The sequence below is a fragment of the Aeromonas sp. FDAARGOS 1403 genome (assembly GCF_019047325.1).
Taxonomy (GTDB): Bacteria; Pseudomonadota; Gammaproteobacteria; order Enterobacterales; family Aeromonadaceae; genus Aeromonas; species Aeromonas dhakensis.
In genome coordinates, this window is sequence record NZ_CP077249.1 from 2,026,859 (window position 1) to 2,082,924 (window position 56,066).

Sequence of the window (56,066 nt, forward strand, 5' to 3'; positions counted from 1 at the left end):
ACCCCGTATCGGCCACGAAGTCATCGTCAGTTTCCTGGAAGGTGACCCCGACCAGCCCATCGTCACCGGTCGCACCTATCACGCCACCAACCGCCCGCCCTACGAGCTGCCTGCTAACAAGACCCGCACCGTACTGCGCACCGAAACCCACCAGGGAGAGGGCTTTAACGAGCTGCGCTTTGAAGACCAGGCGGGCAAGGAAGAGATTTACATCCACGGTCAGAAAGACCTGAACGTGCTTATCGAGAACGACGCTGCCTGGCATATCAAACACGACGAGCATCGTGACATCGACAATGAGCGGGTGACCCGCATCAAGGCCAACGACCACCTGACGGTGGAGGGGGAGAAACGCGACCAAGTGAAGGCTGACTACTCGCTGACGGTGGATGCCAGTCTGCATCAGAAGCTGGGGCAGTCCCTGCTGGTGGAAGCGGGAAGCGAGGTACATCACAAGGCGGGCATGAAGATAGTGATGGAAGCGGGGGCCGAGCTGACCCTCAAGGTGGGCGGCAGTTTTGTCAAGATTGATGCCGGTGGCGTTACCCTCAGTGGCGGCTCCATCAAGATGAACTCGGGCGGCAGTCCGGGTTCAGGTTCCGGCTGGGATGGCAAGGCTCCCGTTCTACCAGGTAATGTCGAGGTGCCAACACCACCACCAGCAACGTTACCAGCCCCGGCCATCCACAAGAGCATGGAGTCCATGGCGCCGCTGGCCAAGCCTTGTCCAGCAGCCCCGCCACCTGTGCCCCCTCCGCCTGCCGGGGGGCCACCGGCTCCACCGCCCGCTCCACCCCAGCTTGCCGGAGGCCCAATGGTGCCACCGCCGCCGCCACCTGTTGCGGCCAAAGGGGAAGGTAAAAAGCCGGCAAAGAAGTGGGCGACGGTAGAGATATCCAAAGCGGATGAAGCGCTCAGATACTATTCGGCGCAGGGGTACACATTGCTCAATAACTATTTGCGTGATCGCCCCTACAAGCAGCGAGAGGCCATCGATACCCTGCTTAGTCGCAGCTATTTGAATGATGAGCCGACATCTGCGGGTGAATTTGATAAGGCAATGAAGGCCTATGTTGCCGATGTGGAGGCGGGTCTGGCGAAATTGCCGGCCTCACCTGAGTTGTCTTTCGTTTACCGGGGGCTGGCGCTGGACAAGCCGGAGCTTGCAGCCCTGAAAGAGCAGTTCACTGGGGTGGGCAATATCGTTGTTGAGCCAGGATTCATGAGTACCTCACCGGACAAGGCCTGGGTCAACGATACCTTGTTGAAGATCCGCTTGCCTGCCGGGCACGGTGGTCGTCTGCTGGGAGACGCTGCGCACTTCAAGGGAGAAGCTGAGATGCTGTTTCCGACGCAGACCAGGCTAAGGGTTGATCGAGTTGTTTCCTCCACGAGCGGTGATTTCGATACCTTGCTCAATACGATCCCAACCTCTGACAATGCATCGGATAACCGCAGCAGGATCAAGCGACTGATTGAGGTTTCCGTATTATGACGTTATTTGATTGGCTCGCTGGCGAGCAAGCGGGTGAGAGGTATGCCGTCATCGATGGAGCCCAGGCAGAGTCAGCCGTGGCGGATTTCTATACCTATGATGGAGAGAATGCCAATCCACTTTTTGCCGGTACCGCTTTCGATGAGCACTCTGCGTTGGGGCCCTGGTTGCTGCCTGCCCCTTCCACTGAGTTCATGATGGCCAATCCCGCCCTGCGCGGCTTCTACCTGAGCAGCGACCAATCAGTGGATCTGATCCGCCGCCATTGGCAGAGCCTGATAGAAGCGATACGCGAGGGAGAAGCCGTCTGGTTTCGTTTCTCTGACCCACGCATTTTCTTGCCCATACTCATCGCCATGACCCCTGATGAACGCGATAGTGTGCTGGGGCCCTGTTCCGGGCTCTGGATCCATGGCAAAGCCTTCTCTCGCACGCCCCATGCCCAGTTCCAACCTGCATTGCAAACTCCCTGGTTTCATATCCGGCCTCATCATCTGGCTGGACTCTACGACGAGAACCGTCATGCCTACATCTTGCGGCGGCGGTTATGGCAGACCATGACGGCTATGATGGAGCGCCATCCTGACCCGGCCGGGACCATTTTACCCACACTCAAACTGGCCAATCAGGATGGGCTGCAAGAGGATGTGCTCGATGGTGTGGTGGCTGGCGCCTTGGCCTTGCAGGCCAATCTGGCTCTTGAAGAGATACGGGGGCCATTGATGCTGACTGACGATGAGCTGGTTCAGGTAGCCAACTGGCTGAACAAACATCACGAATTGACAGGAGTATCCTGATGGCGGCAGATCCCCACTGTATCCCTTGCGAACGTTATGATAACTGGATAGAGGTAGACATTCGCGATGAGCACAACCGTTCGTTCAAGGGGCTCAAGGCCACTTTGACTGACGAAACCGGCAAGTCAGAGACGGTCACCCTGCAGGATGGACCCACCTTGGTGCGAGGGTTTGCAGTTGGCCCGGTGACAGTAAAAATCGAGACGCCAGCCTGGCTCAAGGCGGCGCAGTCCCGTGAAGCCCTCAAGGAGGGTGAGACCACACAGGTACCCGCCTATACAGACAAGTTATTCGGGCACTGCGACGTCAAACGAGAGCATATCAAGGTGACCACCGGTGACCTTTGTCTCACCGAGCCAGAACAGCCGCTACCGAAAGGACATCAGTCAGGACAAGCCCAGCCTCCTCGTTTTTTCACCAAACACTCCTATGTGATTGAAGTGAAAGGCTATCAGATCAATATCTTGCGGATTGGGGTGTTTTTTGACGGCACGGGTAACAACACCCACAATGCCCAGGCGGGGTTGCAAAAAGTTGAGCAGTGGCTTCTGGAAACCTGCTCAGATCCGGCGCAGCGGGAGAAGGAGCTACAGGGCTGCCAGATGGGGCAAAGCCCGGTTGAAGGTAGCTCCGCCAATGATGTGACCAATGTGGGCAAGTTGTTTGAGCAATATGACATCGCAGCAGGCCCGTTGGTGGCTCACAGCTATATCAGTGGTATTGGTACTCGCGACCCAATCGCAGGAGAAAATGGCCCTGAATATCGTTCGGATGACACCCTGACCCAGGGATTTGATCTCGATTTTGGTGGGGAGAACACATCCATCATTGGCAAAGTGACGCTAGCTTGTACAGATACAATTCTGATGGGTATCCATGATGATCTTCGTGATGTTTTACCAAATATCGACTGCATCCATCGAATCGTATTCGATGTGTTTGGCTTTAGTCGGGGCGCTGCTGCTGCTCGCCATTTCGTCAATACTATCGACCAAAAATCCGATCATCCATTGGTGAAAGCTATGGCGAATAGCCCGGATATTCGCCTTAAGGCGGGTTTTGATTGGGCTAGCCGCGATGATGTTCGCTTCACCTTTGTGGGCCTGTTCGATACCGTAGTTTCTTCTTACAACCCTAATGTCAATGTTCAGCTCAAAGCAGATTGCGCAGAGCGGGTGGTACATCTCACCGCGCTGGATGAAGTGCGCAAATATTTCCCGCTATCACGTATTACAGAAGATGCTGCAGGCACCTGTCCTCCCGCTCACTTTACTGAGTTGGCGCTACCGGGGGCTCACTCTGACATAGGTGGCGGTTACTATAGCCGCTGGAGCTTGAGTAATCCCAACAGCGATCCAGCCCTGATCGAGTGCATTGAATTGGAGCGTTTCATGAGTGTGGAAACTGTTACAACACCAGATGCCGAGAGCAGTGCCTATCAAAAAGCCAAGGCGTATGCCGAGGAGAAACGAACGTTGGGCTGGGTCACATGTATCAACCCCAACCTGCCTCGTGGCGCCGTGCCACCGCTAGGAGCGATCAGCCTAAAGCCTTACTCCTTCCGGCGTCCCGAGGGGAAAAATAGCACAGGCCCCGGCAAAAAATCGGTCTATGTGGAGGTGCTGATGAGCAGGGTCGTTGAGGGGGAATACTCCCGCATTCCGCTGCATATGATGGTTGAGGCGGGCCGTGCCGTGGGGGTACCGTTTAAACCATGGATGCCGGATGATAGGGCATTGCAACTTGAACCACTCTCTATTAAACGGCCAGAGGCTGACTTGAAGGCGCTGGATAAACTTTGGGCCCTATCGGCCATCGAACAGAAGGTTGCCAAGAACTTGGCTCATCAATTATCGCCCGATGTTTACCGCGCTTTGCGTCGTGACTATCTACACCACAGTGCCAGTAACAAGGGCATCGCAAATCCGGCCAATACCAATAAATACGAAACGAGTATCAGTAAAGAGAGGCGCAAACTGATAGGGAACAAGGTGTCATGATATTAAAGCGATGGATGTTAGTTCTTGGCCTGCTTTGTCCTCTGTTGGCTTGTGCTGCGGATACACAGATCAAGTCTTTTTCTTGGCGTTATGGTACGGGCAGCAATATAGACCTTACTAAGAACACCAAGACCGAGTTTTATCTTGGAGGGAAACAAGTTTATTCCGATCGTCTGGCAGGTGGCGGAGCTGGAGGTCTACTTGCGGATCGAATCAAGGCGCAACGTTACTATTGGGCGGGCGGTGGTGGTCTGCCTACCGACGGTGTTCCCATCCCCGATAAAGCGGTGATTGAGTTGGTTTCCTTCCATGATCGTAAGCGCTACCGCATCAAGGTGGATTTACCTACCGATCTAGAGCAAAAAATGCGTCAGGTGTATTTAGTCGAAGGACGTTACGATAGACGAAATCGTCTCTATTTTGGTTTGGCTCCTGGTGGTTATTTCGAAGTCATGTTAACCGGGGGGGGATTGCAGCTCAGCCCTGACCTACTGCTTGTCCGCGGCATAGCCGAAGAGGTGAGCGATGATTGGTATGATCAGAAAGTACCGATAGCGCGCCAATATGGAATGGATGATTTTGACAAAAAATATAGTGAGCTATTCAAGCAATACCCAGTTCCTAGAGGGATGGATTGGGCTCCCATCATGGATGCCTACCGTGCAGCGCAGCCTAAAACTGATATACACCCAGTGCAATGATGAGGCATTTCCAGCCGGGAAGGCAGGTATCCCTATCAGGTAGGGGCGGCGCGTACCGACAGCGATCCCGTTTCACCGTAGTGACGCCTGGCGTTCTCGTTGTGGTGAGGACAGATAGTGCGGTAATGCATTGCCAAGAAAAGACAAACTCCGAATCTCAGTCATCAGTTTGGTGGAAGAGTGCAGATAATCCGGGGTTCTATGGATAGAGATAACAGGAAAATTATACCGCATGACTCATATCAAACACCTATTGCTCACATTCGCCATTAGTTGTACGTCGATTGCTGCCTATGCCAAAGATTGGAGCAAAGAGACACTGGCAGCAGTGCAACAAGCTGCCGAGCAGGGCGATGCCCAGGCTCAGGGAGAGCTTGGGTTCATGTACTTAATGGGGCGTGGCGTAGAACAGGACGCTAAACAAGCGATGATTTGGTTTCGGAAAGGCACCGAACAGGGAGATGCATATGCCCAGTACAACCTCGGGGCAATGTACGCCAATGGTCTCGGTGTCGTAAAAGACTATAAACAAGCAGTGATTTGGTATCGAAAATCAGCCGAACAGGGAAATGATACGGCTCAATGGTTGCTCGGGAGAATGTACGACATGGGCCGAGGTGTGGCGCAGGACGATAAACAAGCTGCAATTTGGTATCGAAAAGCCGCTGAGCAGGGCAATTCTGCTGCCCAGAACGACCTCGGGGAAATGTACCGCGAGGGAAAAGGTGTGGCGCAGGATGATAAGCAAGCAATGATTTGGTTGCAAAAAGCAGGGGAGCAAGGCAATACCATTGCCCAGTTTAGCCTCGGGAAAATGTACTTCATGGGGGAAGGTGTAGCGCAGGACTCACGCCAAGCCTATGCCTGGTTTTCAACGGCTGTGGCTAATGGCGATACCTATGCAGCTGAATGGAGAGACGGGGTCGCTGATCGACTCACGCCTGCAGCCTTAACCGAAGCCAAGCAGTTAGCGGCCAGCTACGTTCAGCGGTATCAGCTCAAGTAATAATACCCTCAGCACTGATAGCGGAGTTTGGGCGTATCTGACATTACGCTGGCTCTTCCCAAGGATCTGAGCAAGCAGATGGCACAGTGTCTGATTAACGACTCTGTTCATCTCAACCGGCGATAAAGGTGAGTTGAATTACTCAGCAGGCCAATATTTGTTCGCGAAATAATACGGTGCCAAAACCCCCATCAGCTTATGCCGATGGGGGTTTTTGTTTGTCTTTCAATGGTGGCCGGGGATCAGCCCAATCAGATGCTGCAGGCTTTTTTGACGGGGATGGCGGCGGGTGGCGAGACTGATGCGGGTGGTGAGCGGTTCGGCGGCGATGGGGTGATAGCTGACGCCGTGGGGGTGCAGCTCGCTGACCGAGCGCGGGATGATGGCGACCCCGAAACCCGCCTGCACCATGCCGACGGTAGAGATCACCTGCGGACTCTGGCTGCCGAGGCGGGGGCTGAAGCCGGCCCGCTGGCAGCGCTGGGTGATGGCGTCATGCAGCCCGGGCCCGAGCTCGCGGGGGAACAGGATGAAGGGATCCTGCGCCAGCGCCTCGATAGGAATGGCGCCACTGCCGGCCAGCGGGTGGTGCGGGGGGAGGGCGATCAGCATCTCCTCCTCGTCGATCAGGTGGTGGGCCAGCGCCGAGCTGCTGCTGCAGGGCAGGCGCAGAATGGCGGCATCCAGCTCCTCGCTCACTAGGTCGCGCACCAGGTTGGGCATGCTGTTCTCGATGGGGTGCAGGCTGACCTCCGGCCAGGCCTGGCGAAAGTCGTGGATGAGTTGCAACACGCTCGGGTGCAGCACGGTGGAACCGGCAAAGCCGAGGCGCAGCGAACCCAGCTGGCCGCGAGCGATGCGTCTGGCCTTCTGCATGGCCTGCTCGGTCTGCGCCAATATCCCCTTGGCATCCTGATAGAGGCTCAGCCCCGCCTCGGTCAGCTCCACACTGCGGGTCAGCCGGTGAAACAGCGGCGTGCCCACCTCCTGTTCGAATTTGCGGATCTGCTGGCTGAGCGGCGGCTGGGCCATGCCCAGCGCCTCGGCGGCGCGGGTGAAGCTCTGTTTGTCTGCCACGGCCACCAGGTAGCGCAGGTAACGGAATTCCATATCTGGTACGTCTCGAAGCTGATGGGTTTGGATATTGGTATCAAATTGTGATCTTGGTCACTATTGAATCCTGATTTGCCAACCTAACAGGATTGGAGGTGAAATCCAAATGGAAACCAATTCATCATGTGACTGCGCCATCGAGATCAGCCAGCAGTTTGCTCGCTGGCAGGCTCGCCAGGGGGGCGGCGAGGTCTACCAGAGCTCCCTGATGAGCGCCCTGCTGGCGGGGGTTTACGAGGGGGAGACCACCATGGCCGACCTGCTGCGCCACGGTGACTTCGGTCTCGGGACCTTCAACCGGCTCGACGGCGAGCTGATTGCGTTCGAGCGCCAGATCCACCAGCTCAAGGCTGACGGCTCGGCCCGCCCGGCCCGCGCCGAGCAGAAGACCCCGTTTGCGGTGATGACCCACTTTCGCCCCTGCCTGCAGCGCCGCTTCGATCATCCCCTGAGCCGCGAGGAGATCCACCAGTGGGTGGATCGGTTGGTGGGTACCGACAACGTCTTTGTCGCCTTTCGACTCGACGGCCTGTTCGAGCAGGCGCAGGTGCGCACAGTTCCCTGCCAGCATCCCCCCTACAAGCCCATGCTGGAGGCCATCGAGGCCCAGCCGCTGTTCTCGTTCAGCCAGCGGCGCGGCACCCTGGTGGGTTTTCGTTGCCCACCCTTCGTGCAGGGGATCAACGTGGCCGGCTATCACGAGCACTTCATCACCGAGGATCGCCGGGGCGGCGGCCACATCCTCGACTACGCCATGGGCCACGGCCAGCTGCAGCTGTCGGTGGTGCAACACCTCAACATCGAGCTGCCTCGCAATCCGGCCTTTCAACAGGCCGACCTCAATCCCGCCGATCTGGACCGCGCCATCCGCGCCGCCGAAGGCTGAGCCCTTCGCTTAACAAGGAGTGACATCATGGAAAATCAACACTGGGCCTGTGGGGCCGAACTGGTGGTGCGCCATCTGGAGGCGCAGGGGGTCAAGCAGGTATTCGGCATTCCCGGGGCCAAGATCGACAGGGTATTCGATGCGCTGGAGGACTCCCCCATCGAGACCATAGTGGTGCGTCACGAAGCGAATGCCGCCTTCATGGCCGCCGCGGTCGGCCGGCTGACCGGTAAGGCGGGGGTGGCGCTGGTGACCTCGGGGCCGGGTTGCGCCAACCTCATCACGGGGCTTGCCACCGCCACCTCGGAAGGGGATGCCATGGTGGCGCTGGGCGGTGCCGTGCGGCGGGCCGATGGCCTCAAGCTAACCCACCAGAGCCTGGATACCGTCAGCCTGTGCCGGCCGGTCACCAAGTTCAGCGCCCAGGTGGGCACCGGCTCCGCCCTCTCCGAGGTGATGGCCAACGCCTTTCGCAGCGCCGAGCTGGGGCGGCCCGGAGCGGCCTTCGTCAGCCTGCCGATGGACATCATCAACGAGCCGACCGACGGCGCCATCCTGGTGCCGAGCGCCATCCCGGAGCCGGGAGCAGCCGACGAGAGCGGCATCGATCGGGCGCTGAGTCTGCTGGCGCGGGCTCGCAAGCCGGTGGTATTGCTCGGCCTGCTGGCCAGCCGGCCGGAGAACTCCCTCGCGGTGCGCGCCTTCCTCGACAAGAGCCGGTTGCCGGTGACCGGCACCTATCAGGCGGCCGGGGTGGTGGATACCCACCATTTTGATGACTTCGCCGGACGGGTGGGGCTGTTCAACAACCAGCCGGGGGACAAGCTGCTACAGGATGCGGATCTGGTGATCTGCATCGGCTACAGCCCCATCGAATACGATCCCGTGTTGTGGAACGGCACCGGTGAGCGCCAGCTGCTGCACATCGATGCGCTGCCGGCGGAGATCGACAGCAGCTACTGCCCGGCGGTGGAGCTGGTGGGCTCCATCAGCGCCAACCTGGCGCGGCTGACCCGGATGCTGCATCAGCCGCTGGCGCGGGATCCGGCCATTACCGCGCTGCTCGGCGAGATCCGTGCCCAGCGCCATCAGCTGGCCGAACATGCCGGTCGGCTGGGGGGCACCCCCATCCATCCGCTGCGCATCGTCAAGGAGCTGCAGGACATCATCGGGCAGGACATGACCCTGTGTGTGGACATGGGCAGCTTCCACATCTGGATTGCCCGCTACCTCTACAGCTTCCGGGCCCGCCAGGTGCTCATCTCCAACGGTCAGCAGACCATGGGGGTGGCGCTGCCCTGGGCCATCGGGGCAGCCATGGTGCGCCCGGGGGAGAAGATCATCTCGGTGTCTGGCGATGGCAGCTTCATGCAGTCGAGCATGGAGCTGGAGACGGCGGTGCGGCTCAAGTCCAACATAGTGCACATCATCTGGGTCGATAACGGCTACAACATGGTGGCGATGCAGGAGGAGAAAAAGTACAGCCGCAGCTCAGGGGTGAGTTTTGGTCCCATCAACTTCAAGGCCTATGCCGAGTCGTTCGGGGCGGCCGGGTTTGCCGTCACCTGTGCCGAGGATCTGCGGGCGACCCTGCGCGCCGCCATGGCGGTGAGCGGGCCGGCGGTGGTGGCCATCCCGGTGGATTACAGCGACAACCACCTGCTGATGGAGCAGCTCAGGCCCGAAATGCTCAGTTGAGCCGGAGCTTAACCGGCAGACTGCTTGCAGTTCGCCTCAAAGCAGAGCGCCCCTTGCCAATTGGCAAGGGGCGCTCTGTCATTGCGAGAGGGCTATTTACTCAGGGCATGGGTGAGGAGGGGGGCAGCACCATGGGGCCGGCCACCGCACCGGCAGCCTCGTCACCGCGCAGCACCCGCACCAGCTCGAGGGCGAACTCGATGGCGGTGCCCGGCCCCTGGCTGGTGATGAGGTGATGAGCCTCATCGGTTACCACCCGCGCCGTACTGAGCTGCGCCGCGGGCAGGCGAGCCTGAAAACCGGGATGGCAGGTGGCGCGGGCCTCCCCCAGCAGATCGTGGTGCAGCAGCACCACGGCGGGGGCGGCGCAGATGGCTGCCCGCCAGCGCTGCGCTGCTGCCTGCTCTTTGAGCAGGGTGATGGCGCGCGGCGTATCGCGGATAACCTCGCTGCCGGGCAGGCCACCCGGCACCACTATGGCCTCGAACTCCTGATCCGCCAGCTCGTCGAGGTGGCAATCCGCCACCAGCTGTACCCCGCGGGAGGCCCTGATCTGGCGCTGCCCTGCCGGGCAGCAGGAGGCCAGCACCACCTCGATGGCCCCGCGTACCAGGGTATCGACGATGGCGACCGTCTCTATCTCTTCCGACCCGGGGGCCACCAGTACCAGTACGCTCATCCTTTGCTCCTTGCGTTGGCGAGCCCTCGGGCTCACTGCTTCTCTTTGATGGCCTGATAGAGACCCTGATTGACCGGTACCGCAATGCCGTGGCAGGCGGCCCGGGCCAGCAGGAAGCCGGTGATGGCCTCGATCTCGGTCTCGCGCCCCTGCTCCATGTCCTGATACATGGAAGAGTAATTGTCGGCGGTGAGCTCCACCACCGTCATGACCCGGCGCAGCAGCTCGTCGCTGCCGGTCGGTTGGCCTTCGGCCTGCATCACGTCCGCCACTTCCACGCAGATCTGCTGCAGGGCATCGGCAAAGCGCGGACCGGCCAGCTCGCCATTCTTGAGCTTGTAGAGCGCGGTGAGCGGGTTGATGGCGCAGTTGACCGCCAGCTTCTGCCACTGGCGCGCCTGGATCTGCTCATCCCAGCCGGCCTGGCCGAGGGCGGCCGCCAGCTCGTCCGCGAGAGCGGCATGGGCTCTGGCCGCCTCGTTGACCGGGCCGAGCCAGGTTTCGCCCTTGCCGGTGTGGCGGAACACAAAGTGACCGCTCTGCATGGCGCCGTGGCTGGTGACGCCGGCGATGACCGGATTGTGGGGGAACAGCGCGACCACCTGCTCGGCGATCCCCATGCCGTTGTGCAGCAGCACGATGGGCACGTCGGTCGCCAGCTGGCCCACCAGCGGGGTCAGCGCCTCGATGACCTGGCCGGCCTTGGTCATCACCAGCAACCGCTGGATCTGACCCGGCTGGTCGACGAAGCCGCGCTCGATGTTGATGAGCTGGGTGTTGCCCTCCAGCGAGGTGAAGTCGATGCCGGGGTGCAGGGTGGCGCGGTGGCGCTCGCGCAGCAAGACGCGGGTGGACTGGCCGCTTTGAGTCAACAGGGAGGCAAACACACCGCCCAGGGCGCCGCAGCCCAGCAGGGTCCATTGGGGGGAAGGGGTGTGTCGACTGTGTGTCAGGTTGTAATCGCGTGATCCGCTTGGCATGGAGAGACTCAATCAAGGTAGGGGCTGCATTCCAGTCAACCACCTGCCGGGGATAAGTGAAGATGTCGCCTGGCGGACACCTGGAACGGGTTCATGATCTTGCTGCTAGGTCGTGATCAAGGCTTGTACGAGGCTTGCGTATGTGAAACCGGAAGCCCATGTATTCAGATACAAGCGGGCTCCTGCGCAGCGATTTACCTTGCGGACGACCTCTCGCGACAGATACTGAACAGGTTCTAACGGGTCTCGCCATTCCTGTGCGCAGGGGATTCTAGCAGAGCAGTCCCATCGAAATCAGCAAATTTGCCGTAATTCTGGTAGATTTGCCCCCTTATAGCGCAACATGAGGAGCCCACTATGCCGTCATTCGATATTGTCTCTGAAGTCAAAATGAACGAGGTGTTGAACGCCGTCGACAACGCCAATCGTGAACTGGCGACCCGTTTCGATTTTCGTGGTGTTGAAGCCAGCTTCGAGTTGAACAAGGAAGAGGTCAAACTGGAGGCCGATGCCGATTTCCAGCTCAAGCAGATGGTCGAGATCCTGCGCGGTGCCCTGCTCAAGCGCAACATCGAGAACAGCTCCATGGACGTGGGTGACAGCGTTCACTCCGGCAAGCGCTTCCACCTGACCGTGAAGTTCAAGCAGGGGATCGACAAGGAAGTTGCCAAGAAGCTGGTGAAGCTGATCAAGGATTCCAAGATCAAGGTGCAGGCCGCCATTCAGGGCGACGAGGTGCGGGTCACCGGCAAGAAACGCGATGACCTGCAGGAGACCATGGCCTTGGTGCGTGGCGCCGAGCTGGGCCAGCCGATGCAGTTCCAGAATTTCCGCGACTGATGGATGGCCGGGGAGGGCGCGGCTCTCCCTGTTCGCTACCATCTGGCCATAAAAAAACCGGAGCAGCTGCTCCGGTTTTTTGTATCCCTGATACCCGTTCGATTAGAACTTGTAGGTAACGGAGAAGTAGTGGCTGAAGCCAGAGCTCTTCCACGGGGTACCGTCGTAGGCGGTGGAACCGTCTTTGGTGCCGTAGGCATCCATGAAGTACTTCAGGCCGTAACCGACGGCGTAGCGGTCGGAGTGCCAGTAGATACCGTGGAAGGTAGCCAGGTTGTCGCTGGTACGGTCAGCACGGTTGTGGGTGTCCAGGTCGAAGGCGTAGTCCAGGTAACCCTGATAGGAGACGAAGCTGCCGTTGCTGAAGGTGTAGAAAGGCTTGAACCAGTTCATGGCGAACCAGTAACCGTTCCACTCACCCTCTTCTTCGGTGAAGAACTGGTTTTCGGTGGCGTGACGAGCATACAGGTTCATGCCCACTTTGCCGAACCAAGGCACTTGTACATCAGCACCCAGACCGATCATGTTTTCCATCTGGTTGTCGCCGATGTTGTTCAGAGAGGCGATGTAAACCTCTTGCACCGGACCGAAGGAGAGATCTTTACCAGTCAGCGCATCCAGAGACATACGCGGCGCAAACTTCATGAACAGGTTCTGACCTTTGTGCTTGTCGCTGTGACGGGAGTCGAAGATATCGAAGACGTCGACGTAACCGTACAGGTCAAACAGGCCGGAGCGACCACCGAACTCCATTTCGAAGTAGGTGTCGTTGTAATCTTCAGCACCTGCAGTGAAAGGACGTTGGTCGATGGTGTGCATGACGTTGAACTGCATCCACTTGTAGTCGTTCTTGTGGATGTCACCGCTGTAGTCAGCAGCGAAAGCCGGGGTAGCGGCGGCAGCCAGCAGACCGGCACCGATCAGAGTCTTGGTAAATTTGGCCATTTTATTGGTCTCTTGTGCGTTAGTTGAGGTTTTCCGTAGCCTGCCCACAAGGAGCGGAAGGGATTCTAGCCAAATAAATTCACCGGATAAACCAGCACCAGGGAACTTTATTCGGAAGTGTGAATCTAATCACCCCCAATTTTACGCAAACGCTTGCTATTTGTCCGATTGCGGTAACAAGGCACTTCCTCGTTTGGCAACCAACACGATCAGGATCAGCACCGGAATGCCGAGCAGGCTGGTGCTGATGAAGAAGCTGCTGTAGCCGAACTGCTCGACGAAGCGGCCGGAAAAGCCCGCCAGCAGCTTGGGCAGCAGCAGCATCACCGAGCTGAACAGGGCGTACTGGGTGGCGGAGAAGGCCACGTTGGTCAGGCTCGACAGATAGGTGACGAAGGCGGCCGTGGCGATGCCTGCGCTGAGGTTGTCCAGCGAGATGATCAGGGTCAGCAGCTCGAGGTTGTGGCCCACTTCATTGAGCAGGGCAAACAGCAGATTGGTGCTGGCGGTGAGCAGGGCGCCGAGGAACAGGATGCGCAGGGTGCCAAAACGCATCACCAGCACGCCGCCGAGGGCGGCCCCCACCAGCGTCATGATAACCCCATACACCTTGGTGATGGTGGCCACCTCGGTCTTGCTGAACTGCATGTCCACATAGAAGCTGTTGGACATCACCCCCATCACCACGTCCGAGATGCGATAGCAGGCGATGAGCCCGAGGATCAGCAGGGCGGAGCCGCCGTAACGGCGAAAGAAATCGGCGAACGGACACCAGATGGCCTCGTAGCTCCAGGCACCGAGACCGGCCAACCCAGCCGGCCAGCCGCGGGCGAGCAGCAGGGTCTTGCGGGCCGCCTGTTGTTCATTCTGGGCGGCAAGATCAATGACGGGTTCGTGGCAGAACAGGGTGGTGATGACGCCGAGGGACATCAGCCCCGCCATCAGCAGATAGGTGAGCTGCCAGCCGCGATAGTCGTAGCCGTCGTTGCTGCCGAGCCAGGCGGCCAGCGCCAGTGCGCCGGCCCCGGCCATGATCATCGCCAGCCGGTAACCAGTCATGTAGGAGGCCGCCATGGCAGCCTGCAGCCGCTCGGGGGCCGACTCGATGCGATAGGCATCGATGACGATGTCCTGGGTGGCGGAGGCGAAGGCCACCAGCAGGGCAAACAGGGCCAGCTGGGCGAGCTGGGTCTTGGGATCGCAGAAGGCCATGCCCACCAGCGAGGCGGCGATCAGCAACTGGGAGAAGAGCATCCAGCTGCGGCGCCGGCCCAGCCAGCGGGAGAGCAGTGGCAGCGGGAGCCGATCCACCAGCGGTGACCACAACCATTTGAAGCCATAGGCCAGCGCTACCCAGCTCATGTAGCCGATGTCGGTCAGGCTGACATCCGCTTCGCGCAGCCAGAACGAGAGGGTGCCGAACACCAGCAGCAGCGGCAGGCCGGAAGAGAACCCCATGGCAAACAGGATGAGAACCCGAGTCTCAAGGTAGACGGCGAGCGACGCGCGCCAGCTCGGTGTACGGACAGTGTTCAAATACCTGACTCCTCTGGGAAAATTGCGCCATTTTGTCAGGTTCGGGTTGGATAGCCAAGGCAAGCCGGGCAGGGGAGGGCACTATATTCAGGGGCGCAGGCCGATGCAGTGGCGCGGCAGCGGCCCGTCCGTGGTCAGGAAATTGGCGCACTCCATCAGCTGCAGGCGCAACCAGACGTCGGCGATGATCTGCTGTTCATCCCATTGATGCAGGCTGTGCAGCAGGTGCCAGAATACCCCCTCCTGCTCGGAGGCCGGGGTCTTGTCGGCGGGGACATGGGGCAGATCCTGCCAGTGGGACAACAGCTGCCAGCTCAGATCTTCCAGCTGCTGATAAGGGATTTCTCGTGCCAGAAAGTGACGAACCGTCTGGGCCAGGGGGATGGCGTGCTGGGCGATGTAGTCGTTGCAAGTCACCGGAACCTCCTTCTCCTCTCGTGGGCCTGGCCCCGCATATCGGGGCAAGGCCAGAGTATAGAAAGGGGCGCCGGCGACCCGGACCGCGGGGATGACGGATTGTGATCCGCTCCGCGTTATTTGTCCGCCAGCAGGACCATCTTCTTCAGGATGATGGGGCTGGTGGGCACGTCGTTGGCACGCAGGATGGGGCTGTAACCGGTCTGCACCTGGGCCAGCTTGTCCAGTACCTCCATGCCCTGCACCACCTGGCCGAACACGGTGTAACCGGCGCCGGCATTGGCGTTGAGGTTGTTGTTGTCGACCAGGTTGAAGTAGAACTGGCGGGTGGCGCTGTCGACCGCCTGGGTGCGGGCCATGGCGATGCTGCCGCGCTTGTTGGGCAGGCCGCCCTTGGACTCGTTGACCACGGGGTCAAAGGTGGGCAGTTGCTGGAACTGCTGATTGTAGCCGCCCCCCTGCACCACGAAGTCCTGGATCACCCGGTGGAAGATGCTGCCGTCATAGCTGCCATCGGCCACGTAGCGCAGGAAGTTCTTCACCGTCTGCGGCGCCTGCTTGGAGGCCAGCTCCACCACTATGTTGCCGTGGTTGGTCTCCATCCTGACCTTGGGGCCGGCGAACGCCAGCGGGGCGATCAGCATGGCCAGTAACCAGAGTTTTTTCATCTATTCGCTCCTTGTTCAGCTCGGCTGACCCTTGAGATAACCGCGCAGGGCTGTGTCAGCCATGATCTGCTGCAGTACGCTGCCTAGCTGCTGGTTCAGGGTGGACTCCAGTTCGGCCATGCTCGGCTCGCCCGGGCCTTCCTTGCTGGAGGACATGTTGAACTGCTTGGTCAGCTTGCTGCCCTGGAAGTCGGCGATCACCTGCAGGCTGACGCGGGACTTGGTGACATAGGTGAAGGTCTTCTCTTCTACCGTGACCGCGGCAGTGGAGATGGCCAGAGTCAGGTTGGTGGTGCCGCTGTTGCCTACTTCCAGGCCCTGGCTGCGCAGCCCTTCGGCGAGCTTCTCCGCCAGCAGGCTGTTGAGGGGCTGGCTGCTGTTGACCAGTACCGCAGCCTTCTCTTTTTTCTTGATGGAGAAGACGTAGGCGGCTTCACGCTTGTCCACCCCTTCCAGGGTGATGCGGTTGCCCGAGTAGTACTGCTGGTTGGAAGGGATCACCTGTGGATTGAGCAGGGCGCTCTCCGGCCAGTGAGTCGCACAACCACCCAGCATCAGAGCGGCCAGCAGCAAGAGTGACTTTTTCATCATGGGTTTCCTTTCGCGTTTGATGGCGTTTAACGTTTGATGGCTTTCAAAATAACGAATTTGCTGTTCGACGCAACGACTTGTGCGTTGGCGAACAGGCGCTTGAGCTTGTTGTGATAGTCCAGATGGCGGTTGCCCACTATCCAGAGTTCCCCCCCTTTGGGCAACACCCGGTGGGCGTCGCTGAACATCTGCCAGGCGATGTGGTCTGTGATGGCCTGCAACTGGTGGAACGGCGGGTTGCAGAGGATCCGATCCGCCGAACCGGCAGGCACGCCGTCGAGACAGTTGTTGACCATAAAGTGGGCGCGGGGCAGGGCCGCCGGCAGATTGTGCTCGACGTTGAGCCGGGCCGAGGCGACCGCCATGCGGGACTCGTCGACGAAGGTGACCTCCACCTCGCTGTCACGCGCCAGCAGGGAGAGCCCCAGCACGCCGTTGCCGCAGCCCAGATCGATCACCTTGCGGGCGCTGTGGATCGGCAGATTGTCCAGCATGAAGCGGGCGCCGATATCCAGGCTGGTGCGCGAGAACACGTTGGCGTGGTTGTGGATGAGCAGGTCGGTGCCCTCCAGTGGCCAGACCGTGGGGAAGGGGTTGGCCAGCGCGGGACGCTCGGCGGGCGCTGCGGCCGGGTTGCAGTGAATGAGGCGCGCCTTCTTCCAGGCGAGTGAGGTGCGGGTCGGCCCCAGGTATTTCTCAAACAGCGCCAGGGTGGAGGTGTGGATGTCCTTGGCCTTGCCGGCGGCGATGACGCGGGTGGCAGGGGTAACGACCCCGCGCAGGGCCAGCAGTTGCTGCTCCAGCAGCGCCTGATACTTGGAGACCTTGATCACCACCAGTGCAGGGGCATCGGGCAGGGGAGCCAGCGCATCCTGCAGGCGGATGGCCGCGGGATCCAGGCCGTTCTCTGCCAGGTTGGCCAGGGTAGCCCGCTCGCTGATGTGGGAGTCGGTGACGCAGACAGGGGTATGAGGGTGCAGATAGGCGGCCAACGCGCCGAAGCCGTCGTTCATGATGATGACGGGGCCATCCTGCTCGAGGGGCTCCTCGGCCAGGGTGTTGATCAGATACTCGTCGGCGGCATCCCAGGCCTGCAAGGGATCCTGCTGCTGACGTGGATAGCGATACAGGGTCAGGCGACAGTGGGCCGTGTCGAGAAGGGTTTGCATAGGCGAATTGTCCAGCTGAGTCATGTAACGGGCCCCGGTGGGGCGCAAAGTGGCGCTATTCTAGCGGGGGCGGAGAATTTCACCAGCCCGGCAGGGCTGCAAGCGGGATTTTCCCGCACCGCCCGATTTCGTCATCCGGCCAACCCTGGCTACAATGGCCGGACATCCATTTTGGGAGTTTTGCTCGTGACCATGCAACAACAGATCGAGGCCAAGCTGGCCGCCGCCTTGTCCCCCAGCCACCTGGAAGTGATCAACGAGAGCTACATGCACAGGGTGGCGCCGGGCTCGGAGAGCCACTTCAAGGTGGTGGTGGTGAGCCAGGCGTTTGAAGGACAGCGCCTGCTGGGGCGTCATCGTCAGGTCAATGCGGTGCTGGCCGACGAGCTGGCGGGGGCCATTCATGCATTGGCGCTGCATACCTATACCGAGCAGGAGTGGCAACAACGGGAGCAGGCACCGAGCACCCCCAGCTGCGTCAGCAAAAACGGACTCTCTTAAGACTATTGACGAATTGATTACTCAATCTTCGACCAGTTAACAATTTCAAAACCTGTTTCGGCGACGTTTCGTACTCATGAGGGGAACGTCGCCTTCCCACCGCGCCATCAAGATTTCTAATCCTTTTTCGAACATAAAAATTATTACCCATTTTGGGGTAATGGTGGCTAACTCGAGGCCGCGCCTGAGGTTTCACGAGAAAAAGCGACGCGATTAAATTGCGATGATTTTGTGATAGAGCGGGGATTTTCCCCATTTTGCATGGCAGGAAACTTGCCATAGGTGGTAAACTCAGGCGCTTTTGAATGACTCTGTATGTTGCTGATTTGTTTATTTCTTCGACATCTTGCCGCAACATCAACGGGCTCATTCAACAACTCGTCGTGATGTATTTCTCGGCGCTAACCAACCTGTCTTCCCTTAACGGTAGTGCAAGTGAGTATGATTACAATTAAAAGAGGACTGGACATCCCCGTGCTGGGTGCTCCGGAGCAAGTAATCTACGATGGCCCGGCCATCACCCGTGTTGCTACACTCGGCGAAGAGTTCGTGGGGATGCGTCCTACTATGTTTGTCAAAGTAGGTGATCGCGTCATTAAAGGTCAGGAGCTCTTCGAAGATAAGAAGAATCCCGGCGTTAAATTCACGGCCCCCGCCACCGGTGTGGTTTCAGAGATCAACCGTGGTGCCAAGCGCATTCTGCAATCCGTTGTCATCGATATCGATGGGTCCGACGAGCAGGTGACCTTCGAGCATTTTGCCTGTGCCGAGCTGCCTAAGCTCGAACGCAGCAAGGTGCAGGAGATCCTGGTCGCGTCCGGCCAATGGACTGCGTTGCGTACCCGCCCGTTCAGCAAGGTGCCAGCCGTGGGTTCCACCCCGCGTGCCATCTTCGTCACCGCCATGGACACCAACCCGCTGGCCGCCGACGCGGAGCTGATCATCAAGGAACAGTCCCAGGCGTTCCTCGACGGTCTGGCCGTGCTGACCCGCCTGACCGATGGTTCCGTCTATGTCTGCAAGGGCGAAGGCAGCCTGCCGCACGCTTCCCTGGCGCAAGTCAAGGAAGAGGTGTTCGTCGGTCCGCACCCTGCCGGCCTGCCCGGTACCCACATCCACTTCCTGGACCCTGTCGGTGCCAAGAAAGTGCAGTGGCACATCAACTATCAGGACGTGATCGCCTACGGCAAGCTGTTCACCACCGGTCAGATCCATACTGACAAGGTGATCGCCCTGGCCGGCCCGAACGTCATCAAGCCGCGTCTGCTGCGTACTCGCATGGGTGCCTGCATCAGCCAGCTCACCAACAACGAGCTGCGTGCGGACGAGAATCGCGTCATTTCCGGTTCCCTGCTGAGCGGTGCCAAGGCTGAAGGGGTCCATGACTACCTGGGTCGCTACCACAATCAGGTCAGCGTGCTGGGTGAAGGTCGCGAGAAAGAGTTCCTGGGTTGGGTCAATCCCAGCGCCAGCAAGTTCTCCATCACCCGTACCACCCTCTCTCACCTGGTGAAGGGCAAGCTCATCAACTTCACTACCACCACCAACGGTAGTGACCGCTCCATGGTGCCTATCGGCAACTATGAGCGCGTGATGCCGCTCGACATCCTGCCGACCCTGCTGCTGCGGGATCTGGTCTCCGGCGATACCGACAATGCGCAAGCGCTCGGCTGCCTGGAGCTGGATGAGGAAGATCTGGCGCTCTGTACCTTCGTCTGCCCCGGCAAGACCGAGTACGGCCCGATCTTGCGTGAGTGCCTGACCAAGATTGAACTGGAAGGTTAAGCGATGAGTTTCAAGCAACTTCTTGAAAATATGGAACATCACTTCGAGCCGGGTGGCAAGTACGCCAAGTACTATGCCCTGTTCGAAGCGGCGTACACCCTGTTTTATACCCCGGGTTCCGTGACCCGCAATGCCGCCCACGTCCGTGATGCGATCGATCTGAAGCGCATGATGATCATGGTGTGGCTGGCCGTGTTCCCGGCCATGTTCTGGGGCATGTACAACGTCGGCAACCAGTCCATCGCCGCGATTGCCCATCTGGGCACGGCCGCCGGTGCCGGCAGCTGGCAATATGCCCTGGCTACCCTGCTGGGTGCCTCCCTGGATCCGGCGGTGGCCGGCGTCGGCAGCAAGATGCTGATCGGTGCGGCCCACTTCTTCCCGATCTACATCACCGTCTTTATCGTCGGTGGTTTCTGGGAAGTGCTGTTCGCCATGGTGCGCAAGCACGAGATCAACGAAGGCTTCTTCGTGACCTCCATCCTGTTCGCGCTGATCGTGCCGCCCGAGCTGCCCCTGTGGCAAGCTGCCCTGGGTATCACCTTCGGTGTGGTGCTGGCCAAGGAAGTGTTCGGTGGTACCGGCAAAAACTTCCTGAACCCGGCGCTGGCGGGTCGTGCCTTCCTGTTCTTCGCCTACCCGGGTCAAATCTCCGGTGATGCGGTCTGGGTTGCCGTCGACGGCTACTCGGGCGCAACCGCGCTGAGCCAGTGGGCCCAGGGCGGCCAGATGGCGCTGATCAACGGTGCCACCGGCCAGAGCATCAGCTGGATGGACGCTTTCCTTGGCAACCTGCCCGGTTCCATCGGTGAAGTTTCCACCCTGATGATCCTGCTGGGTGCGGCCATGATCGTCTACATGCGCATCGCCTCCTGGCGCATCATCGCCGGCGTGATGATCGGCATGGTAGCTACCTCCCTGCTGTTCAACGTCATCGGTTCCGACACCAACCCCATGTTCAACATGCCGTGGCACTGGCACCTGGTGCTGGGTGGTTTCGCCTTCGGTATGGCCTTCATGGCGACCGACCCCGTCTCCGCTGCCTTCACCAACAAGGGCAAGTGGTGGTACGGCGCCCTGATCGGCGTGATGGTGGTGCTGATCCGGGTCGTGAACCCCGCCTTCCCGGAAGGCATGATGCTGGCCATTCTGTTTGCCAACCTGTTTGCCCCCTTGTTTGACCATTTCGTGGCACAGGCGAACATCAAGCGGAGGATCGCTCGTGGCGTTTAATAAAGACTCTACTACCGGCACTCTCGCCGTAGTGACCGGTCTGTGTCTGGTCTGCTCCATCGTGGTCTCCGTGGCTGCCGTGGGTCTGCGTCCGGCCCAGCTGGAAAACAAGGCGCTGGACAAGCAAAGCAACATCCTGTCCGTCGCCGGCGTCGACATCAGCGCCGTGGCCAAGCGTGACCTGGCCAAGCTGTATGGCGACAAGATTGAAGCGCGTCTGGTGGATCTGGCCACCGGTGAATTCGTTGACGGCGATGCCGACAACTTCGACACCAAGGTCGCCGCCAAGGATCCTGCCCAGAACATTCGCCTGGCTCCGGCCGACGACAAGGCCGGCCTGCGTCAGATCTCCAAGCTGGTCCCGGTGTTCTTCGCCAAAGATGCCGAAGGCAAGGTCGACAACATCATCCTGCCGATCTACGGCCAGGGTCTGTGGTCTACCATGTATGCGTTCGTAGCGGTCGCGGCCGATGGTCAGACCATCAAGGGCATCACCTACTATGACCACGGTGAAACCCCGGGTCTGGGTGGCGAGATCGAGAACCCGGCCTGGCGCGAACTGTTCGTCGGCAAGAAGCTGTTCGACCAGAACGGTCAGCCTGCGCTGCGGGTGATCAAGGGCCATGCTCCGGCTGGTTCCGAGCATGAAATCGACGGCCTGTCTGGTGCAACCCTGACTGGTAATGGTGTACAGCACACCTTCGACTTCTGGATGGGCCCCAAGGGCTTCGGTCCCTTCCTGGCCAAGGTACGTGCAGGAGAAATCAACAATGGCTGACAAGAGCGAAATGAAAAAGTTGCTGTTGACGCCTGTGCTCGGCAACAACCCCATCGCACTGCAGGTGCTGGGTGTCTGTTCCGCGCTGGCCGTTACCAGCCAGATGAAGACGGCGTTCGTGATGACGCTGGCCGTTACCGCGGTCACCGCCTTCTCCAACCTGTTCATCTCTCTGATCCGCAACCAGATCCCGAACAGCGTGCGGATCATCGCCCAGATGGCGGTGATTGCCTCGCTGGTTATCGTGGTTGACCAGGTGCTCAAGGCGTATGCCTACGACATCTCCAAGCAGCTGTCGGTGTTCGTCGGCCTCATCATCACCAACTGTATCGTGATGGGTCGTGCCGAAGCCTACGCCATGAAGAGTGCCCCGCTGCCCTCCTTCCTGGACGGTATCGGCAACGGTCTGGGTTATGGCGCCGTGCTGCTGACCGTGGCCACCGTGCGCGAGATCCTGGGTTCCGGCACCTGGTTCGGCATCGAGCTGCTGCCGCTGGTGAACAATGGTGGCTGGTATGTGCCCAACGGCCTGCTGCTGCTGCCGCCGAGTGCGTTCTTCATCATTGGTCTGATCATCTGGGGCGTGCGCACCAAGGATCCCAAGCAGGTGGAGGCGAAGGATTAAGGTATGGAACACTATATCAGTCTGTTGATTCGCTCGATCTTCATCGAGAACCTGGCGCTCTCCTTCTTCCTGGGGATGTGTACTTTCCTGGCGGTGTCCAAGAAGGTCAAGACCGCCATGGGTCTGGGGATTGCCGTTATCGTGGTTCAAACCGTTGCCGTCCCGGCCAACAACCTGATCTACAACTACGTGCTCAAAGACGGTGCCCTGGTATCCGGTCTGGATCTGAGCTTCCTGAGCTTCATCACCTTCATCGGGGTGATCGCGGCCCTGGTGCAGATCCTGGAGATGGCGCTGGACAAGTACTTCCCGGCCCTCTACAACGCCCTCGGTATCTTCCTGCCGCTCATCACCGTGAACTGCGCCATCTTCGGCGGCGTCTCCTTCATGGTGCAGCGTGACTACAACTTCGTTGAGTCCGTGGTCTATGGCGTGGGTTCGGGTGCAGGCTGGATGCTGGCTATCGTCGCGATGGCAGGGATCCGCGAGAAGATGAAATATTCCGATGTTCCGGAAGGCCTGCGTGGCCTTGGCATCACCTTCATCACCGCGGGTCTGATGGCGCTGGGCTTCATGTCCTTCTCTGGTATTTCCCTGTAATCGGAAAGGAAATATAGATGGAAATTATTCTGGGTGTGGTCATGTTCACCGTGATCCTGCTGGCCTTGGTGGCAGTCATTCTGTTCGCCAAGTCCAAGCTGGTGACCGCCGGTGACGTGACAATCAGCATCAACGGCGACCCGGCCAAGGCTGTGACCAGCCCGGCGGGTGGCAAGCTGCTTGGCGTGCTCGCCGGCAGTGGTATCTTCGTCTCCTCCGCCTGTGGCGGCGGTGGCTCCTGTGGTCAGTGCAAGGTGCGTGTGAAATCCGGCGGCGGCGACATCCTGCCGACCGAGCTGGATCACATCAGCAAGGGCGAAGCCCGTCATGGCGAGCGTCTGGCCTGCCAGGTCACCGTGCGCTCCGACATGGACATCGAGCTGCCGGAAGAGATCTTCGGCGTGAAGAAGTGGGACTGTACCGTCATCTCCAATGACAACAAGGCCACCTTCATCAAGGAGCTCAAGCTGCAGATCCCCGATGGCGAGAGCGTGCCGTTCCGCGCCGGTGGTTATATCCAGATCGAAGCGCCTGCCCACCACGTGCAGTACAAGAACTTCGATATTCCCGAGGAGTATCGTGGCGACTGGGATCGCTTCAAGATCTTCGAGCTGGAGTCCAAGGTCAACGAGCCGATCATCCGTGCCTACTCCATGGCGAACTATCCGGAAGAGTTCGGCATCATCATGCTGAACGTGCGGATCGCGACTCCGCCGCCCAGCAACTGGACTGCCCCTCCCGGCCAGATGTCCTCCTACATCTTCAGCCTGAAGGCGGGCGACAAGGTGACCATCTCTGGTCCGTTCGGTGAGTTCTTCGCCAAGGACACCGACGCGGAAATGGTGTTCATCGGTGGTGGTGCCGGTATGGCGCCGATGCGTTCCCACATCTTCGATCAGCTGCGCCGTCTGAAGACCAAGCGCAAGATGAGCTTCTGGTACGGTGCCCGTTCCAAGCGCGAGATGTTCTATGTCGAAGACTTCGACATGCTGCAGGCCGAGAACGACAACTTCCAGTGGCACGTGGCCCTGTCTGATCCGCAACCGGAAGACAACTGGGACGGCTACACCGGCTTCATCCACAACGTGCTGTTCGAGAACTATCTCAAGAACCACGAGGCGCCGGAAGATTGCGAGTTCTACATGTGCGGTCCTCCCGTGATGAACGCTGCCGTCATCAACATGCTGAAAAACCTCGGCGTTGAAGACGAGAACATCCTGCTGGATGACTTTGGTGGTTAATCAATGCACAGTGTTGTAAAGACCTGGCTAGCCTTCGGGCTAGCCTTTTTCTTGACTGGGTGCGGTCAGGAACAAACGGTCCAATCGAAGCCGGAAATTCACATCACCGGCAGCACCATGGGTACCTACTACTCCATCAAGGTGGCGGACAACGTCATCACCGATCCCGCCAAGTTCCAGGCCGAGGTCGATGTACTGCTGGAGCGGGTGAACGATCAGATGTCGACCTACCGGCCGGACTCCGAGCTGTCGCGCTTCAACCAGCACCGCAGCTCGACGCCCGTGGTGGTCTCCCGCGATACCGCGCGGGTGGTGACCGAGGCCATTCACATTGGCCGTGAGAGCCGCGGGGCGCTGGACGTCACCGTCGGCCCCTTGGTCAATCTGTGGGGCTTCGGACCCGACGCGCGCCCGACCAAGACGCCGTCTGACGAGCTGATCACCCAGACCCGCCAGAAGACCGGGCTCGGCAATCTGCACGTGATCACCTCCGTCGATGCCGATACCCTGCAAAAGGACATCCCGGATCTCTACGTGGATCTCTCCGCCATTGCCAAGGGCTTTGGCGTCGACAAGGTGGCCGAGTATCTGGAGTCCCTGGGGTCGCGCAACTATTTGGTTGAGATCGGCGGCGAATTGCGGATCAATGGCGTCAACGGCAAGGGGCACCCCTGGCGCGTCGCCATCGAGAAGCCGACCGCCAACGCCGGCTCGGTGCAGGAGGTGATAGTGGCGGGCGACAACGGGGTGGCGACCTCGGGTGAGTACCGCAACTATTACGAGCTGGACGGCAAGCGCTTCTCCCACACCATCGATCCCATGACCGGCAAGCCTATCCAGCACCGGATGGTGTCGGTGACCGTGATCCACCCCTCCTGCATGACCGCAGACGGGCTGGCGACCGTGTTCATGGTGCTCGGACCCGAGAAGAGCCTGGCCTACGCCAAGGAGCGGGGGCTGGCCATTTTCGTGATCACCAAGACGGATGAGGGTTTCGAGGAGTCTTACTCCGATGCCTTCAAACAGTATCTGGTTAGAAAATAAGGGGCGGTAACATGCAGATTTTTTTGATCACCTTCGGGGTGTTTCTGGTGGTGGTGGTGGCCATGGCCATCGGCTACATCTTCCAGAAGAAGACCATCTCCGGCTCCTGTGGCGGCCTTGGCAGCATAGGTATCGAAAAAGAGTGTGATTGCCCGGAACCCTGCGACAACCGCAAGAAGAAGATGGCCAAGGAAGAGGCCCGTCGCAAGATGCTGGCCGAGAACCGGATCATCTGAGCGGGCAGGGGGCTCTCGCACCCATGTCGAAAGCAAAACGGGCTGACCCTTGGGTCAGCCCGTTTTTTATGGCGAGCGCTCAGTAGTCGTAGCGCTGGCACTCCTTCTTGTTGAATTCGGCCCGCCAGCGTGCCAGCTCCTCTTGCGTACCCAGCTCGTCCCCCTGTTTGATGGCCTTCTCCAGCGCCTCGATGCGCTCGTGCAACCAGCTGCACTCGGCGGTCGGATTGTCCTTGCCATTGCTCTGCTGCGGCAGCAGCAGACAGAGCCCCAGGGCCCATCCACTCCAGACTCCCTTCATCTCATCCTCCTTTGCAATGGGTTATAAATGGTGCCTTAAGAGTCTATATTGGCCTGTCATTTCATGCCGATGGCAGAAATGGCAGGGCTGGGTTAGCATAGGCAGGTTACCTGTTTATTCGTACAGTGGTATGCGCAAGATCATTCACATCGACATGGACTGCTTCTATGCCGCGGTAGAGATGCGGGACAATCCGGCCCTGCGCGAGGTACCGCTGGCCATCGGCGGCTCGGCGGACAGGCGCGGTGTCATCTCGACCTGCAACTATGTGGCGCGCCGCTTCGGGGTGCGCTCCGCCATGCCGAGCGCGCTGGCACGCAAGCTCTGCCCGCCGCTGGTGCTCATTCCCGGCAGGATGGCGGTCTACAAGGAGGTCTCCCGCCAGCTGCGGGCCATTTTTCTGCGCTACACCGAGCAGGTGGAGCCGCTTTCCCTCGATGAGGCCTATCTCGACGTGACGATGAGCCCCTGCTGTGGCGGCAGTGCCACCCTGATGGCCCGCGAGATCCGTGCCGCGATCAATGCCGAGCTGGGGCTGACCGCCTCGGCCGGGGTGGCGCCGAACAAGTTTCTGGCCAAGCTCGCCTCCGAGCAGCGCAAGCCGGACGGCCTGTTTGTGATCCGCCCGCAGGAGGTGGATGAGTTCGTGCGTCAGCTGCCGCTTGGCAAGTTGCCTGGCATCGGTCGCAAGACCGCGGACCGGCTGGAGTCGCTAGGCCTTTACTCCTGCGAAGATGCCCGCCAGCTCGGCAATGAGGAGCTGATCGCCCGGTTCGGCAAGCTCGGGGAGATGCTGGCCGGGCGGATCTGGGGCCACGACGAGCAGCCGGTACAGGCCCAGCGGGTGCGCAAGACCATAGGGGTGGAGACCACCCTGGCCAGCGACGTGCTGGATGAGGCCGCCTGCTGGCAGGTACTGAGCAGGCTCATTCCCGAGCTGGAGCAGCGATTCTCGGCCAGCCACGGCAAGGAGCAGTTGATGGGGCAGGGGATCAAGCTCAAGTTTGCCGATTTCCAGCAGACCACCGTCTACCGGCGCGGGGGTTACCAGCCGGAGCGGTTTCACGATCTGTTGCACGAAGGTTTGCTGCGGGCACAGGGCAAACCCATTCGGCTACTGGGATTGGTGGTCGGCCTGCCGGCGGCCGGCGAAGTGAACCAACTTGCCCTGGATTTAGCGTGATAAGGTTAAGTTTTTGTTTCTAAAACCGATACACTGATCACATCAGTATGAAGCTAGGAAATGGTGGCATGAGTTCTCTTTCTGTTCAGGGGCGGATCACCCTGATCGCCGGTTGTTGTTTGTTGGCCAGTGCCGGTGCCCTGGTGGCCTCTTCTCTCTTCAGTGCTGCCAACATGCAGGATCAGGTGCTGACTTCTACCACGGCGGAAGCCCAGAGTGCGGCCGAAAACTGGATGAAGGCGATGGGCTCGGAGCAGGCGGCCAAGGTGACCAGTTATCTGGACGAGGCCTACTTCCGGGCAACCCTGCTGGGCCAGGGGATCCTGTTCCAGCGCAAGAATGCGGCCGACAATTTCGGCTCCTCCGAATCACTGCGTACCGCCGTCAACCAGCAACTGCATGACGCGGCAGCCTCCTCCGATCACCTGCTCGGCGTCTATGCGGTGTTCGAGCCGGACCAGCTCGACGGCGAAGACAGCAACTACCACGGCTCCAGCGCGCTGGGCTCCAACGATCAGGGGCGTTTCTCCACCTACTGGGCGCGGGTCGACGGCAAGATTGAACCCGAGGTGCAGGACGAATCCGTGCTGGCGGACGAGAGCCCGACCGCGGCCGGCGGGGTGGAGAACGAGTGGTATCGCTGCAGCATTCGCAGCAAGGCCCTCTGTCTGCTGGAGCCTTATCTGGACGATGTGGGCTCGCAAAAGGTATTGATGACCTCGGTGACAGTGCCTCTGCTGGAGCAAGACAAGCTGCTCGGCATGGTCGGGGTCGATATCTCGCTGACCGCGCTGCAGAGTCTGGTCAAGGAGATGGATCAGGAGCTCTATGAGGGGCAGGGCAAGGTGCTGCTGGTGAGCAGTCAGGGCCGTGTTGCCGGGGTGGACGGCTTCGACGTCACCCTGGGCAGTCCGCTCGGTCAGCAGTATCAGACCCTGACGGCCGCCTTGCAGGGCTGGCTGGGCCAGGGGCAGGTGGCCAGTCGCTGGAGTCCGGACGGCAACCTGCTGCAGACCTTCGTACCGGTCAAGATGCGCGGTACGGAACAGAAATGGGGCATCTACATCGAGCTGCCGCGCAGCGTGGTGCTCGCCTCAGCCCTTCAACTGCAGGAGGATCTCTCCGGCCAGGCCAGCCGCAGCGTGATGACCCAGCTGCTCATCGGTGGCCTCATCTCGGCGGTGGCGCTGATCTGCATCTGGCTGATGGCCCATCAGATAGTGGCCCCCATCCGCGCCGTGGTGGCCCGTCTCAAGGACATTGCCAGCGGCGAGGGGGATCTCACCCAGCGCATCGAGCTGCGCCGTGACGACGAGATTGGCGAGCTGGCCAAGTGGTTCAACAGCTTCTTGAACAAGCTGCAGAGTACCATCAGCCAGGTCATAGATACCGTTGCCGGCACCCGGGCCAGCGCGGAGCAGGCGGCCAGCGTCGCCGAGCGCACTAGTGCCGGCATGCAGGCTCAGTATCAGGAGGTGGACCTAGTGGCGACCGCGTTCGAGGAGTTGAGCGCTACCGCCCTGCAGGTGGCCAGCAACGCCAACTCGGCGGTGGCCGCTGCCAACGAGGCCGACACGGCGGCGCAGGAGGGCAAGTACGTGGTGGCCGACACCCAGGAGGCGATGCGCAAGCTGATGGCTGTGATCAGCGATGCCAAGCCGGTGGTGGAGCACCTGTCAGCCAACAGCGAGAACATCAACGACATCCTGGTGGTGATCCAGGGGATCGCCGAGCAGACCAACCTGCTGGCGCTCAACGCCGCCATCGAGGCGGCGCGGGCCGGCGAGCAGGGGCGCGGTTTTGCGGTGGTGGCGGACGAGGTGCGCAATCTGGCGGGCCGCACCCAGAACGCCATCGTCGAGATCCAGACCCTCATCGGCCAGCTGCAGTCCGGCACCGAGGCGGTGGTGAAGGCGATCATGACAGGCCACGGCCAGGCGGATCTGACGCTGACCAAGGTCGATCTGTCGGTCAGCGTGCTGGAGCAGATCATCCACGCGGTCGGCACCATACATCAGATGAACGAGCAGATCGCGAGGGCGGCGCAGGAGCAGAGCGGGGTGGCGGACGAGATCAATCGCAACGTCAGCAACATTCGCGATGTGAGCCACACCATCCGGGCCGAGGCGGCCAGCTCCGCCGAAAATGGTCGCGAGCTGTCGGCGCTGGCCGACAAGCAGCAGCAACTGGTGGGGCAGTTCAAGGTATAGGGATAAGAAAAAAGGCGCCTTCCAACCGGAGGCGCCAAACACATTCAGATGACAGACTGGGTTAAATCGGTCCGATTTAAGCCCCTCTTCCCGCAGAGGAAGAAACACAACACCACAATCGCACTCCAGAGACTCACAAAAATCACATGTAAACCAACATGGAAGAGAAAAAGTGAGCCATATGGCAACGGATTGCGAAGCGAATTATGTTTATTCACTGGTCGACCCGCAACCGACAAATTATAATGCGGCCCATTAGAAAAACTCATCGTCGGCTGGTCTCATGTCTCGTCGTTTACCCCCGCTCAACGCACTGAAAGCGTTTGAAGCCGCGGCTCGTCATTTAAGCTTCACCCGCGCTGCGGAGGAGCTGTTCGTGACCCAGGCCGCCATCAGTCACCAGATCAAGGCGCTGGAAGAGTACCTCGGTATCAAGCTGTTTCGCCGCAAGAACCGCTCTCTGTTGCTGACTGAGGAGGGGCAGGGCTACTTCCTCGATATCAAGGACATCTTCACCTCCATCTCGGAGGCGACCGACAAGTTGCTGGCCCGCAGCGCCAAGGGCGCACTCACCGTTTCTCTGCAGCCGAGCTTCGCCATCCAGTGGCTGGTGCCGCGGCTGGTCAAGTTCAGTGAACGTCATCCCGACATCGACGTGCGGATCAAGGCGGTGGACATGGACGAGGGCTCGCTCACCGACGACGTGGACGTGGCCATCTACTACGGACGCGGCAACTGGCCCGGCCTGCGGGCCGACAAGCTGCACACCGAGTATCTGATCCCGGTCTGTTCACCGCTGCTGCTGACCGGTCCCAAGCCGCTGCGCACCCCGGACGATCTGACCCGTCACACCCTGCTGCACGACACCTCGCGTCGCGACTGGAAGGCCTGGTTTCGCCAGCTCGACATCGATGCCCCCAACGTCAATCAGGGGCCCATCTTCAGCCACTCTACCATGGTGATCCAGGCCGCCATTCACGGCCAGGGGGTGGCCCTTGGTCACAGCGTGCTGGCCCAGCCAGAGATAGAGGCGGGTCGCCTCATCTGCCCGTTCGAGCAGGTGCTGGTGAGCAAGAACGCCTTCTATCTGGTGTGCCAGGAGCAGCAGTCCGATCAGGGCAAGATAGTCGCCTTCCGCGACTGGATGCTGGAACTGGTGGAGCAGGAGGAGGCCCGTCGCCGGGCCAGACTGGCAGATGCATGAGGTGATCCGGGAGGGGGCTGTTGATGCCCCCGTTCGCATTCTGCTGGCCCACGGTGCCGGGGCCGGTATGGAGCACGCCTTTCTCGCCGAGCTGTCACGGCTGCTGGCCGGGCCCGAGATCGAGGTGGTGCGTTTCAACTTTCCCTACATGAGCAAGCGTGCCCTGGATGGCAAGCGTCGTCCGCCGGACCGGCAGCCTGTCCTGCTCGACCACTGGCGCCAGATGATCAAGGCGTTTGCCCATCCCAGACTGTTTCTGGCGGGCAAATCCATGGGTGGGCGGATGGCGGCCGAACTCTATCAGGAGAGTGAGGACGAGATGAATGCTGCAGGATTGCTCATTCTCGGGTATCCTTTCCACCCCCCGGCCAACCCCGACCGCTGGCGGGGCGAGGTGCTCAAGCAGATCAAGACGCCAACCCTGCTGTTGCAAGGGGAGCGCGATACCTTCGGCACCCGTGCCGAACTGGCTGATTTCCCCTTCTCATCCGCCGTATCGGTCCATTGGCTGACCGATGGTGATCATGGCTTCAAACCGCGTAAGAGCAGCGGTGCGAACGAGCAGGGCAACCTGCGCCAGGCGGCCGAACGGATCAAGGATTTCATTGCGACCATCCCGGCGCGGGGTTGAGGCTGGCGCGGGACAACAAGGAGGCAAGGGATGCAATTTCATCGACATTGGCTGGTGCTGGCGGGCTTTTTCGGCCTGACGGCGACCATGCTGGGCGCCTATGGTGCCCACGGTCTGGCGGCCACCGGCATCGACCCTTCGCGTCTGGCGGCCTTCAATACCGCCGTGCAGTATCAGTTTTTTCACGCCCTGGCCCTGCTGGTGCTGGGGTGGTGCGGTGTGCGCAGCAAGGTGATCAACCTGGCTGGCACCGCCTTTGTGCTGGGGATCCTGGGATTCTCCGGCAGTATTTACGCCATGGTGCTGCTTGGCAGCAAGGGCTTGGGGCTCATCACCCCGGCCGGTGGCCTCTGTTTTATGTTGGGATGGGCGGCCCTGATGTGGGCTGGCTGTCGTCTTGGAGGAAAGAATGAATAATCTGCTGCTTTATTGCCGCCCCGGTTTTGAGAAAGAGGCGGCGGCAGAGATCACCGAACGAGCCACTAACATGCAGTGTTATGGCTTTGCCCGGGTCAAGGACGACAGCGGCTACATCATCTTCGAATGCTACGGTGAGGAAGAGGCCGATCTGCTGGCGCGCAAGCTGCCGTTCAAGGAGCTCATTTTCATCCGCCAGATGCTGGTGGTGACCTGCGAGCTCAAGGAGCTGGATCTGGCGGATCGGATCACCCCGATCATCGAGGCGACCCGCGACTACGCCATCTGCGGTGATCTGCGGGTGGAGACGGCCGACACCAACGAGGCGAAGGAGCTCTCCGCCTTCTGCCGCAAATTCACCGTGCCGCTGCGCCAGGCGCTGCGCAGCAACGAGATCCTGACCAAGAAGGAGACCCCGAACCGTCCGGTGTTCCACGCCTTCTTCCTGGCCAACGACCACGTGTTGCTGGGTTACTCCTACTCCTTCAACAACTCCGCCTTCCACATGGGGATCCCGCGCCTGCGCTTCCCTGCCGATGCGCCAAGCCGCTCCAGCCTCAAGCTGGAAGAGGCCTTCTACGTGTTCGTACCGCGGGAAGAGTGGGACGTGCGGCTGCGCTCCGGCATGAAGGCGGTGGATCTCGGTGCCTGCCCGGGCGGCTGGACCTATCAGCTGGTGCGTCGCGACATGATGGTGACCGCGGTGGACAACGGTATGATGGCGCAATCCCTGATGGATACCGGCCAGGTCAAGCACATCCGCGATGACGGCTTTGTCTGGCGTCCCAGCAAGAAGAACATCTACTGGCTGGTGTGTGACATGGTCGACAAGCCGGCACGGGTGACCCACATGATCGCCGACTGGTTCCGCGAGGGCGATTGCCAAGAAGCCATGTTCAACCTCAAGCTGCCGATGAAGAAGCGCTACGCCGAGGCGGTGCACAACATCCAGGTGCTGCGTGAACTGCTGGCGGAGATCGATGGCGGCTTCATCATTCAGGCCAAGCAGCTCTACCACGATCGCGAAGAGATCACGGTGCATGTCTTCAACAAGTACTGGGTCTCCAAGCTCTCCCCCCAGGAGTGAAGGCTGGCTGACATGGGCTGACAAAAAGGCCGACAACCCCAAGGTTGTCGGCCTTTTTATTCGGCTTGCGTTCAGAAGCGATAGTCAAAACGCAGCGAGGATTCGCCATCGGTAAGCTTGAGCTCGATGTCGAGCGGTATGGTGCGATCGGTCGGGCTGAACTCCAGCTTGACGCCGTTGCTGCGCAGCTTGAGAGAGGTGTTCATGCCGGCGGTCTTGAACTTGATCCTGGGCTTGTGCTGTTCGAAGGAGAGGCTGACGCTCTTCTCGGCGGTCAGGTTGAGCTTCTGATAGGGAGTGACCTGACTGTTGCCATTGCTGTCGGTGACGACATCCATCCCGAAGGAGAGGGGTTTGGGAGCCTTGAGCAGGTCATTGGTATCCAGGGTGGATTGCCAGACCTGGCTGGCCGGCTGGGTGGATGGCGGCAGCTGGGGCCAGGCATTCTCGACCGGTCTGTCTATTGCCATGACATTGCTGCTGATGAGCAACAGGGTAACGATAGCGCGCATAATGGATCTCCTTATCCCTTATCTATTGAACATAGTAGCCAATCGACAAAGGGGGGAGCGCGCCGTGAGATAAAACAAAGGGAGCCGAAGCTCCCTTTTTAAATCAACAAGTTGGCACCAATTACAAACGATCTATGATGGATTGGGTGAACTCGCTGGTGGAGGCGTTGCCCCCCAGATCCCGGGTCACCCGGTCGCCGGATTCGATGGTGGCGCGCACCGCTTCGCGAATGCGCTCGGCCTTGTCCTGCATGCCCAGATACTCCAGCATCTGGATGGAGGCGAGGATCACCGAGGTGGGGTTGGCTATGTTCTTGCCGGCAATGTCCGGGGCAGAGCCGTGCACCGCTTCGAAGATGGCGGCGCCATCACCGATGTTGGCGCCCGGCGCCATACCGAGGCCGCCGACCAGACCGGCACACAGATCCGAGAGGATGTCGCCGAACAGGTTGGTGGTGACCATGACGTCGAAGCGCTCCGGGTACATCACCAGGTTCATGCAGGCGGCATCGACGATCATCTCTTCGCTCTGGATGTCCGGGTAGCGGCTGGCCACCTCACGGGCCACTTCCAGGAACAGACCGGAGGTGGACTTGAGGATGTTGGCCTTGTGGATGATGGTGACCTTTCTGCGCCCTTCCTGACGGGCCAGCTCGAAGGCGAACTTGACGATGCGCTCGGCCCCTTCGCGGGTGATGATGCTCATCGCCTCCGCGCTCTGGTTGTCATCGCTGCGCTTCTGACCTGCCCCCGAATACATCCCTTCGGTGTTTTCACGCACCGTGATGATGTCGATGTTGTCGTAACGGCTGCGGGTGCCCTTGAAGGAGAGAACGGGACGCACGTTGGCGTAGAGGTTGAACTTCTTGCGCAGGGAGACGTTGATGGAGGTGAAACCGCCGCCGACCGGGGTGGTGAGGGGGCCTTTCAGGGTGACCTTGTTCTTCTCAATCAGGTCGAGTGTGGCCTGGGGCAGCAGCTCGCCGTGCTTCTCCAGCGCCACCAGACCGGCGTCCGCGTATTCGTATTCGAAGTCACAACCGGCGTGGGTCAGGATCTGGATGGCGGATTCGATGATGCTGGGGCCGATGCCGTCGCCCGGGATGACGGTAATTTTTCTTTTTGACATGAGACGTATCCACTTCTAGGGAACAGAGGGGGAGGATTCGGCGGTTTTATACCATTTCTCCACCTAACCCTCCATGTTTCTTTACATTCTATCTGTTTTTGTCAACAGCGAGAGTGAGTCCGGTCATGCTTGGCGAGATAGCGTCATCAGGCATCCGGGGCGGGCGGATAACGGATCTCCCGCAGGTTGAAGCCAAGGGGGATGTCCCGCTGCAGCCGTACCAGTCGCTGGGCCAGCAGGGCCTCATCCCGGTACTGGCGCAGCTTGAGCAAAGGCTTGGCGGCGTCCTCCTGCTGGCAGGCGGTCAGCATGGCAGCGAGATCGCCGTATTGTTGCAGCAGCTGGGTGGCGGTCTTGGGGCCGATGCCGGGCACCCCCTTGATGTTGGAGCCACCGATGCCGGTCAGGGCCCAGAAGTCCACCAGCTGGGCCGGGGTCACCCCGTATTGCTGCTCGACGAAGGCGGCATCCAGCCAGCGCTTGTTGAAGTAGTCGCGGATCCGGATCTGTGGGCAGATGAGCTGGCAGAAGCCCTTGTCGGTGGAGATGATGGTGGCGCTGGCGCCGTGCTGGGCAATGCCGCTGGCCAGGGTGGCGATGAGATCGTCCGCCTCGTCGGTCTGGGAGAGCAGGGCATCGACGCCGCACTCCCAGAAGGCATCCTGCAGCTCGTTCAGCCCTTCGCGCAGCTCGACCGGCATGGGGGTTCGTCCCTCCTTGTAGGCGGGATAGACCTCCTTGCGCCAGCTGTGCACCTCGCCATCGAACACCGCGATGACGTGGGTCGGCTCGCTGCCTGCCAGCAGCTTGCGGCAGGTATTGATGAGGTTGGCACGGGTGGCGATCAACGCCTGGGCCGGAGTCAGCGCCTGCTGAGCCTGCACCGCGTGCAGCCGGCGGATGAGGTTGAGGGCATCGATGATGAGCAGGTGTGGCCTTGGGTTTGACATGGGGCACTCTTGGCAGTCGGAACGCCCCATTGTAACAAACCAGCAGGCTCGATGGGGGATTGATGGCCGAAGGGCTGGCAGCAATAAAAAAGGGGCGCGTTGCGCCCCTCGTTTCATCTGTGCTGACCGTCAGCGCACGATTTCGTAACAGGGTACATACTGGCTGCCCGGCAGCTTCATGCGCTGCTGTTTGACGAAGCTCTCCAGCAGCTTGTCCATCAGGTGCATCAGCTCCTTGTCGCCATGGATCTTGAACGGCCCCTTCTTCTCGATGGCGCGGATGCCCCCTTCCTTGACGTTGCCGGCGACGATGCCGGAGAAGGCACGGCGCAGGTTGGCCGCCAGCAGCTGGGGCGGCTGGTTGCGGTGCAGATCCAGGCTGGCCATGTTGGCGTGATCCGGCTCGAACGGCAGCTGGAACTCCGGCTCGATCTTGAGGGACCAGTTGAAGGAGTAGGCATCCCCTACCGATTTGCGGTATTCGCGGATCTTCGGCATCGCCTCCTTCATCACCCGGGCCACCTCGGGGGCATCGCCGATGATGATGCGGTAGAGGCTGGTGGCCGCTTCCCCCAAGGTCGCCTTGACGAAGTCATCGATGGCGCGGAAGTAGTCGGCACTCTCTTTCGGTCCGGTCAGCACGATGGGCATGGGTTGCCGCTCGTTGGCCGGGTGCATCATGATGCCGAGCAGGTAGAGCAGCTCCTCGGCGGTGCCGACCCCGCCCGGGAAGATGATGATGCCGTGGCCGAGGCGCACGAAGGCCTCCAGCCGCTTCTCGATGTCCGGCAGGATCACCAGCTCGTTGACGATGGGGTTGGGTGGCTCGGCGGCGATGATAGAGGGCTCGGTGAGGCCGATGTAACGGCCATTGCGCACCCGCTGCTTGGCGTGGCCGACGGCGGCCCCCTTCATCGGGCCCTCCATGGCGCCCGGGCCACAGCCGGTACAGATGTTGAGCTCGCGCAGCCCCAGCTCGCTGCCCACCGCACGGGTGTACTGGTACTCGATCTCGTTGATGGAGTGGCCGCCCCAGCAGACCACCAGGTTGGGGTCGGCGCCGGGCAGGATCGCCTTGGCGTTGCGCAGGATGGCGAACACCACGTTGGAGATGTGGGTGGAGCTGGTGAGGTTGACCAGCCGGTTCGACTCCAGCTGGGTCGACACATAGAGGATGTCGCGCAGCACGGAGAAGAGGTGTTCCTGAATGCCGCGGATGATCTCGCCATCGACGAAGGCGTGTTCGGGGGCGTTGAACAGTTCGAGCTTGACCCCGCGCTCACGCCGGATCACATGAATATCAAAGGATTTGAAGCGCTCCAGTATCTCTTTGGAGCTGTCGGTATGGCTGCCGGAGTTGAGTACCGCCAGCGAGCAGTTGCGAAACAGTTGATAGATATCGCTGGAGGCGGTTTGCTTGAGGCGGTCCACCTCGAGCTGGGACAGCAAGTCCATGCTGCCGACTGGATTGATGTGCGTAATCATATGTTCCCCTTTCACTCGCTTGTTATCGTTGTGCTTTTCCCTGGGGAGAAAACGGGATGCCCTGTGGCATCCCTTGAATTTGATAGTAGTTGCAAGCGGTGGGGCAGGGGAATAGGGGGAAAGTGCGTTTGCTGCTTTTTTAGGCGCTCGTCAGGCCAGATTCACCTGATCCCGCCCCGAGTGCTTGGAGCTGTAAAGCGCCTTGTCGGCCCGCTCGAACGCATCCGTGGTGTGGTCCCCCTCCCTGAACAGGGTGGCGCCGATGGAGATAGTGATCTCGACCCTGGCATCCCGAAAGCGGAACGGAATGCTCTTGATGGTCTGGCGCAAGGTTTCCAGCGGTTTCTGATACTTGTCCGGGTTGATGTTCGGCAGCAACACCACGAACTCCTCGCCGCCGAAGCGGGCGATGAAGTCGGTGTCGCGCAGGGCCCCCTGCAGCGCCTTGGCCACTACCTTCAACGCCTTGTCGCCGGCCATGTGGCCGTAGTTGTCGTTGATGTTCTTGAAGTGGTCGATGTCGATGATGGCCAGGCACAGCGGGGTGCCGTAGCGCAGCCAGCGCTTGTATTCGAGCTCGAGCCGCTCGTCGAGGGCCGCCCGGTTGTGCACCTGGGTCAGGCTGTCGAGGAACAGCTTGTGTTTCTGGATGGTGAGCCGCTTCTTGTACTCGGCGGTCTCCTCCTTCATCAGTCGCAGTTTAGCCTCCATGGTGGAGAGCCGGGTCAGCAGGTGGCGTTCGCGGGCGGCCATGGCTTCCCTGTCCTGCAGCAGCAGGCTGATGGCGCCCATGTGGCCGGAGATGGCCTCCTTGAGGTCGCCCAGGGTGTCATGGCTGGCCAGGGTATGGTCGATGGCTTTGAGCTCCTGGTCGATGGCCTTGCGGGTATCCAGGGTGGCACTTTGCAGGGCCCGCCCCTCGTCGAGGGATTCGGTGAAGCTGAAGTGGACGGCCGAAAGGCTCTCGTTGAGGGTGCTGAGAAACGCCTGGGAGGCTTTGCGTTCCTCGCGGGTGCCCTCGATGATGAGCTCGATCACCTGCAGGCAGATCTCGGCCAGCAGGGGAGGGGTGATGCCATTGAGCAACTGGCGGCGAATGTCCGCCAGGCTCTCGCCCACCGCACCGGCAAAGTCGAGCTCGGTGATGAGCCGCTGCAGCTCGTCGGCGATGTGGGCGTGGATCTTGACGTCAAAGGGGGCATCCGGCTCGGGGGCTGCCAGATCGGTGACCACCTCAGGCTGACTGTTCTGGGCCAGCAGGGGCTGGCTGGGCAACAGCTGGATCTTGATGGCCTGCTGGTAGAACTCCAGCAGCCGGATCACCTTCTTCTGGTGATCGCCGATGCCATAGCCATCCGGGCTCGCCAGAAACTCCTTGAGGGATTTGCGGGTATCTTCCGGGAAGCCCTTGATGGCCTTGAGTTGTTTGGAACCGAGTTCGATGGCGGACTTGGTCAGGGAGATGGACTCTTCCAGTGCGTTGCCGTGCTGCTGCAGCAGCTTCTCGATGATGGCGAGATCGGCGTCGAGGGAGGAGAGCGGCGGGTTGCCGTCGAGTTTCTGCTTGAGCTTGGCGAGTTTGTTGTCCAGCTCCCGGTCGTGACCGCGGCAGGCCTGCATCAGCTTGGCGATGAACTGGATGCTGCGGGCGCGCTCGGTATCGGAGAAGGAGACAATGCCGTCCAGCTCCAGCTGTTTTTGCTGAAGGGATTCCCTGAGTCTGGCCAGTTGTCCGGCTACGGCAGCGATATCATTCATTATTCAGGTCGCCCTGTTGTCATTATCGTTGTTGTGTTGGATAGCAACAGCGGTCGAACCCAGTTCCAGACCCAGTTGATTATCTATTCGTCACTGATCAACCGGCACTCTCTTCCGTGAAAGTTGAAGCCAATTAACCCATTGCTTTTCATGAGAAGAATTTACTTTTACCAGTCCCTTGTCAATTGCCATCAAGCAGCATTGCCACACATCCCCATTAAAAAATGCGGCCTGTTGGCAATCGATGGCAGCCAGCTCCAACCAGACGCTTTGCTGGGATTTTTCACTGAGCTGAATGGCTCCTGCCAGTGCCAGATAGCAGAGGTCGAACAGCCCGTGATGATCGAGGGCGGTGGCCGCCTTGGGCAGGAAGGGGTGGCTGACGATGCCGAGGCTGATGTGGCGATCGAGCGGATGCTGGCAAGGGAACTCGGCCAGTGCTGCGAGCAGCTCGCGGGCCAGCCGGTGCAGATCCTCCACATGGCGCTGGGGCACCACATAGAGCAGATGGCCTTCGCGAAGGTCGTAGATGCGGCCATCCTGCGGGGTGAGGCCGTTGACGTAGGCACCGAAGGCCTGCTCTATCTCGCGGCTCACCTGGTAGCCGTGCTGCTCCAGGCTGTTGACCAGGAAGGGGACCCGAAACAGCAGGTAGTGCAGCTTGTCGTCAAATTCGCTGCTGGGCAGCTCGCTCAGATACCAGCGCTCGGAGCGCTGCTGGCGCTTGGCCATCTCCCGTGGCCAGCGGCTCATCAGTCGCTGCCAGTTGGCCAGCCCGGTGCGTGGCTCGAGCAGCAGCGCCTCGCCCAGCTGCTTGCCCTGCAGGCGGGCGACCCGCAACTTGAGCCAGAGGGTGAAGAAGAGGTAGATGAACAGGGTCAGCAGCAGGCCGGTTATCACGCTCGACCAGAGGTAGCGATCCTGTTGATGCTTGCTGGTGCTGAGCTGCTGCTCCAGCTCCTTGATCTGCTGTTCACGCTCCACCTGGGCGTAGTTGTCGCGGATCGCCTCCTGCTCCAGATCGACCTGCTGCTGGCGGACCTGCTCGCTGCGCTGGTGGAAGTTTTTGTAGCTCTCCAGCGCCTGCTGCAGATAGCCCTTCTGCTCGTAGGCGGCCGAGAGCAGGCGGAAGATCTCGAACTGGCGCTGGGTGTCGCCTATCTGGTTGGCCAGCGCCAGCGCGTTCTCCAGCTGCAGGATGGCGATGCCCGCCTCTTTCTGCTTGAGGTGTAGCTCGCCCAGCAGCAGCAGGGTGTCGATCAGCGGCTCCTTGTCATCCCCCAGCTCGTGGGACTGGCGGGCCGCGGTGAGGTAGTTGCGGGCCAGGGTCAGGTTGCCGGTTTCCAGATAGGTTTTGCCGATTTCGTACTTGAGGTTGGCGATGCGGGTGCGGTTGTTGCCCTCGTCCAGCAGGTCCAGGGCGTTGAAGAAGTAGACCAGCGCCATGTTCATCTCGCCCTGCTCCCGGTTGAGGCGGGCCAGCACGATGAGGGCGTCGCTCAGCAGGGAGGGATTGCCGAGGGCGTGGAAGTAGTTGGCTGCCTCATTGGCATATTGCAGCGCCTTCTGCGGCTCCTGCTCCTCTTCATAGAGGTTCACTATCTGGTTCGACAGCAGGCCGAGGAAGAGGGGATCCTGCAGGCCCCTGGCCTGCTGCTGGGCGTCGATGTAGTCGCCCAGCGAGAGCTGCGGCTGCTTGAGGGCGTGGTAGAGATCGCCGCTCACCGCGCTGACCCAGGCGCTGGCCAGCGGGTTCTTGGTCTGATCCGCCCAGCGGCGGGCTTCGGCCAGCTGGCGTTTGGCCTCGTCGAACTGGTGCGCCTCTATGCTGGCATTGGTGCGCAACAGCCGGCTGTAAACCTGCAGCTGGCTCTCTTTCAGGCTGGGGGTGCTGAGCAGGGTCTCCAGCTGACCGAGCAGGCCGCTGCTGGCACCGTGGGAGCGTTCCAGCAGGTTCTGGCTGCGGATCTTGAGGTAGAGGCCGTGGGCCTGCAACTCCAGCTGCTGCTCCTTGGCCGCCATGGCGATGCCCTGATCGAGAGACTTCTGGGCGGCCTGGAACTGGCCCAGTTGCAGCAGGCACTCCCCCTTGAGCAGGTGGGCGCCGGTGGCCTGGGCGGCGGTGCCATAGCTCAACAGCGGCTCACGGTAGCCGTACTCCTGGCGATTGCTGATGATTTGCTTGGGATTATTGGCCGTGCGCGCAAGGAAGGCGGAGGTGATCTGCACGCATCTGGCAGGATCGGTCAGCACCAGGGTCTGGGCCTGTTGCAGATCGATGGACAACTGCTCCTTGGCCAGATCCAGATCAGGAGCGGACAGGGAGGACATCATCATTGCCAGAAAAAACAGTTGATTCATTGGATTAAGGGCAGCACGGGAGTGAGGGCATGTTATCCAAGCCCGGCCCCGTGCGTCCAGAGTTTACTGACAGATTGCGCGCCAACCCCGTTATCCGGGCGCTGGCGGCGCAGAGCGGCGGGGGCAGTGACTGCGGATTATTGCCGGATCAGGCGCAGGTTGGCCGGCACTACTTCCCAGTCGCTGCGAAACGGGTTGATGTCCAGGCCGCCGCGGCGGGTGTAGCGGGCGTAGACGGTCAGCTGGCTCGGGGCGCAGAAGTGCTTGAGATCGGTGAAGATCCGCTCGATGCACTGCTCGTGGAACTCGTTGTGCTGGCGAAACGAGATGAGGTAGCGCAGCAGTTTTTCCCGGTCCAGCTGCGGGCCGCGATAGTGGATCACCACGGAGCCCCAGTCCGGCTGGCTGGTCACCAGGCAGTTGGATTTGAGCAGGTGGCTGTGCAGGGTCTCCTCCACCTCCTGGCTGCCGGCCGCGCCTTGCAGCAGGTCGGCATCGAACTCGTAACAGTCCACGGCGATGTCCTGCTCGTCGATGCACTCGCCCGGCAGGGCGGCAATGTGGTGCGGAGCCTGGGCCAGCGGGAACAGGGTGACGCTCACATCGCTGCCGGCACAGGCGCTCAGGTCCTTGACCAGCATGGCCTGCACCGCTTCCAGCGAGTCGCAGCGGGTCTGGTTGAAGGAGTTGAGATAGAGCTTGAACGACTTGGATTCGATGAGGTTTGCGCTGGTGGCAGGCACCGAGACCTCGCCGACGGCGACCATGGGCTTGCCTTTGGCATTGAGCCAGGAGAGCTCGTACAGGGTCCAGACGTCGCAGCCCTGGAACGGCAGCTCGCCATCAAGACCGAGGTCGTCGCGGTTCAGACTGCGGGGCACCGGCTGCAGCAGGGCCGGGGTGTACTGGCTGATGTAGGCCGATTGCTGGCCGAGACTCAGCCCCTGCAGGGCGCTGGCGCCGGCGTATCTATCTTGTTTGCTCATCTGTGTGACTCGAACGTTGAATGGGCGATGGCAGAGGCATGGGCCCCGCTTGGGGTGGCAAGGCGGGGAGTGCCGGCTGGCGATCCGCGCTTCACCTTGTCTGCTCATGGCTTTGATGGTGCAATAGCGGACTTTGGCAGCAATTGTGGGGAATTTCGATGTCGGATCAAGTCTTGTCTGCCCTGGAACACTTTTTTTTGCGCTGGCAGCGCGACGGCGAGGCGAGGCGAGGGCTGCCCTTGTGCGAGTGGGAGGCGGACTGGCGCTCCCCCTGCGAGCTGGATGAACCCAAGGAAGGCCGGGTCGCCTGGCGCCCGCATCGGCGCACCGAGCCCGCCGATTTCACGGCGATGAACGAGGCGCTCGAGCTGACCCTGCACCCGGCCGCGCAGGCCCTGTTTGGTGGCTGGTTCAGTCGCCCTGTGCCCTGCCTCTACAAGGGGTTGCGGCTCGAGTTTGTGCTGCCCTGGAACGAGGCGGATCTCGACCTGCTCAAGGAGAACCTCATCGGCCACCTGCTGATGCTGCGCAAGTTGAAGCGCAGCCCCTCCCTGTTCATTGCCACCACCCGCAACGAGATGACGCTGGTATCGCTCGACAACGAGAGTGGTCAGGTGTGGCTGGAGTGGCTCGACTCGGGCCGCCGATTGGTGCTGGCGCCTTCTCTGCCCGCGTTCCTGGAGCGGCTGGAGACCCTGCCGCAATAAGCGGCGTTAGCCACAATGAAAAACGCCTTGCCGACCGGCAAGGCGTTTTTGTCTGGTTCACCGCCGGGCTTAGTCCTTGAAATCCCAGGAGAGGTTGGCGACCAGCCGACAGGGATCGCACTTGAAGTCGAAGATCTCGTGCAAGGGCTCGGCCAGCGCCCACTCGCCGCCGCAACCCGGACAGGGGCGAGCCTTCTCCTCGGCCGCACTGCGGCCACCCACCCGGTAGAGGTAGTAGTAGGTGGGGATGCCGGTCAGGGCTTCCAGCCGCTTGCCGAGATTGCTGCCACGGCGCTGGAGCCGGCTGCCCACCTCACCGATTTCGTGCAGCGCCGCATGTTCGGCGATGGAGCCGTTCATCTGCAGCTGATCGCACGCCTCCCAATCCTCCTGCCACTTGATGATCTGCTTGTGGTCGCCGTTGGCGACGGCCGGCAGCCGATAGAGCGGGATGGGGGCGAAGTGATCGCCGCAGCGCAGCGGCGAGCAGGTGTGCAGGAAGCTGGTATAGAGCAGCATCCAGCTGGGGCGCTCGCCATCATGGCCGCAGGGGTCGGTGCTGTCAGAGAGCAGGTCCGCCCCCTGCAGGTGGAGTTTGGGGGCGAGCAGCCCGGCCTGGTGCAGGCCCTGCTCCGCCAGCTTGACCTGTTCGCTCTGGTTGTCGGGGTGCAGGCTGTCCTGCTCCGGGCAGACCACCCGGCTGACGAAGTAGCCCTCGTGCATGCTGGTGGGGAACTCCCGACCGAGGATCTGGCCCTGATAGCGCAGCATGTCGAGGTAGTTGACGATGGCCCGCTCGGCCTCACCCAGCGAGGTGTCGCGATAGCACTCAAAGCAGAGTTCAAGGATGTACATGGCTCACGGCTTCCCTTGCTGGAGCAGCAGCTCGGTCAACCGATCCACTTTGCGTTCGATACGTTCGAGCCGTTCGGCAAGCTGCAGCAGGGTGGGTTCGGCGGCGGGAGCGGGGGCTTCCTGCGCCGGGCTGGCGACTTCCGGGGCGCCTGCGGGTTGCTGTTTCCACTGGCTCAGCACTTTGAGCAGCTCGGCCATGGGAACGGGCTGGCCGAGGCGGGCCTTGACCATGGCGGTGGTGGGGGCGATGCCCTTGGCCGCCAGTTCATTGGCGATGCGGATGATCTCTTGGGCTGACATGAGTGCTCCTGCACGGCATGGGGATATTGGGGCTGGACGGGGCACAGAGCTTAACCAAAGCGTGCGGGGCTGAAAAGCGGGAAGCGGGTCAATCGTGCCGGCGCAGCAGTACGTCCAGCTCATCGATGGTTTCCGACCAGTCCGAATCGTTCCACAGGGCATCGCGCAGAAAATTGGCCTGGGCACTGGTCCAGAAGGGGGCTTCCGGCAGCAGGGTCTGGTTGTCGAGGCGGTGCTCGTGAATGAAGCGGTGCAGGCTCAGCTCGTCGTTGGCCAGCCCAAGCTGGGCAAACAGGGCGGCCAGATCGTGGGTCAGGAACTCCATCTCATCTCTCCGAAAAGACATTCCAGAACAGTATAGGCTCGCCCCGTGGCGGGAGATTTACAGGCTGGGTACCCGATGTGGCGGGAGGTCAACGCCGACCACCTGCAGCCCCTGCATGCGCAGTTGCCCCAGGTAGTGGCTCTCGCCATCGCTGGAGAATTCGAACTCGTAATAGGTGAGCAGGCGCAGCGGCTGGTGGGCCAGCGCCCGGTGGCTGCGTGCCAGCGACAGCAGTTGCAGGTCGTGATGCTGGCAGTAGCGGCGCATGTATTGCCAGGCGAGTTCGGCCTGGCGCCGCTGGTGCCAGAAGGCACCTGCACCCAGGGTCAGCAGCAAGATGGCGAGCACTTCACCCATCGCGGGCTCCTTTTGCGGTGTGTCCGTGTCGGGTGGCGCCCCGCCAGGGGGCGGGGCGCCGCTATCATCAGGCCGAGGCGAACAGGTGGCCGATGGCCTGGCCCAGGGCGTCGCTGCGCTCGGGGTCGCGCAGTCTGGCCAGCATATCATTGCGCAGGGCCGGCAGTGTCACCAGTTCGGCAAATACCTGATTGAAGAACTGGGTTGGCTGCAGGGCCAGCTGCTCCAGGAACAGGCTGAGCAGGGCGGCATCCTTCAGATCGGGCCAGAGCCGGCCGGCGATGGCCAGCAGCAGGGCCGGGCTCGGCTGGGTTTGCAGCAGGGTCAGCAGCTTGTTGGTGCGCATGCTGCTGCCGTTGCAGGAGGCCAGCGCCCGACACAGGTAGGCCAGGGTCTCGGCGTTGGGCTCGGCGCACTCCTGCTCCTTGCCGATGCGCTCGAACAGGGCGCCCTGTACGGCCGGCGGCAGCGGGGCGTTCTCCAGGCTCTGGCAGAGGGCGTAGAGCGGCTCTTGCGGCAGCTTCGGCAGCGCCTTGCACACCAGCGCCAGGTTGCTCTCATCCTGCAGCCGCTCCGCCAGATCGGCAAAGCCCTGCACGCCGAGGGTCTGCCACCCTTCGGGGGAGGGGGCGGACAGGTAGTGGCAGAGCCCGTCGTAATAGGCGGACGGGGCCTGCTCCAGCTGGCGGGCAAGCTTGGCGTGCAGGCTGGCCATCTTGGCTTCGGCCGGGCGGAAGGTGTAGGGATTCTCAGCCAGCCGCTGGGCCTTCTCCTCATCGAGCTCGCCGGTCAGCTTGTAGCCCAGAGTCTCCACCACCTGATCCATGAAGTGTTTGGGGCCGCTCGAGATGAGCAGACCGCGCTCGTCGAGAGCAAACTTGAGGAACCAGAGGTAGTGGCGCGATTCGGCCGGCTGGAAGAAGTGGACGCCGAGCCAGGCGTGCTGCTGCAGGGGCCAGGGATAGGGCTCCTGCTGCTGCTCGATGCGCACGAAGGTGTCGCTCGCCAGCGGCCGCACCTGGCGACCCATGTCGAACAGCTGAAACTGGGTATCGGCCTGGGTCAGAAAGTCAGTCAGAGTATTGATGGTGGACATGAGGTGATCCGGCTAAGGGTGATGCGGGCCGATTATAAGGCGCTGGCACAAGATAGCCAGCGGGGAGGCGTGTTGCGGCCGGCGGCGACCCGTACTGATGGCCGCCGGGGGCATGGCAGAGAGCGGGGGGGAGGGTGTATAGTAGCGCCCTTTTTTGCAAAGCCCGGTTTGCTGTTGACTGAACCGCGAACCGGGGACGTGGTGATGAGGAAGAGAGCGCAATGAATCAATATCTGCTGGTAGCCGGCCTGCTGGGCGAACTGACCGCCGAACTGCAACGTCTGGAACGTTGGCAAGCGACCCATCCGGGGGAAGAGGCCCTGGCCAGCGAGCTGCCGTTTTGCGTCGATACCCTGAGTTTCGATCAGTGGCTGCAGTTCGTGCTGATCCCGCGCATGGAGCAGTTGGTGCTGCTGCAGGCGCCGCTGCCCAGCAGCGTCTCTCTCTATCCCATGGCCAGCGAAGTCTACAAGGAAGAGCTGGCCGAGGTCGAAGCCCTGCTGCGCCTGATCGCCCGCTTCGATCTGCTGCTCTCCGGCAAAGTGGTCGAACAATGATGAGCGAGCAGACCCAGGGCCATCAGAAGAAAACGCAGACGGGCGGCAGTTCAGATGATTGCACCACTCAAGACGACGGTGAGATGAAGCTGACCCTGCTCTACCAGGATGACTGGCTGGTGGCGGTCAACAAGCCCTCCGGTCTGCTGGTGCACCGCAGCTGGCTCGACAAGGCCGAAACCCGTTTTGCCATGCAGATGACCCGGGATCTCATCGGCGGTCGTCACGTCTACCCGGTACATCGGCTGGACAGACCCACCTCGGGGGTGCTGCTGTTTGCCCTCGATCCTGCCGTGGCCCGTACCCTGACCGAGGCCTTTGCCGCCCGTCAGGTCCACAAGGAGTATCTGGCGCTGGTGCGAGGCTGGGCTCCGGAGCAGGGGGTGATCGACTACCCCCTCAAGGAGCAACTGGACAAGATCGCCGATGCCATGAGCGATCCGGATCGTCCGGCCCAGGAGGCGGTGACCGCGTTTTGTCGCCTGCATCAGGTCGAGCTGCCCTATGCGGTCTCCAAGAAACACCCCACCAGTCGCTACAGCCTGGTCCGCCTGTTTCCCAAGACGGGTCGCAAGCATCAGCTGCGCCGTCACCTCGATCATCTGTTCCACCCCATCGTCGGTGACACCACCCATGGCGATGGCCGCCACAACCGCTTCTTTCGCGAGCACTATGGTTGCGATCGCCTGCTGCTGGTGGCCCGCACCCTCAGCTTCCAGCATCCGGTGCTGAAGGTGCCGATGCGCATCCAGGCCCCGCTGGGGTCGCACGTGCTGCAGCTGTTTGCCGCACTGGGCTGGCCTGCCAGCGAGAGCGACTACTGAGGCGTTCGGGGTGTTGCCTGACTCTGCGCTGTGGCATGCTGGGCATCCATGTTGGTCAAAGGGGGTCGTGATGGCGCAGATAAATATAGTGGTGGGAACCGTGTACGGCGCGGCAATGCTGGTGGCCGAGACGATGGCTGCGCGGCTGGAACAGGCGGGACACGGTTGTCGGGTGTTCGAGGAGGCCGAGCTGGAAGATCTGGATGCGAGTCGATTCTTGCTGGTCATCACCGCCACCACCGGCCAGGGCGACATTCCCCCCAATCTGCAACCACTGGCTACTGCCCTGACTGATCGGGCCCCCTACATGAAAGGGTGGCGTTATGCCCTCATCGCCATGGGGGACAGCAGCTATGAGCACTTCTGTGGCGCCGGTCGCCACCTCGATGGACTGCTGCAGGAGCTTGGCGCCAGCCCTCTGCTGCCCCGCCTGGAAATAGATGCCACCGTCGACGATGAACCGGAAAAAGTGGCGCTGGCCTGGCTCGATGACTGGCTAAATAAACTCTAGCGACCACTCTTTTTCATCACTTATAGATCCCCGTTCAGTCCGTCTGGCGGGGATATTTATTTTGTGGGGCAGGCCAGTCTCAACTGACCATATTTGCCCGCTATTTCTCCGGTTATTTTTCAAGCCGTTCCTTGTTTGCTCAGTGATTTATTTCGGCGCCAGCTGACATGCCGCAAATTTAAAAGTTCCCCATTGAAAGCGATTTCAGTCATGTTTTTGTCATCAATTTGAATATTTATCACTTAATCTTCGAAGCGAATTAATTGTTGGTAGCGGTTTCATGGTGGATCTTTTTGCATTTCAACCATAGTAAATAGTGAATTATTGCATAAATCTACAGTTATCCATCCCATAAAACCCTCTGCGGCCAATGCTGGGCGATTTGTCGCCATTTTGTGAATCAGCTCATGTTTGTCCCGAAATTGGCTACCTATAATCGGCCTCGGTTATCACCCAAACGTTTTTACGGTGATAAGAACTTGGATATTCAGGATCACACTCCTCACAGCGGGAATAAGGAAAATGAAAATGAAAGCAAAGTGGCTCCCGATCGCTGCAGCAGTAACCGCAGCCCTGGCTTCCCAAGCCGCCTTCGCCGTTGATTTCCACGGCTACATGCGTTCCGGTGTCGGTACTTCCGATAACGGCAGCCTGCAAACTTACAGCAAACAGAAAGTCGGTCGTCTGGGCAACGAAGCCGAGACCTACGGCGAAGTTCAGCTGGGTCAAGAGGCTTACAACAAGGACGGCAAGTCCTTCTACGTAGACTCCATGTTTGCAATGGTTTCCGGTCAGCAGGGTCGTGACTGGGAAAGCACCAGCGGCAGCGATGCCGACTTTGCTCTGCGTCAATTCAACGTCCAGGCCAAGGGCGTGCTGGGCTTCGCGCCGGAAGCTACCCTGTGGGCCGGTAAGCGTTACTATCAACGTCACGACATCCACATCTCCGACTTCTACTACTGGGATGTGTCTGGTGCCGGTGCTGGTGTAGAAAACATCCAGGCTGGTCCGGGCAAGCTCTCCTTTGCATGGCTGCGTAACGACCCGTGGGAAGATTACGATCAGTTTGTAGGTGGTGTTGGTGTCGACAAACGTGTTGATACCGACGTACTGGACCTGCGTTATGCTGGTATCCCGCTGTGGAAAGACGGCTCCCTGGAGCTGGGCTATGACTACGCCCGCGGCAACCTGACCGATGAGCAGAAAGCGGCTCTGGGCAGCAAGGATTACGAGAAAAACGGCCACATGCTGACCGCCGAGTTGACCCAATCCATGCTGGGTGGCTTCAACAAGACCGTGGTTCAGTATTTCGCCGACGGTTATGCCTCTCAGGCTGTTGACTACGGTAGCGGTTCTGGCAGCGGCCTGAGCCAATCTGCCGCCAAGGGCGATGGCTGGCGCTTCATCAACTGGGGCGTGCTGCCGGTTGGCGACAAGGTCGAGTTCGGTCACCAGCTGGTTTACGGTACTGCCAGTGATATCGACAATGACAGCGCTGACAAGGATACCTTCTCCGTTGTCGTTCGCCCGATGTACAAGTGGAATGACACCATGAAGACCATCGCCGAGCTTGGCTATCACCATGACAGCTACAAGCCGAACAATGGCACTGAAACCAGCACCATCGGCAAGAAATACACCCTGGCTCAGGCCTGGTCCGCTGGCTCCAGCTTCTGGGCCCGTCCGGAAATCCGTGTCTACGCTTCCTACCTGGATTCTGACGGCCAGTTCCGCCCGGATGCCAATGGCGTGAAACAGGACGATTCCTGGAACTTCGGTGTTCAAGCTGAAGCTTGGTGGTAATCTGTTGACGTCATGACTGCAAGTGCCCCCGCATGACGGGGGCTCTTTTTTTACAACACGTTTCTTAGGGTCACGCGATGAGATATTCCAGATTAGCCTTGACTGTATTCTGTTCTGTTGTGCTGGGTGGGTGCGCCACGTTGGAAACGACGGTAGCGCCGACTCAGGAGTTCAAGTCCATCATGGGAAATCGCGACGTTGCGATGAGCCAATTGGCTACGGTTGGCAGCTGCTGTCGCGATGTCTCCAGTCTGCCGTTTCAGGACATACAACCGGGCGCAACCAAGCTTATCCCCATTGATGGCAGCTCCCCCGTTTACGCTTTCAGCGAAGGGAAAAGCCACTTCGCCGCCTTCCGGTTGCCGGTCAACTCCGGTGACCTGCGCATCACGGTTGATGGCTTGATCGACAAATCGCTGTTCAACCCGACCGTCTTGATGCTTGATTCCAAATTCAATGTGACCCGCAAGTTGGGCAGCGACGTGTTCAAGTACGAGCCTGCACGCATGCTGCAGGGGGATCGCATGGAAGCCGTGTTTACCGTGGATCGCTCCTATGTCGGTAACCCCAATAACGAAAGTTACATGGTGATCTACACAGACCAGAGTGGTCTGGACAAAACAACCACCATTCTGAGCCCTTCCAAGCTGATGACCAAGTCGCTAGGGGTGGTTGATTATGGTGAAAAAGACCCCGTCATTCCGCACTCCCCCTGGGGCGTGGTCAGCCTCTCTGTGGAGGACTTGAGTGGCGTCAAAACCGAGAGCAACTATTACAAGCCCGTCTATCAGGATGTGATTGATGCCAACACCCCGGTAGTCAACACGGCACCAAACAAGCTTGTCGTGCCCCTGGCGACCGCCGGCGCAGTCAAGAGCAGTGCCCCCATGCTGAGCGAAACCGAGGCCTTCTATCAATCCCAGATCGAGAAAGCGGTGAAAGCCGGTGACATCGACAAGGCGATGAGATTGGTCAGCGAAGCGGAACGGGCAGGTTCGACCAAGGCGAAATCGGTCTTTGTGGATGCGGTCAAGCGTTCCCAGAAAGGCTGAATATCGTCCGGTCTTTAAAAGATAATATTTATTTGAGGCCTCCCTTGTTGGAGGCCTTTTTAATCGGTAGACTAAAATAGAAAAAACAGCAAATGGTTACATTAAGTTACATTGCGTTTCATGGTGTATTGTTTTGATTGGCTAAAATACAATGCGAAACAGCACTTTTCATATTTCTGGTTTAGCATGAAGATGCCGAAATATAGCTGTAATTAGCTGAAAATTCCCGCCGAAATTATCTTGTGATCTCCCCTCCAAATTTTTTATTCGCTTCCCCCTGATGGAAGATATTTGCGATCTGCTGGGTTATATTCAGCTGGTCAAAATAAACAAACCCGCGTCGAATTCATGCCGATGAGAGATGATGTTCTTGGTCGTCTATAAATTGGACTGAAGCGTCTACGGTAAGACATTCCATTCAGGAGCGCACACATGTTAAAAAATGCTTTCTCTAATCTGCAAAAGGTCGGTAAGGCGCTGATGCTGCCAGTATCGGTCTTGCCCGTTGCAGGTATTCTGCTGGGGGTGGGTGCTGCCCACTTCAGCTGGTTGCCGGAAATTGTCTCCCAGCTGATGGAGCAGGCCGGTGGTTCCGTATTCGGTCAGATGGCCCTGCTGTTCGCCGTGGGCGTGGCACTTGGCTTTACCAATAACGACGGCGTATCCGGCCTGTCTGCCATCGTTGGCTACGGCATCATGAGCGCCACCTTGAAGGTGATGGCCCCCGTGATGGGCGTCGAGACCATCGAGACCGGCGTACTGGGTGGTATCCTCGCCGGTGGCGTGGCCGCCTGGGCGTTCAACCGCTTCTACAAGATCCAGCTGCCAGAGTACCTGGGCTTCTTCGCCGGCAAGCGTGCCGTGCCGATCATCACCGGTTTCGTCTCCATCGGTCTGGGCGTGATCCTGTCCGTGATTTGGCCGCCGGTAGGTGCCGCCATCGGTGCCTTCTCCGACTGGGCTGCCAACCAGAACCCGGTACTGGCCTTCGGTATCTACGGCGTGGTTGAACGCTCCCTGATCCCGTTCGGTCTGCACCACATCTGGAACGTGCCGTTCTTCTATCAGGCGGGTACCTGTGTCAACGCCGCTGGCGAAACCGTACACGGCATCATGACCTGCTTCCTGACTGCTGACGACGCCTCCCGCGCTGCCGGCAACGGCTTCGGTCAGCTGGCCGGTGGCTACCTGTTCAAGATGTTCGGTCTGCCTGCCGCCGCGTTTGCCATCGCGCACTCCGCCAAGCCGGAAAACCGCGCCAAGATCGTAGGTATCATGGCCTCTGCCGCCCTGACCTCTTTCCTGACCGGTATCACCGAGCCTATCGAGTTCTCCTTCCTGTTCATCGCCCCGGTACTGTACGCCATCCACGCCGTGCTGGCCGGTCTGGCCTACGTGCTGACCAACTCCCTGGGCGTGGTTCACGGCCACACCTTCTCCAACGGCTTCATCGACTTCGTGGTGCAATCCCCGCGTGCCGATCACATGCTGCTGCTGGTGGGTCTGGGTCTGGTTTATGCCGTCATCTACTACGTGGTCTTCACCGTGGTCATCCGTGCCATGAACCTGAAGACTCCGGGTCGTGAAGACGAAACTGCTGAAGAGAGCGTTGGTCAGAGCAAGGACGAGATGTCTGCCGCACTGGTCACTGCCTTCGGTGGCAAGGAGAACATCGCTTCTCTGGACGCTTGCATCACCCGTCTGCGTGTCGGCGTGAAGGATGTGGCCAAGGTTGACCAGGCCGGTCTGAAGAAACTGGGCGCCGCCGGTGTGGTGGTTGCAGGTTCTGGCGTACAAGCCATCTTCGGTACCAAGTCCGACAACCTGAAAACCGACATGGACATCTGGATGAAGAGCAACTAATCCCTGCTTTCATTCCGAGTTCCGAAAAGGGAGGCGCAAGCCTCCCTTTTTGCTGGGCCGCGTTTGGGCGGTGGGGCATGTGCGGGGCTGGCCTGATGGCGCCTGTATGATGTGACCCAATGAAAAAGGCGCCCGTGGGCGCCTTTGCTGCATCAGACCGGTTTAGAGCTTTTCCAGATCCCGCTCGATTTCGCTGATCTTGTTTTGCACCACTTTTTCCAGGTGACGCAGGTCGCGCAAGATCTTCTGCTTGATGTCCGGGTCGGCCTGCACGTGCACGCCCTGGGTCAGGTTGTCGAGCTCGTCCACCACGTATTTCAGATTGGCGTTGATCTCGGTGACATCCTTGTACTCATGGGTGCCCGAATCGACCAGCATGGTCTTGCGCTGGCGCGGGTATTTGAACTTGACGCTCTTGGCGAAAAACTCGCCCTTCTGCTTCTTGAAGTAGATCTTGAGGATGTCGTGGTTGGCCTCCTGGCGCAGGGTATAGCTGTCGACGGAGGCGGGATCCTGGATCCCCAGGCTCTTCAGATTCTCGTACATCAGGCTTCCTCGGTTTGAAACGATCCTGTCACGTCTATCTTAACCGAGCCGGTGTGGCTTGCCTGTGACAGGGGCGCCAAAATCAAAAGGGCGCCATAAGGCGCCCTTTTAAATCACAACAAAACCGCTTACTCGTCGATGGAACGCAGCAGGGCGTTGATGCCGACCTTGGCGCGGGTCTTGGCATCCACCTTCTTGACGATGACGGCGGCGTAGAGGCTGTACTTGCCGCACTTGGAGGGCAGGGAGCCGGAGACGACCACCGAGCCAGCCGGCACGCGGCCGTAGTGGATTTCGCCGGTTTCACGGTCATAGATGCGAGTGGACTGGCCGATGAAGACGCCCATGGAGATGACGGAGCCCTCTTCCACTATCACCCCTTCCACCACTTCGGAACGGGCACCGATGAAGCAGTTGTCCTCGATGATGGTCGGGTTGGCCTGCAGCGGCTCCAGTACGCCGCCGATGCCGACGCCGCCGGAGAGGTGCACGTTTTTGCCGATCTGGGCGCAGGAGCCCACGGTGGCCCAGGTGTCGACCATGGTGCCTTCATCGACGAAGGCGCCGATGTTGACGTAGGAGGGCATCAGCACGGTATTGGGCGCGATGAAGGAGCCTTTGCGGGCGGTAGCAGGGGGCACGACGCGCACACCGGCGGCCTTGAACTGCTCGGCGCTGTAGTCGGAGAACTTGAGGGGAACCTTGTCGTAGTACTGGGCATCGTCGCCCTTGATGATGCCGTTGTCATTGATGCGGAAGTAGAGCAGCACCGCCTTCTTCAACCACTGGTGCACCACCCACTCGCCGGCAATCTTCTCGGCGACGCGGGCCTTGCCGGAATCCAGCAGGTCGATGGCTTGCAGGATGGCGGCCTTGGTGGCGGCATCGACGGAGCCGGGAGTGATGGAATCACGGCGCTCGAAGGCCGCTTCGATGATCTGTTGCAACTCGGTCATGACAGGTTTCCTTTAAAAAATTCCGTTTGTTGTATCACACTTTTCCAACTGTTTTTAAGGGCCCGGGCCGATTTCTTCACAAGAACGGCGATTTATTGTACTCGAGTGGCCCAACCACTTGTTCTGACTGAAAAATCAGGTTGATAAACGGGGTCTTGTGAGGCCGGTCCGGGGTGTCATGGGCCTACCCTTCAGCACTCTCCACAGGGTTGAGCTGATTGACCAGCCGCTCCTCCAGCGCTTGCTGCTCGGTCTGGGTCAGGGGTTCTCCAGCCAGGGTGGTGAGGCTGAAGAAGTCCTCCACCCGCTCGCCGATGGTGGTGATCTTGGCGGCGTGCAGCGACAGGCCGCACTGCTGGAACACGGCGCCGATGCGGGCCAGCAGGCCCGGGGTGTCGAGCGCGGTCAGCTCCAGCAGGGTGTGGCGGTTTTCCCCCTTGTGGGGCAGAAACACCACCCGGGTCGGCACGCTGAACTGGCGGTGGCGGCGCGACAGCGGTTTGCTGCGCAGCACCAGCTTGCCCGGCTCCTGCAGCGCCTTCTCCAGTGCTTTCTTGATGGTGGCGGTGCGGTTGGGGCTGATGGGCTCGCCGTTGGGCTCGAGCACCACGAAGGTATCGAGCACGTAGTCGCTGCGCGAATTCATGATCTGGGCGTCGTGGATGTTGAGGTTCTTCTGATCCAGCGCCGAGGCCACGGTGGCGAACAGATTCGGGGTGTCGCGACAGTAGATGAACACCTCGCTGCCGCCGCGGGTCGGGTGCTTGCCGATGATCACCAGCGGCGCCGGGTTGTCGCCGTGCTCGATGATCTTGCGGCAGTGCCAGGCGATCTGTTCCGGGGTGTGGCGCAGGAAATAATCGGCCTTGAAATCGCTCCAGAGCTGGTTGATGGCCTCTTCCGGCACGTCGCGCTGGGCCAGGAACTGCTTGGCCTGGCGCTGGTTTTCACGGATCCGCAGGCGCATGTCAGGCGGGTTTTCCAGCCCCTGGCGCAGGGCTTTCTGGGTGGCGAAGTAGAGCTCGCGCAGCAGGGTGCCCTTCCAGTCGTTCCACAGGGTGTCGTTGGTGGCGCAGATATCGGCCACTGTCAGGCAGTAGAGCAGGTCGAGGTGCTGCTCGTCGCGCACCTTCTGGGCAAAGTCGGTGACCACGTCCGGGTCGTAGATGTCGCGGCGCTGGGCGGTGACCGACATCAGCAGATGGTGGCGCACCAGCCAGGCGACCAGCCGGCTCTCGTAGCGATCCAGGCCGTGCAGCTGGCAGAACTCCAGCGCATCGACGGCGCCGAGCTCGGAGTGATCGCCACGTCGCCCCTTGGCGATGTCGTGAAACAGGGCGGCGATGCTGAGCAGCTCCGGCTTGCGCAGCCGGGTGAAGACCTCGTGGCAGAGCGGGTGGGTCTGGCGGCTGGCCGGGTTGGGAAACTGGTGGATGTTCTTGAGCAGCCGGTGGGTGTGTTCGTCCACCGTGTAGGCGTGGAACATGTCGAACTGCATCTGGCCGACGATAAGGTTCCACTGCGGCAGGTAGGCGGCCAGGATGCCGTATTTGTGCATCAGGCTGAGTGGTTGGCCGATGCCGTTGGGGTGGCGCAGCAGCGCCATGAACAGGCGGCGGCACTCGGGCAGGTCCTGCAGCCAGCAGTTGAGCTTGCGACGCGCCTCGCGCAGCTGGCGCAAGGTGGCGGAGTGGATGCCGGCAATCTCCGGGTGCTGGGCAATCTGGTAGAAGAGGCGCAGGATGGCGGCGGGATCGCGGCCGAACAGCTCGCTATCCACCGCATCGATGAGGCGCCCGCGCAGCTGGAACTCGTCGGAGAGGCGGCGCACGTCCATGGCTGTGTTGCCGAGGATCGCCTCGTCAAACAGCTGCAGCAGCATCTCGTTGAGCTCGGAGACCCGTCGCACCGTTTGATAGAAACGTTTCATCATCTGCTCGACCGGGGCGTTGCCTTCCCCCTCGAAACCCAGCATCTGGGCCACGGTGCGCTGGCGATCGAACAGCAGCCGGTTGTCGCCCTTGTTGATGGCCATGTGCAGGGCGAAGCGCACCTTCCAGAGGAAATTCTGGCAGTCGAGCAGCTCGCGATACTCGGCCCGGTTGAGAAAACCGTGGCTGGTCATCTCGAACAGGGTGGTGGCGCCGAAGTGGCGGCGAGCCACCCAGGCCAGGGTCTGGATGTCGCGCAGCCCCCCCGGATTGCACTTGAGATCCGGTTCGAGCTTGTAGGCTGTACCGAGAAACTGCTGATGGCGTTGGGCCTGCTCTTCGCGCTTGGCCTTGAAGAACTGCTCGCTCGGCCAGAAGTGCTGGGGGCCGGTAGCCTCCTTGAGCTGCTGGAAGCCCGCCTCGCGGCCGGTGATGTAGCGCGCCTCGATGAGGTTGGTGGCGACCGTGATGTCGCCGCGTCCCTGCTCGATGCACTCGCGCACGTTGCGCACCGCCTGGCCCACCTCCAGCTTGAGATCCCACAACAGGGTGATGAACTCGCCGATGCGCAGCCCCAGCACCTCGTCCAGCTCGTCCCCTTCGTA

At 60.4% G+C, this 56,066-nt stretch carries 55 protein-coding genes and 1 pseudogene (2 of these 56 running past the window's edge); 31 read left to right on the plus strand and 25 right to left on the minus strand.

Translation table 11 applies throughout. The annotated features are described in order from the left end of the window. The 6 genes and pseudogenes from I6L33_RS09715 to I6L33_RS09735 all read left to right on the plus strand — a co-directional run. Positions 1 to 643 (plus strand): annotated as a pseudogene (locus I6L33_RS09715) (type VI secretion system tip protein VgrG); its annotated part reaches 1,289 nt to the left of the window's first position; the annotation flags it as partial. A 171-nt stretch (positions 644 to 814) separates the two neighbouring features. Next, positions 815 to 1,495, plus strand: coding sequence for an ADP-ribosyltransferase (locus I6L33_RS22010; protein ID WP_242441245.1), 681 nt, complete (start codon positions 815 to 817; stop codon positions 1,493 to 1,495). Beyond that, positions 1,492 to 2,292: a DUF4123 domain-containing protein gene (locus I6L33_RS09720; protein WP_216973981.1), complete on the plus strand. Its 801-nt coding sequence runs from the start codon at positions 1,492 to 1,494 to the stop codon at positions 2,290 to 2,292. Before I6L33_RS22010 ends, I6L33_RS09720 begins: the two co-directional genes overlap by 4 nt. After that, a complete protein-coding gene (locus I6L33_RS09725; protein WP_216973982.1) occupies positions 2,292 to 4,292 on the plus strand; it encodes a DUF2235 domain-containing protein in 2,001 nt (666 codons plus the stop codon). Before I6L33_RS09720 ends, I6L33_RS09725 begins: the two co-directional genes overlap by 1 nt. Beyond that, positions 4,289 to 4,993 (plus strand): DUF2931 family protein, encoded by a 705-nt coding sequence (locus tag I6L33_RS09730; RefSeq protein WP_254204968.1) that lies wholly within the window; start codon positions 4,289 to 4,291, stop codon positions 4,991 to 4,993. The genes I6L33_RS09725 and I6L33_RS09730 overlap by 4 nt, the downstream gene beginning before the upstream one ends. A 232-nt stretch (positions 4,994 to 5,225) precedes the next feature. Next, complete coding sequence (locus I6L33_RS09735) at positions 5,226 to 5,999, plus strand: tetratricopeptide repeat protein (RefSeq protein WP_216973983.1); 774 nt, start codon at positions 5,226 to 5,228, stop codon at positions 5,997 to 5,999. A gap of 225 nt (positions 6,000 to 6,224) precedes the next feature. Here the strand turns inward: I6L33_RS09735 and I6L33_RS09740 are convergent, their stop codons facing one another. Further along, a complete protein-coding gene (locus tag I6L33_RS09740; protein ID WP_017784043.1) occupies positions 6,225 to 7,109 on the minus strand; it encodes a LysR family transcriptional regulator in 885 nt (294 codons plus the stop codon). A 109-nt stretch (positions 7,110 to 7,218) separates the two neighbouring features. On the opposite strand from I6L33_RS09740, the gene budA reads away from it, so the two are divergent. Beyond that, positions 7,219 to 7,998, plus strand: coding sequence for an acetolactate decarboxylase (gene budA / locus I6L33_RS09745; RefSeq protein ID WP_010634814.1), 780 nt, complete (start codon positions 7,219 to 7,221; stop codon positions 7,996 to 7,998). 27 nt (positions 7,999 to 8,025) lie between these two features. Continuing rightward, positions 8,026 to 9,696: an acetolactate synthase AlsS gene (alsS, locus tag I6L33_RS09750; protein ID WP_017764087.1), complete on the plus strand. Its 1,671-nt coding sequence runs from the start codon at positions 8,026 to 8,028 to the stop codon at positions 9,694 to 9,696. Positions 9,697 to 9,796: 100 nt separating this feature from the next. Here alsS and I6L33_RS09755 read toward each other — a convergent pair whose 3' ends face one another. Both I6L33_RS09755 and I6L33_RS09760 read right to left on the minus strand, forming a co-directional pair. After that, positions 9,797 to 10,375, minus strand: a complete 579-nt coding sequence (locus tag I6L33_RS09755) for a DJ-1 family glyoxalase III (RefSeq protein WP_216973984.1) — start codon at positions 10,373 to 10,375, stop codon at positions 9,797 to 9,799. A gap of 32 nt (positions 10,376 to 10,407) precedes the next feature. Further along, positions 10,408 to 11,355, minus strand: a complete 948-nt coding sequence (locus I6L33_RS09760; protein ID WP_042009230.1) for a ketopantoate reductase family protein — start codon at positions 11,353 to 11,355, stop codon at positions 10,408 to 10,410. A 357-nt stretch (positions 11,356 to 11,712) separates the two neighbouring features. Between I6L33_RS09760 and I6L33_RS09765 the strand changes: the two genes are divergently transcribed. Continuing rightward, the gene (locus I6L33_RS09765; protein ID WP_005303589.1) at positions 11,713 to 12,195 is read left to right on the plus strand and encodes a YajQ family cyclic di-GMP-binding protein; all 483 of its coding nucleotides are present in this window, start codon (positions 11,713 to 11,715) and stop codon (positions 12,193 to 12,195) included. Between the two features lie 102 nt (positions 12,196 to 12,297). Here the strand turns inward: I6L33_RS09765 and I6L33_RS09770 are convergent, their stop codons facing one another. From I6L33_RS09770 to I6L33_RS09795, 6 genes are all read right to left on the minus strand, one after another. After that, entirely contained in the window at positions 12,298 to 13,140 is an 843-nt protein-coding gene (locus I6L33_RS09770) for an outer membrane protein OmpK (RefSeq protein WP_005303585.1), read from the minus strand. A 156-nt stretch (positions 13,141 to 13,296) separates the two neighbouring features. Further along, positions 13,297 to 14,676 (minus strand): MFS transporter, encoded by a 1,380-nt coding sequence (locus I6L33_RS09775; protein WP_042049919.1) that lies wholly within the window; start codon positions 14,674 to 14,676, stop codon positions 13,297 to 13,299. A gap of 87 nt (positions 14,677 to 14,763) precedes the next feature. Then, positions 14,764 to 15,093, minus strand: a complete 330-nt coding sequence (locus I6L33_RS09780) for a hypothetical protein (protein WP_017764090.1) — start codon at positions 15,091 to 15,093, stop codon at positions 14,764 to 14,766. A 116-nt stretch (positions 15,094 to 15,209) separates the two neighbouring features. Further along, complete coding sequence (locus I6L33_RS09785; RefSeq protein WP_216973985.1) at positions 15,210 to 15,761, minus strand: peptidylprolyl isomerase; 552 nt, start codon at positions 15,759 to 15,761, stop codon at positions 15,210 to 15,212. Between the two features lie 15 nt (positions 15,762 to 15,776). Continuing rightward, entirely contained in the window at positions 15,777 to 16,349 is a 573-nt protein-coding gene (locus I6L33_RS09790; protein ID WP_010634807.1) for a YajG family lipoprotein, read from the minus strand. A 29-nt stretch (positions 16,350 to 16,378) separates the two neighbouring features. Then, positions 16,379 to 17,521 (minus strand): methyltransferase, encoded by a 1,143-nt coding sequence (locus I6L33_RS09795; RefSeq protein ID WP_216973986.1) that lies wholly within the window; start codon positions 17,519 to 17,521, stop codon positions 16,379 to 16,381. Between the two features lie 192 nt (positions 17,522 to 17,713). On the opposite strand from I6L33_RS09795, the gene I6L33_RS09800 reads away from it, so the two are divergent. The 9 genes from I6L33_RS09800 to nqrM all read left to right on the plus strand — a co-directional run bounded on the left by I6L33_RS09800 (position 17,714) and on the right by nqrM (position 25,564). Continuing rightward, positions 17,714 to 18,022, plus strand: a complete 309-nt coding sequence (locus I6L33_RS09800) for a BolA family transcriptional regulator (protein ID WP_005303561.1) — start codon at positions 17,714 to 17,716, stop codon at positions 18,020 to 18,022. Positions 18,023 to 18,463: 441 nt separating this feature from the next. Next, a complete protein-coding gene (locus I6L33_RS09805) occupies positions 18,464 to 19,807 on the plus strand; it encodes a Na(+)-translocating NADH-quinone reductase subunit A (protein WP_005303554.1) in 1,344 nt (447 codons plus the stop codon). Positions 19,808 to 19,810: 3 nt separating this feature from the next. Further along, the gene (locus I6L33_RS09810) at positions 19,811 to 21,040 is read left to right on the plus strand and encodes an NADH:ubiquinone reductase (Na(+)-transporting) subunit B (protein ID WP_005303550.1); all 1,230 of its coding nucleotides are present in this window, start codon (positions 19,811 to 19,813) and stop codon (positions 21,038 to 21,040) included. Beyond that, complete coding sequence (locus I6L33_RS09815) at positions 21,030 to 21,818, plus strand: Na(+)-translocating NADH-quinone reductase subunit C (protein WP_216973987.1); 789 nt, start codon at positions 21,030 to 21,032, stop codon at positions 21,816 to 21,818. The genes I6L33_RS09810 and I6L33_RS09815 overlap by 11 nt, the downstream gene beginning before the upstream one ends. After that, complete coding sequence (locus I6L33_RS09820; RefSeq protein WP_005303545.1) at positions 21,811 to 22,443, plus strand: NADH:ubiquinone reductase (Na(+)-transporting) subunit D; 633 nt, start codon at positions 21,811 to 21,813, stop codon at positions 22,441 to 22,443. Before I6L33_RS09815 ends, I6L33_RS09820 begins: the two co-directional genes overlap by 8 nt. Before the next feature lie 3 nt (positions 22,444 to 22,446). Beyond that, positions 22,447 to 23,043 carry an NADH:ubiquinone reductase (Na(+)-transporting) subunit E gene (gene nqrE, locus I6L33_RS09825; RefSeq protein ID WP_005303538.1) on the plus strand — a complete coding sequence of 199 codons (597 nt, stop codon included), beginning with the start codon at positions 22,447 to 22,449 and terminating at the stop codon, positions 23,041 to 23,043. Between the two features lie 17 nt (positions 23,044 to 23,060). Further along, positions 23,061 to 24,284, plus strand: coding sequence for an NADH:ubiquinone reductase (Na(+)-transporting) subunit F (gene nqrF, locus I6L33_RS09830; RefSeq protein ID WP_011705064.1), 1,224 nt, complete (start codon positions 23,061 to 23,063; stop codon positions 24,282 to 24,284). A 3-nt stretch (positions 24,285 to 24,287) separates the two neighbouring features. Further along, positions 24,288 to 25,328, plus strand: a complete 1,041-nt coding sequence (locus I6L33_RS09835) for an FAD:protein FMN transferase ApbE (protein ID WP_005303533.1) — start codon at positions 24,288 to 24,290, stop codon at positions 25,326 to 25,328. Positions 25,329 to 25,339: 11 nt separating this feature from the next. Next, positions 25,340 to 25,564: a (Na+)-NQR maturation NqrM gene (nqrM, locus tag I6L33_RS09840; RefSeq protein WP_005303529.1), complete on the plus strand. Its 225-nt coding sequence runs from the start codon at positions 25,340 to 25,342 to the stop codon at positions 25,562 to 25,564. A gap of 79 nt (positions 25,565 to 25,643) precedes the next feature. Here the strand turns inward: nqrM and I6L33_RS09845 are convergent, their stop codons facing one another. Continuing rightward, entirely contained in the window at positions 25,644 to 25,865 is a 222-nt protein-coding gene (locus tag I6L33_RS09845; RefSeq protein WP_017781866.1) for a hypothetical protein, read from the minus strand. Positions 25,866 to 25,995: 130 nt separating this feature from the next. On the opposite strand from I6L33_RS09845, the gene dinB reads away from it, so the two are divergent. From dinB to rlmM, 6 genes are all read left to right on the plus strand, one after another. Beyond that, complete coding sequence (gene dinB, locus I6L33_RS09850; RefSeq protein ID WP_017764095.1) at positions 25,996 to 27,048, plus strand: DNA polymerase IV; 1,053 nt, start codon at positions 25,996 to 25,998, stop codon at positions 27,046 to 27,048. Between the two features lie 68 nt (positions 27,049 to 27,116). Then, a complete protein-coding gene (locus tag I6L33_RS09855; protein ID WP_126882376.1) occupies positions 27,117 to 29,258 on the plus strand; it encodes a methyl-accepting chemotaxis protein in 2,142 nt (713 codons plus the stop codon). 283 nt (positions 29,259 to 29,541) lie between these two features. Then, positions 29,542 to 30,462 (plus strand): transcriptional regulator GcvA, encoded by a 921-nt coding sequence (locus I6L33_RS09860; RefSeq protein ID WP_005303519.1) that lies wholly within the window; start codon positions 29,542 to 29,544, stop codon positions 30,460 to 30,462. After that, positions 30,455 to 31,093 (plus strand): alpha/beta fold hydrolase, encoded by a 639-nt coding sequence (locus I6L33_RS09865; protein WP_216973988.1) that lies wholly within the window; start codon positions 30,455 to 30,457, stop codon positions 31,091 to 31,093. Before I6L33_RS09860 ends, I6L33_RS09865 begins: the two co-directional genes overlap by 8 nt. A 30-nt stretch (positions 31,094 to 31,123) precedes the next feature. Further along, the gene (locus tag I6L33_RS09870) at positions 31,124 to 31,510 is read left to right on the plus strand and encodes a DUF423 domain-containing protein (RefSeq protein ID WP_010634798.1); all 387 of its coding nucleotides are present in this window, start codon (positions 31,124 to 31,126) and stop codon (positions 31,508 to 31,510) included. Next, positions 31,503 to 32,597, plus strand: coding sequence for a 23S rRNA (cytidine(2498)-2'-O)-methyltransferase RlmM (rlmM, locus tag I6L33_RS09875; protein WP_005303513.1), 1,095 nt, complete (start codon positions 31,503 to 31,505; stop codon positions 32,595 to 32,597). Before I6L33_RS09870 ends, rlmM begins: the two co-directional genes overlap by 8 nt. Positions 32,598 to 32,668: 71 nt before the next feature. Here the strand turns inward: rlmM and I6L33_RS09880 are convergent, their stop codons facing one another. From I6L33_RS09880 to queF, 7 genes are all read right to left on the minus strand, one after another. Then, positions 32,669 to 33,109 carry a hypothetical protein gene (locus tag I6L33_RS09880; protein ID WP_005303511.1) on the minus strand — a complete coding sequence of 147 codons (441 nt, stop codon included), beginning with the start codon at positions 33,107 to 33,109 and terminating at the stop codon, positions 32,669 to 32,671. A gap of 121 nt (positions 33,110 to 33,230) precedes the next feature. Next, a complete protein-coding gene (locus I6L33_RS09885; RefSeq protein WP_095593226.1) occupies positions 33,231 to 34,238 on the minus strand; it encodes an isocitrate dehydrogenase in 1,008 nt (335 codons plus the stop codon). 146 nt (positions 34,239 to 34,384) lie between these two features. Continuing rightward, complete coding sequence (xni, locus tag I6L33_RS09890; RefSeq protein ID WP_216973989.1) at positions 34,385 to 35,188, minus strand: flap endonuclease Xni; 804 nt, start codon at positions 35,186 to 35,188, stop codon at positions 34,385 to 34,387. 129 nt (positions 35,189 to 35,317) lie between these two features. Then, positions 35,318 to 36,673 (minus strand): nucleotide 5'-monophosphate nucleosidase PpnN, encoded by a 1,356-nt coding sequence (gene ppnN, locus I6L33_RS09895; RefSeq protein WP_005303505.1) that lies wholly within the window; start codon positions 36,671 to 36,673, stop codon positions 35,318 to 35,320. Between the two features lie 150 nt (positions 36,674 to 36,823). Further along, complete coding sequence (locus I6L33_RS09900) at positions 36,824 to 38,431, minus strand: diguanylate cyclase (protein WP_010634795.1); 1,608 nt, start codon at positions 38,429 to 38,431, stop codon at positions 36,824 to 36,826. A gap of 90 nt (positions 38,432 to 38,521) precedes the next feature. Further along, positions 38,522 to 40,792 carry a hypothetical protein gene (locus I6L33_RS09905; protein ID WP_017781874.1) on the minus strand — a complete coding sequence of 757 codons (2,271 nt, stop codon included), beginning with the start codon at positions 40,790 to 40,792 and terminating at the stop codon, positions 38,522 to 38,524. Between the two features lie 137 nt (positions 40,793 to 40,929). Next, complete coding sequence (gene queF, locus I6L33_RS09910) at positions 40,930 to 41,778, minus strand: NADPH-dependent 7-cyano-7-deazaguanine reductase QueF (RefSeq protein WP_216973990.1); 849 nt, start codon at positions 41,776 to 41,778, stop codon at positions 40,930 to 40,932. A 158-nt stretch (positions 41,779 to 41,936) separates the two neighbouring features. Between queF and syd the strand changes: the two genes are divergently transcribed. After that, positions 41,937 to 42,485 carry a SecY-interacting protein gene (gene syd, locus I6L33_RS09915; protein WP_010634792.1) on the plus strand — a complete coding sequence of 183 codons (549 nt, stop codon included), beginning with the start codon at positions 41,937 to 41,939 and terminating at the stop codon, positions 42,483 to 42,485. A gap of 69 nt (positions 42,486 to 42,554) precedes the next feature. On the opposite strand, the gene I6L33_RS09920 is transcribed toward syd, so the two are convergent. The 5 genes from I6L33_RS09920 to I6L33_RS09940 form a co-directional block, all read right to left on the minus strand. Next, entirely contained in the window at positions 42,555 to 43,340 is a 786-nt protein-coding gene (locus I6L33_RS09920; RefSeq protein ID WP_010634791.1) for a Zn-ribbon-containing protein, read from the minus strand. Positions 43,341 to 43,343: 3 nt separating this feature from the next. Then, on the minus strand, positions 43,344 to 43,640 hold the full coding sequence (locus I6L33_RS09925; RefSeq protein ID WP_010634790.1) for a DNA-binding protein: 297 nt from the start codon (positions 43,638 to 43,640) through the stop codon (positions 43,344 to 43,346). Between the two features lie 88 nt (positions 43,641 to 43,728). Beyond that, positions 43,729 to 43,965 carry a DUF2789 domain-containing protein gene (locus tag I6L33_RS09930; protein WP_005303490.1) on the minus strand — a complete coding sequence of 79 codons (237 nt, stop codon included), beginning with the start codon at positions 43,963 to 43,965 and terminating at the stop codon, positions 43,729 to 43,731. 57 nt (positions 43,966 to 44,022) lie between these two features. Next, positions 44,023 to 44,322 (minus strand): DUF3301 domain-containing protein, encoded by a 300-nt coding sequence (locus I6L33_RS09935; RefSeq protein WP_005303488.1) that lies wholly within the window; start codon positions 44,320 to 44,322, stop codon positions 44,023 to 44,025. A gap of 67 nt (positions 44,323 to 44,389) precedes the next feature. Beyond that, complete coding sequence (locus I6L33_RS09940; protein WP_010634789.1) at positions 44,390 to 45,418, minus strand: DUF3549 family protein; 1,029 nt, start codon at positions 45,416 to 45,418, stop codon at positions 44,390 to 44,392. 221 nt (positions 45,419 to 45,639) lie between these two features. Between I6L33_RS09940 and I6L33_RS09945 the strand changes: the two genes are divergently transcribed. The 6 genes from I6L33_RS09945 to ptsG all read left to right on the plus strand — a co-directional run bounded on the left by I6L33_RS09945 (position 45,640) and on the right by ptsG (position 52,028). Continuing rightward, a complete protein-coding gene (locus tag I6L33_RS09945) occupies positions 45,640 to 45,975 on the plus strand; it encodes a YqcC family protein (protein WP_005303485.1) in 336 nt (111 codons plus the stop codon). Next, entirely contained in the window at positions 45,972 to 46,799 is an 828-nt protein-coding gene (truC, locus tag I6L33_RS09950; RefSeq protein ID WP_010634788.1) for a tRNA pseudouridine(65) synthase TruC, read from the plus strand. Before I6L33_RS09945 ends, truC begins: the two co-directional genes overlap by 4 nt. 70 nt (positions 46,800 to 46,869) lie before the next feature. After that, entirely contained in the window at positions 46,870 to 47,310 is a 441-nt protein-coding gene (locus I6L33_RS09955) for a flavodoxin (protein ID WP_216973991.1), read from the plus strand. A gap of 528 nt (positions 47,311 to 47,838) precedes the next feature. Further along, complete coding sequence (locus I6L33_RS09960; protein ID WP_010634786.1) at positions 47,839 to 49,113, plus strand: maltoporin; 1,275 nt, start codon at positions 47,839 to 47,841, stop codon at positions 49,111 to 49,113. A 182-nt stretch (positions 49,114 to 49,295) separates the two neighbouring features. Continuing rightward, positions 49,296 to 50,165, plus strand: a complete 870-nt coding sequence (locus I6L33_RS09965; RefSeq protein WP_010634785.1) for a MalM family protein — start codon at positions 49,296 to 49,298, stop codon at positions 50,163 to 50,165. Positions 50,166 to 50,597: 432 nt separating this feature from the next. After that, positions 50,598 to 52,028, plus strand: coding sequence for a PTS glucose transporter subunit IIBC (gene ptsG / locus I6L33_RS09970; protein ID WP_005303477.1), 1,431 nt, complete (start codon positions 50,598 to 50,600; stop codon positions 52,026 to 52,028). Positions 52,029 to 52,190: 162 nt separating this feature from the next. Here ptsG and I6L33_RS09975 read toward each other — a convergent pair whose 3' ends face one another. From I6L33_RS09975 to glnD, 3 genes are all read right to left on the minus strand, one after another. Further along, positions 52,191 to 52,574: a DUF3461 family protein gene (locus I6L33_RS09975; protein WP_005303475.1), complete on the minus strand. Its 384-nt coding sequence runs from the start codon at positions 52,572 to 52,574 to the stop codon at positions 52,191 to 52,193. Between the two features lie 128 nt (positions 52,575 to 52,702). Next, entirely contained in the window at positions 52,703 to 53,530 is an 828-nt protein-coding gene (gene dapD / locus I6L33_RS09980) for a 2,3,4,5-tetrahydropyridine-2,6-dicarboxylate N-succinyltransferase (RefSeq protein ID WP_005303473.1), read from the minus strand. Between the two features lie 184 nt (positions 53,531 to 53,714). Then, positions 53,715 to 56,066, minus strand: partial view of a bifunctional uridylyltransferase/uridylyl-removing protein GlnD gene (glnD, locus tag I6L33_RS09985; protein WP_005303472.1) — the 3' portion only. It continues 285 nt past the right edge of the window; 2,352 of the gene's 2,637 nt are visible here — the last part of the coding sequence; its start codon lies off the right edge, out of view; it ends in the stop codon at positions 53,715 to 53,717.

Coding starts and splice junctions, on each gene's coding strand:
- I6L33_RS22010 (WP_242441245.1), top strand. CDS start 815: ATGGTGCCACCGCCGCCGCCACCTGTTGCGGCCAAAGGGGAAGGTAAA.
- I6L33_RS09720 (WP_216973981.1), top strand. CDS start 1,492: ATGACGTTATTTGATTGGCTCGCTGGCGAGCAAGCGGGTGAGAGGTAT.
- I6L33_RS09725 (WP_216973982.1), top strand. CDS start 2,292: ATGGCGGCAGATCCCCACTGTATCCCTTGCGAACGTTATGATAACTGG.
- I6L33_RS09730 (WP_254204968.1), top strand. CDS start 4,289: ATGATATTAAAGCGATGGATGTTAGTTCTTGGCCTGCTTTGTCCTCTG.
- I6L33_RS09735 (WP_216973983.1), top strand. CDS start 5,226: ATGACTCATATCAAACACCTATTGCTCACATTCGCCATTAGTTGTACG.
- I6L33_RS09740 (WP_017784043.1), bottom strand. CDS start 7,109: ATGGAATTCCGTTACCTGCGCTACCTGGTGGCCGTGGCAGACAAACAG.
- budA (WP_010634814.1), top strand. CDS start 7,219: ATGGAAACCAATTCATCATGTGACTGCGCCATCGAGATCAGCCAGCAG.
- alsS (WP_017764087.1), top strand. CDS start 8,026: ATGGAAAATCAACACTGGGCCTGTGGGGCCGAACTGGTGGTGCGCCAT.
- I6L33_RS09755 (WP_216973984.1), bottom strand. CDS start 10,375: ATGAGCGTACTGGTACTGGTGGCCCCCGGGTCGGAAGAGATAGAGACG.
- I6L33_RS09760 (WP_042009230.1), bottom strand. CDS start 11,355: ATGCCAAGCGGATCACGCGATTACAACCTGACACACAGTCGACACACC.
- I6L33_RS09765 (WP_005303589.1), top strand. CDS start 11,713: ATGCCGTCATTCGATATTGTCTCTGAAGTCAAAATGAACGAGGTGTTG.
- I6L33_RS09770 (WP_005303585.1), bottom strand. CDS start 13,140: ATGGCCAAATTTACCAAGACTCTGATCGGTGCCGGTCTGCTGGCTGCC.
- I6L33_RS09785 (WP_216973985.1), bottom strand. CDS start 15,761: ATGAAAAAACTCTGGTTACTGGCCATGCTGATCGCCCCGCTGGCGTTC.
- I6L33_RS09790 (WP_010634807.1), bottom strand. CDS start 16,349: ATGAAAAAGTCACTCTTGCTGCTGGCCGCTCTGATGCTGGGTGGTTGT.
- I6L33_RS09795 (WP_216973986.1), bottom strand. CDS start 17,521: ATGCAAACCCTTCTCGACACGGCCCACTGTCGCCTGACCCTGTATCGC.
- I6L33_RS09800 (WP_005303561.1), top strand. CDS start 17,714: ATGCAACAACAGATCGAGGCCAAGCTGGCCGCCGCCTTGTCCCCCAGC.
- I6L33_RS09805 (WP_005303554.1), top strand. CDS start 18,464: ATGATTACAATTAAAAGAGGACTGGACATCCCCGTGCTGGGTGCTCCG.
- I6L33_RS09810 (WP_005303550.1), top strand. CDS start 19,811: ATGAGTTTCAAGCAACTTCTTGAAAATATGGAACATCACTTCGAGCCG.
- I6L33_RS09820 (WP_005303545.1), top strand. CDS start 21,811: ATGGCTGACAAGAGCGAAATGAAAAAGTTGCTGTTGACGCCTGTGCTC.
- nqrE (WP_005303538.1), top strand. CDS start 22,447: ATGGAACACTATATCAGTCTGTTGATTCGCTCGATCTTCATCGAGAAC.
- nqrF (WP_011705064.1), top strand. CDS start 23,061: ATGGAAATTATTCTGGGTGTGGTCATGTTCACCGTGATCCTGCTGGCC.
- I6L33_RS09835 (WP_005303533.1), top strand. CDS start 24,288: ATGCACAGTGTTGTAAAGACCTGGCTAGCCTTCGGGCTAGCCTTTTTC.
- nqrM (WP_005303529.1), top strand. CDS start 25,340: ATGCAGATTTTTTTGATCACCTTCGGGGTGTTTCTGGTGGTGGTGGTG.
- I6L33_RS09845 (WP_017781866.1), bottom strand. CDS start 25,865: ATGAAGGGAGTCTGGAGTGGATGGGCCCTGGGGCTCTGTCTGCTGCTG.
- dinB (WP_017764095.1), top strand. CDS start 25,996: ATGCGCAAGATCATTCACATCGACATGGACTGCTTCTATGCCGCGGTA.
- I6L33_RS09855 (WP_126882376.1), top strand. CDS start 27,117: ATGAGTTCTCTTTCTGTTCAGGGGCGGATCACCCTGATCGCCGGTTGT.
- I6L33_RS09860 (WP_005303519.1), top strand. CDS start 29,542: ATGTCTCGTCGTTTACCCCCGCTCAACGCACTGAAAGCGTTTGAAGCC.
- I6L33_RS09865 (WP_216973988.1), top strand. CDS start 30,455: ATGCATGAGGTGATCCGGGAGGGGGCTGTTGATGCCCCCGTTCGCATT.
- I6L33_RS09870 (WP_010634798.1), top strand. CDS start 31,124: ATGCAATTTCATCGACATTGGCTGGTGCTGGCGGGCTTTTTCGGCCTG.
- rlmM (WP_005303513.1), top strand. CDS start 31,503: ATGAATAATCTGCTGCTTTATTGCCGCCCCGGTTTTGAGAAAGAGGCG.
- I6L33_RS09880 (WP_005303511.1), bottom strand. CDS start 33,109: ATGCGCGCTATCGTTACCCTGTTGCTCATCAGCAGCAATGTCATGGCA.
- I6L33_RS09885 (WP_095593226.1), bottom strand. CDS start 34,238: ATGTCAAAAAGAAAAATTACCGTCATCCCGGGCGACGGCATCGGCCCC.
- xni (WP_216973989.1), bottom strand. CDS start 35,188: ATGTCAAACCCAAGGCCACACCTGCTCATCATCGATGCCCTCAACCTC.
- ppnN (WP_005303505.1), bottom strand. CDS start 36,673: ATGATTACGCACATCAATCCAGTCGGCAGCATGGACTTGCTGTCCCAG.
- I6L33_RS09900 (WP_010634795.1), bottom strand. CDS start 38,431: ATGAATGATATCGCTGCCGTAGCCGGACAACTGGCCAGACTCAGGGAA.
- I6L33_RS09905 (WP_017781874.1), bottom strand. CDS start 40,792: ATGAATCAACTGTTTTTTCTGGCAATGATGATGTCCTCCCTGTCCGCT.
- queF (WP_216973990.1), bottom strand. CDS start 41,778: ATGAGCAAACAAGATAGATACGCCGGCGCCAGCGCCCTGCAGGGGCTG.
- syd (WP_010634792.1), top strand. CDS start 41,937: ATGTCGGATCAAGTCTTGTCTGCCCTGGAACACTTTTTTTTGCGCTGG.
- I6L33_RS09920 (WP_010634791.1), bottom strand. CDS start 43,340: ATGTACATCCTTGAACTCTGCTTTGAGTGCTATCGCGACACCTCGCTG.
- I6L33_RS09925 (WP_010634790.1), bottom strand. CDS start 43,640: ATGTCAGCCCAAGAGATCATCCGCATCGCCAATGAACTGGCGGCCAAG.
- I6L33_RS09930 (WP_005303490.1), bottom strand. CDS start 43,965: ATGGAGTTCCTGACCCACGATCTGGCCGCCCTGTTTGCCCAGCTTGGG.
- I6L33_RS09935 (WP_005303488.1), bottom strand. CDS start 44,322: ATGGGTGAAGTGCTCGCCATCTTGCTGCTGACCCTGGGTGCAGGTGCC.
- I6L33_RS09940 (WP_010634789.1), bottom strand. CDS start 45,418: ATGTCCACCATCAATACTCTGACTGACTTTCTGACCCAGGCCGATACC.
- I6L33_RS09945 (WP_005303485.1), top strand. CDS start 45,640: ATGAATCAATATCTGCTGGTAGCCGGCCTGCTGGGCGAACTGACCGCC.
- truC (WP_010634788.1), top strand. CDS start 45,972: ATGATGAGCGAGCAGACCCAGGGCCATCAGAAGAAAACGCAGACGGGC.
- I6L33_RS09955 (WP_216973991.1), top strand. CDS start 46,870: ATGGCGCAGATAAATATAGTGGTGGGAACCGTGTACGGCGCGGCAATG.
- I6L33_RS09960 (WP_010634786.1), top strand. CDS start 47,839: ATGAAAGCAAAGTGGCTCCCGATCGCTGCAGCAGTAACCGCAGCCCTG.
- I6L33_RS09965 (WP_010634785.1), top strand. CDS start 49,296: ATGGGAAATCGCGACGTTGCGATGAGCCAATTGGCTACGGTTGGCAGC.
- ptsG (WP_005303477.1), top strand. CDS start 50,598: ATGTTAAAAAATGCTTTCTCTAATCTGCAAAAGGTCGGTAAGGCGCTG.
- I6L33_RS09975 (WP_005303475.1), bottom strand. CDS start 52,574: ATGTACGAGAATCTGAAGAGCCTGGGGATCCAGGATCCCGCCTCCGTC.
- dapD (WP_005303473.1), bottom strand. CDS start 53,530: ATGACCGAGTTGCAACAGATCATCGAAGCGGCCTTCGAGCGCCGTGAT.